The sequence below is a fragment of the Vibrio sp. D431a genome, from assembly GCF_030248655.1.
GTDB classification, from domain to species: Bacteria; Pseudomonadota; Gammaproteobacteria; order Enterobacterales; family Vibrionaceae; genus Vibrio; species Vibrio alginolyticus.
Genome location: NZ_JAHGAP010000029.1, coordinates 57,672 through 115,342, shown reverse-complemented (window position 1 = coordinate 115,342; position 57,671 = coordinate 57,672). Strand labels below are relative to the sequence as shown.

At 44.4% G+C, this 57,671-nt stretch carries 50 protein-coding genes, 1 tRNA gene and 1 pseudogene (2 of these 52 cut by a window edge); 38 read left to right on the top strand and 14 right to left on the bottom strand.

Annotation, left to right across the window (positions count from 1 at the left end):
* From KJB35_RS23210 to KJB35_RS23200, 3 genes are all read right to left on the bottom strand, one after another.
* Positions 1 to 1,575, bottom strand: partial view of a carboxyl transferase domain-containing protein gene (locus KJB35_RS23210; protein WP_054702312.1) — the 5' portion only. 33 nt of this gene lie to the left of the window's left edge; only the first 1,575 of its 1,608 coding nucleotides appear in the window; its start codon is at positions 1,573 to 1,575; its stop codon lies beyond the left edge, outside the window.
* A 115-nt stretch (positions 1,576 to 1,690) separates the two neighbouring features.
* Positions 1,691 to 2,860, bottom strand: coding sequence for an isovaleryl-CoA dehydrogenase (locus KJB35_RS23205; RefSeq protein ID WP_054702308.1), 1,170 nt, complete (start codon positions 2,858 to 2,860; stop codon positions 1,691 to 1,693).
* Positions 2,861 to 2,905: 45 nt separating this feature from the next.
* Positions 2,906 to 3,292, bottom strand: a complete 387-nt coding sequence (locus tag KJB35_RS23200) for a MerR family DNA-binding transcriptional regulator (protein ID WP_005373242.1) — start codon at positions 3,290 to 3,292, stop codon at positions 2,906 to 2,908.
* Positions 3,293 to 3,501: 209 nt separating this feature from the next.
* On the opposite strand from KJB35_RS23200, the gene KJB35_RS23195 reads away from it, so the two are divergent.
* The 14 genes from KJB35_RS23195 (at position 3,502) to choV (ending at position 21,286) form a co-directional block, all read left to right on the top strand.
* Positions 3,502 to 4,680, top strand: a complete 1,179-nt coding sequence (locus KJB35_RS23195; protein WP_033906446.1) for a thiolase family protein — start codon at positions 3,502 to 3,504, stop codon at positions 4,678 to 4,680.
* Between the two features lie 70 nt (positions 4,681 to 4,750).
* Entirely contained in the window at positions 4,751 to 6,244 is a 1,494-nt protein-coding gene (locus tag KJB35_RS23190; RefSeq protein WP_005382664.1) for a CoA-acylating methylmalonate-semialdehyde dehydrogenase, read from the top strand.
* 95 nt (positions 6,245 to 6,339) lie between these two features.
* Positions 6,340 to 7,494: an acyl-CoA dehydrogenase family protein gene (locus tag KJB35_RS23185; protein WP_006741037.1), complete on the top strand. Its 1,155-nt coding sequence runs from the start codon at positions 6,340 to 6,342 to the stop codon at positions 7,492 to 7,494.
* Positions 7,495 to 7,543: 49 nt separating this feature from the next.
* On the top strand, positions 7,544 to 8,320 hold the full coding sequence (locus KJB35_RS23180) for an enoyl-CoA hydratase (RefSeq protein ID WP_065275223.1): 777 nt from the start codon (positions 7,544 to 7,546) through the stop codon (positions 8,318 to 8,320).
* Between the two features lie 10 nt (positions 8,321 to 8,330).
* On the top strand, positions 8,331 to 9,461 hold the full coding sequence (locus KJB35_RS23175) for an enoyl-CoA hydratase/isomerase family protein (RefSeq protein WP_053307600.1): 1,131 nt from the start codon (positions 8,331 to 8,333) through the stop codon (positions 9,459 to 9,461).
* 19 nt (positions 9,462 to 9,480) lie between these two features.
* Entirely contained in the window at positions 9,481 to 10,377 is an 897-nt protein-coding gene (mmsB, locus tag KJB35_RS23170; RefSeq protein ID WP_054702305.1) for a 3-hydroxyisobutyrate dehydrogenase, read from the top strand.
* A gap of 9 nt (positions 10,378 to 10,386) precedes the next feature.
* Entirely contained in the window at positions 10,387 to 11,145 is a 759-nt protein-coding gene (locus KJB35_RS23165; RefSeq protein ID WP_054702302.1) for an SDR family oxidoreductase, read from the top strand.
* A gap of 463 nt (positions 11,146 to 11,608) precedes the next feature.
* Positions 11,609 to 13,630 (top strand): diguanylate cyclase, encoded by a 2,022-nt coding sequence (locus KJB35_RS23160; RefSeq protein ID WP_373417431.1) that lies wholly within the window; start codon positions 11,609 to 11,611, stop codon positions 13,628 to 13,630.
* 605 nt (positions 13,631 to 14,235) lie between these two features.
* Positions 14,236 to 14,835, top strand: coding sequence for a transcriptional regulator BetI (betI, locus tag KJB35_RS23155; protein WP_017820329.1), 600 nt, complete (start codon positions 14,236 to 14,238; stop codon positions 14,833 to 14,835).
* Positions 14,836 to 14,853: 18 nt separating this feature from the next.
* Positions 14,854 to 16,314 carry a betaine-aldehyde dehydrogenase gene (betB, locus tag KJB35_RS23150; protein ID WP_170896937.1) on the top strand — a complete coding sequence of 487 codons (1,461 nt, stop codon included), beginning with the start codon at positions 14,854 to 14,856 and terminating at the stop codon, positions 16,312 to 16,314.
* Between the two features lie 180 nt (positions 16,315 to 16,494).
* Complete coding sequence (gene betA / locus KJB35_RS23145; protein ID WP_005373209.1) at positions 16,495 to 18,210, top strand: choline dehydrogenase; 1,716 nt, start codon at positions 16,495 to 16,497, stop codon at positions 18,208 to 18,210.
* Positions 18,211 to 18,246: 36 nt separating this feature from the next.
* A complete protein-coding gene (locus KJB35_RS23140; RefSeq protein ID WP_005382646.1) occupies positions 18,247 to 19,185 on the top strand; it encodes a choline ABC transporter substrate-binding protein in 939 nt (312 codons plus the stop codon).
* Positions 19,186 to 19,262: 77 nt separating this feature from the next.
* Entirely contained in the window at positions 19,263 to 20,105 is an 843-nt protein-coding gene (gene choW, locus KJB35_RS23135) for a choline ABC transporter permease subunit (RefSeq protein ID WP_005392552.1), read from the top strand.
* Positions 20,106 to 20,107: 2 nt separating this feature from the next.
* Positions 20,108 to 21,286, top strand: coding sequence for a choline ABC transporter ATP-binding protein (gene choV, locus KJB35_RS23130; protein ID WP_042523602.1), 1,179 nt, complete (start codon positions 20,108 to 20,110; stop codon positions 21,284 to 21,286).
* Positions 21,287 to 21,382: 96 nt separating this feature from the next.
* Here the strand turns inward: choV and KJB35_RS23125 are convergent, their stop codons facing one another.
* Positions 21,383 to 22,039 carry an NAD(P)H-dependent oxidoreductase gene (locus KJB35_RS23125; RefSeq protein WP_053304732.1) on the bottom strand — a complete coding sequence of 219 codons (657 nt, stop codon included), beginning with the start codon at positions 22,037 to 22,039 and terminating at the stop codon, positions 21,383 to 21,385.
* Between the two features lie 243 nt (positions 22,040 to 22,282).
* On the opposite strand from KJB35_RS23125, the gene KJB35_RS23120 reads away from it, so the two are divergent.
* Entirely contained in the window at positions 22,283 to 22,717 is a 435-nt protein-coding gene (locus KJB35_RS23120) for a globin (protein WP_193837964.1), read from the top strand.
* Positions 22,718 to 22,758: 41 nt separating this feature from the next.
* Here the strand turns inward: KJB35_RS23120 and KJB35_RS23115 are convergent, their stop codons facing one another.
* Positions 22,759 to 23,541: a slipin family protein gene (locus tag KJB35_RS23115; RefSeq protein ID WP_005373196.1), complete on the bottom strand. Its 783-nt coding sequence runs from the start codon at positions 23,539 to 23,541 to the stop codon at positions 22,759 to 22,761.
* 10 nt (positions 23,542 to 23,551) lie between these two features.
* On the bottom strand, positions 23,552 to 24,928 hold the full coding sequence (locus tag KJB35_RS23110; protein WP_005382635.1) for a nodulation protein NfeD: 1,377 nt from the start codon (positions 24,926 to 24,928) through the stop codon (positions 23,552 to 23,554).
* A gap of 498 nt (positions 24,929 to 25,426) precedes the next feature.
* Between KJB35_RS23110 and KJB35_RS23105 the strand changes: the two genes are divergently transcribed.
* The 3 genes from KJB35_RS23105 (at position 25,427) to KJB35_RS23095 (ending at position 29,312) form a co-directional block, all read left to right on the top strand.
* Positions 25,427 to 26,395 carry a cytochrome-c peroxidase gene (locus KJB35_RS23105; RefSeq protein ID WP_005373180.1) on the top strand — a complete coding sequence of 323 codons (969 nt, stop codon included), beginning with the start codon at positions 25,427 to 25,429 and terminating at the stop codon, positions 26,393 to 26,395.
* The gene (locus KJB35_RS23100; RefSeq protein ID WP_213907702.1) at positions 26,388 to 28,745 is read left to right on the top strand and encodes an ATP-binding protein; all 2,358 of its coding nucleotides are present in this window, start codon (positions 26,388 to 26,390) and stop codon (positions 28,743 to 28,745) included. Before KJB35_RS23105 ends, KJB35_RS23100 begins: the two co-directional genes overlap by 8 nt.
* Positions 28,746 to 28,844: 99 nt before the next feature.
* Complete coding sequence (locus tag KJB35_RS23095) at positions 28,845 to 29,312, top strand: OsmC family protein (protein WP_170896940.1); 468 nt, start codon at positions 28,845 to 28,847, stop codon at positions 29,310 to 29,312.
* 75 nt (positions 29,313 to 29,387) lie between these two features.
* On the opposite strand, the gene gdhA is transcribed toward KJB35_RS23095, so the two are convergent.
* Positions 29,388 to 30,740, bottom strand: coding sequence for an NADP-specific glutamate dehydrogenase (gdhA, locus tag KJB35_RS23090; RefSeq protein WP_017633658.1), 1,353 nt, complete (start codon positions 30,738 to 30,740; stop codon positions 29,388 to 29,390).
* A gap of 305 nt (positions 30,741 to 31,045) precedes the next feature.
* On the opposite strand from gdhA, the gene KJB35_RS23085 reads away from it, so the two are divergent.
* Positions 31,046 to 32,056 (top strand): DUF2804 domain-containing protein, encoded by a 1,011-nt coding sequence (locus tag KJB35_RS23085; protein ID WP_033906458.1) that lies wholly within the window; start codon positions 31,046 to 31,048, stop codon positions 32,054 to 32,056.
* Positions 32,057 to 32,063: 7 nt separating this feature from the next.
* Positions 32,064 to 32,921: a sterol desaturase family protein gene (locus tag KJB35_RS23080; protein WP_005373167.1), complete on the top strand. Its 858-nt coding sequence runs from the start codon at positions 32,064 to 32,066 to the stop codon at positions 32,919 to 32,921.
* Between the two features lie 16 nt (positions 32,922 to 32,937).
* Here KJB35_RS23080 and KJB35_RS23075 read toward each other — a convergent pair.
* Positions 32,938 to 33,012, bottom strand: a tRNA-Gly gene (locus tag KJB35_RS23075).
* A 371-nt stretch (positions 33,013 to 33,383) separates the two neighbouring features.
* On the opposite strand from KJB35_RS23075, the gene KJB35_RS23070 reads away from it, so the two are divergent.
* The 3 genes from KJB35_RS23070 to KJB35_RS23060 all read left to right on the top strand — a co-directional run bounded on the left by KJB35_RS23070 (position 33,384) and on the right by KJB35_RS23060 (position 35,158).
* Positions 33,384 to 33,902: a DUF4136 domain-containing protein gene (locus KJB35_RS23070; protein ID WP_053304498.1), complete on the top strand. Its 519-nt coding sequence runs from the start codon at positions 33,384 to 33,386 to the stop codon at positions 33,900 to 33,902.
* A gap of 87 nt (positions 33,903 to 33,989) precedes the next feature.
* Positions 33,990 to 34,427, top strand: coding sequence for a hypothetical protein (locus KJB35_RS23065; protein ID WP_234499406.1), 438 nt, complete (start codon positions 33,990 to 33,992; stop codon positions 34,425 to 34,427).
* Between the two features lie 50 nt (positions 34,428 to 34,477).
* Positions 34,478 to 35,158 (top strand): DedA family protein, encoded by a 681-nt coding sequence (locus KJB35_RS23060; RefSeq protein ID WP_213907699.1) that lies wholly within the window; start codon positions 34,478 to 34,480, stop codon positions 35,156 to 35,158.
* A gap of 125 nt (positions 35,159 to 35,283) precedes the next feature.
* On the opposite strand, the gene KJB35_RS23055 is transcribed toward KJB35_RS23060, so the two are convergent.
* The 3 genes from KJB35_RS23055 to KJB35_RS23045 form a co-directional block, all read right to left on the bottom strand.
* Positions 35,284 to 35,607, bottom strand: coding sequence for a hypothetical protein (locus tag KJB35_RS23055; RefSeq protein ID WP_005373158.1), 324 nt, complete (start codon positions 35,605 to 35,607; stop codon positions 35,284 to 35,286).
* A gap of 86 nt (positions 35,608 to 35,693) precedes the next feature.
* Positions 35,694 to 36,152, bottom strand: a complete 459-nt coding sequence (locus tag KJB35_RS23050) for a hypothetical protein (RefSeq protein WP_017633653.1) — start codon at positions 36,150 to 36,152, stop codon at positions 35,694 to 35,696.
* Positions 36,153 to 36,478: 326 nt separating this feature from the next.
* Positions 36,479 to 37,120 (bottom strand): murein L,D-transpeptidase catalytic domain family protein, encoded by a 642-nt coding sequence (locus KJB35_RS23045; protein ID WP_033906463.1) that lies wholly within the window; start codon positions 37,118 to 37,120, stop codon positions 36,479 to 36,481.
* A gap of 868 nt (positions 37,121 to 37,988) precedes the next feature.
* On the opposite strand from KJB35_RS23045, the gene KJB35_RS23040 reads away from it, so the two are divergent.
* Positions 37,989 to 38,564: an imm11 family protein gene (locus tag KJB35_RS23040; protein WP_213907719.1), complete on the top strand. Its 576-nt coding sequence runs from the start codon at positions 37,989 to 37,991 to the stop codon at positions 38,562 to 38,564.
* Between the two features lie 139 nt (positions 38,565 to 38,703).
* Here the strand turns inward: KJB35_RS23040 and KJB35_RS23035 are convergent.
* Positions 38,704 to 41,064 (bottom strand): annotated as a pseudogene (locus KJB35_RS23035) (EAL domain-containing protein).
* Between the two features lie 472 nt (positions 41,065 to 41,536).
* On the opposite strand from KJB35_RS23035, the gene rbsD reads away from it, so the two are divergent.
* The 13 genes from rbsD to vctC all read left to right on the top strand — a co-directional run bounded on the left by rbsD (position 41,537) and on the right by vctC (position 54,149).
* Positions 41,537 to 41,956 (top strand): D-ribose pyranase, encoded by a 420-nt coding sequence (gene rbsD / locus KJB35_RS23030; protein ID WP_005382620.1) that lies wholly within the window; start codon positions 41,537 to 41,539, stop codon positions 41,954 to 41,956.
* Positions 41,957 to 41,979: 23 nt separating this feature from the next.
* Positions 41,980 to 43,485: a ribose ABC transporter ATP-binding protein RbsA gene (gene rbsA / locus KJB35_RS23025; protein ID WP_005373147.1), complete on the top strand. Its 1,506-nt coding sequence runs from the start codon at positions 41,980 to 41,982 to the stop codon at positions 43,483 to 43,485.
* Positions 43,482 to 44,465 carry a ribose ABC transporter permease gene (gene rbsC / locus KJB35_RS23020; protein ID WP_025767873.1) on the top strand — a complete coding sequence of 328 codons (984 nt, stop codon included), beginning with the start codon at positions 43,482 to 43,484 and terminating at the stop codon, positions 44,463 to 44,465. The genes rbsA and rbsC overlap by 4 nt, the downstream gene beginning before the upstream one ends.
* 87 nt (positions 44,466 to 44,552) lie before the next feature.
* On the top strand, positions 44,553 to 45,431 hold the full coding sequence (gene rbsB, locus KJB35_RS23015; protein WP_005373143.1) for a ribose ABC transporter substrate-binding protein RbsB: 879 nt from the start codon (positions 44,553 to 44,555) through the stop codon (positions 45,429 to 45,431).
* Between the two features lie 223 nt (positions 45,432 to 45,654).
* The gene (gene rbsK / locus KJB35_RS23010) at positions 45,655 to 46,572 is read left to right on the top strand and encodes a ribokinase (RefSeq protein WP_017820311.1); all 918 of its coding nucleotides are present in this window, start codon (positions 45,655 to 45,657) and stop codon (positions 46,570 to 46,572) included.
* A gap of 35 nt (positions 46,573 to 46,607) precedes the next feature.
* Positions 46,608 to 47,630, top strand: coding sequence for a substrate-binding domain-containing protein (locus tag KJB35_RS23005; protein ID WP_025767871.1), 1,023 nt, complete (start codon positions 46,608 to 46,610; stop codon positions 47,628 to 47,630).
* A gap of 499 nt (positions 47,631 to 48,129) precedes the next feature.
* The gene (gene pnuC / locus KJB35_RS23000) at positions 48,130 to 48,861 is read left to right on the top strand and encodes a nicotinamide riboside transporter PnuC (protein WP_025767870.1); all 732 of its coding nucleotides are present in this window, start codon (positions 48,130 to 48,132) and stop codon (positions 48,859 to 48,861) included.
* A gap of 10 nt (positions 48,862 to 48,871) precedes the next feature.
* Positions 48,872 to 49,603 (top strand): nucleoside phosphorylase, encoded by a 732-nt coding sequence (locus tag KJB35_RS22995; protein ID WP_064354716.1) that lies wholly within the window; start codon positions 48,872 to 48,874, stop codon positions 49,601 to 49,603.
* Between the two features lie 134 nt (positions 49,604 to 49,737).
* Positions 49,738 to 50,418, top strand: coding sequence for a Crp/Fnr family transcriptional regulator (locus KJB35_RS22990; protein ID WP_005382613.1), 681 nt, complete (start codon positions 49,738 to 49,740; stop codon positions 50,416 to 50,418).
* Between the two features lie 163 nt (positions 50,419 to 50,581).
* On the top strand, positions 50,582 to 51,490 hold the full coding sequence (locus KJB35_RS22985) for a siderophore ABC transporter substrate-binding protein (RefSeq protein WP_005376635.1): 909 nt from the start codon (positions 50,582 to 50,584) through the stop codon (positions 51,488 to 51,490).
* A gap of 22 nt (positions 51,491 to 51,512) precedes the next feature.
* Positions 51,513 to 52,448 (top strand): iron chelate uptake ABC transporter permease subunit VctD, encoded by a 936-nt coding sequence (gene vctD / locus KJB35_RS22980; RefSeq protein WP_017820306.1) that lies wholly within the window; start codon positions 51,513 to 51,515, stop codon positions 52,446 to 52,448.
* A complete protein-coding gene (vctG, locus tag KJB35_RS22975) occupies positions 52,441 to 53,391 on the top strand; it encodes an iron chelate uptake ABC transporter permease subunit VctG (RefSeq protein ID WP_005376631.1) in 951 nt (316 codons plus the stop codon). The genes vctD and vctG overlap by 8 nt, the downstream gene beginning before the upstream one ends.
* 2 nt (positions 53,392 to 53,393) lie before the next feature.
* Positions 53,394 to 54,149 (top strand): iron chelate ABC transporter ATP-binding protein VctC, encoded by a 756-nt coding sequence (vctC, locus tag KJB35_RS22970; RefSeq protein WP_017635379.1) that lies wholly within the window; start codon positions 53,394 to 53,396, stop codon positions 54,147 to 54,149.
* Between the two features lie 42 nt (positions 54,150 to 54,191).
* Here the strand turns inward: vctC and cueR are convergent, their stop codons facing one another.
* Together cueR and KJB35_RS22960 are read right to left on the bottom strand one after the other, a co-directional pair.
* Entirely contained in the window at positions 54,192 to 54,578 is a 387-nt protein-coding gene (gene cueR / locus KJB35_RS22965; protein WP_005376627.1) for a Cu(I)-responsive transcriptional regulator, read from the bottom strand.
* 87 nt (positions 54,579 to 54,665) lie between these two features.
* Entirely contained in the window at positions 54,666 to 55,634 is a 969-nt protein-coding gene (locus tag KJB35_RS22960) for a helix-turn-helix domain-containing protein (RefSeq protein ID WP_005382609.1), read from the bottom strand.
* Between the two features lie 116 nt (positions 55,635 to 55,750).
* Between KJB35_RS22960 and KJB35_RS22955 the strand changes: the two genes are divergently transcribed.
* A protein-coding gene (locus KJB35_RS22955; RefSeq protein WP_005382608.1) for a TonB-dependent siderophore receptor crosses the window boundary here: on the top strand, positions 55,751 to 57,671 show its 5' portion. 86 nt of this gene lie beyond the right edge of the window; 1,921 of the gene's 2,007 nt are visible here — the first part of the coding sequence; its start codon is at positions 55,751 to 55,753; its stop codon lies beyond the right edge, outside the window.

Sequence of the window (57,671 nt, the reverse complement as noted above, 5' to 3'; positions counted from 1 at the left end):
TATGGGCGCATTAAGCGCAGCAGACAGAGCAATGCCGACAACATCACGGGTTTTCGCAGGGTCAATAATGCCGTCGTCCCACAGGCGTGCACTGGCGTAGTATGCATGGCTTTGAGTCTGATATTGCTCCGCAATTGGACGTTTGAACGCTTCTTCTTCCTCTACGCTCCAGCTTTCACCTTTGCGAGTTTTGATATCGCGGGTCACTTGCGCCATCACGCCAGCCGCTTGCTCTCCACCCATGACGGAGATGCGCGCGTTTGGCCACATCCACATCATGGTTGGATCATAAGCGCGGCCACACATGCCGTAGTTCCCTGCGCCATACGAGCCACCAATAACCACGGTAAACTTCGGCACGTCTGCACACGCAACAGCAGTTACCATTTTCGCACCATGTTTGGCGATGCCTTCGGCTTCGTACTTCTGACCGACCATAAAGCCCGTGATGTTCTGTAAGAAGAGCAGAGGAATTTTGCGTTGTGCGCATAGCTCAATAAAATGCGCGCCTTTTTGTGCTGATTCCGAAAATAGAATGCCGTTGTTAGCGACAATGCCAATCGGCATACCGTGAATATGGGCAAAGCCACAGACCAAGGTTTCGCCGAACAAGGCTTTAAATTCATCGAACTGGGAATCATCAACAATTCGGGCAATGACCTCTTTAACATCAAACGGCTTTTTGAGATCGGTTCCGACGATGCCGTACAGCTCTTGGGCAGGAAAACGCGGCTCCAGTGGCGTTTTTTGCTTGAGTTGGACGGGTTTCAAGTGGTTAATTTGAGAAACCGCTTGTCTTGCCAACTCTAACGCGTGGTGATCATTTTCTGCGTAATAGTCCGCCACGCCAGAGGTGCGACAGTGAACGTCTGCGCCACCAAGATCTTCCGCGCTGACTTCTTCACCTGTCGCTGCTTTTACAAGAGGTGGACCTGCCAAAAAAATCGTGCCTTGTTCTTTGACTATGATGGATACGTCGCACATGGCAGGAACATAAGCGCCGCCAGCGGTACATAGCCCCATGACCACCGCAATTTGTGGAATGCCTTTGGCCGACATACGGGCTTGGTTGTAGAAAATACGGCCAAAATGGTCTTTATCTGGGAATACCTCATCTTGGCGGGGTAGGTTAGCGCCGCCAGAGTCGACTAAGTAAACACATGGCAGTTGGCATTTTTCTGCAATTTCTTGTGCTCTTAAGTGCTTTTTCACGGTGAGTGGGTAGTAACTGCCGCCTTTTACCGTCACGTCGTTCGCGACGATCATGCACTCGGTGTCATCAATCACACCAACACCCGCTACTACGCCCGCGCATGGAACGTAATCTGGATACACATCCCAGCCAGCAAACTGACCGATTTCTAGAAAGGATGAACTAGGGTCGAGTAGGGCAAGAATGCGCTCACGAACCGGAAGTTTACCTTTCTTCTGCTGATGGTCGCGGGCTTTCTCACCGCCGCCATCTTCGATTTGCGCAGTCACGGTATAAAGTTGATCTACAAGCGACGCCATAGAGCGGTAGTTTTCCTGATACTGCTCGGAATGGGTATTAATATTGGTCGTCAAACAAGCCATAAATAGCCGATCTCCATTCGGTAGACGGGTGTCACCACCCGTCTTTATTTAGGTTGAATAAGATTTAGATTGAATAAGGAAGTTGTTTCGAGTTCGAACCGCCTAGGTATGATGATTAGGCGCTTTCGTTAAACACTTCGCGACCAATAAGCATGCGGCGAATTTCTGAAGTGCCCGCACCGATTTCATACAGCTTGGCATCTCGCAACAAACGGCCCGTATCAAACTCGTTGATGTAGCCGTTACCGCCAAGTAGTTGAATCGCATCCAGTGCCATCTTGGTTGCCAGCTCTGCGCTGTAGAGGATCGCGCCAGCAGAATCTTTACGTGTGGTTTCACCGCGATCACAAGCGGCAGCGACGGCGTAAACATACGCTTTAGCGGCATTCATTTGTGTGTACATATCCGCGATTTTTGCTTGAACTAGCTGGAATTCACCGATGGATTTACCGAACTGTTTACGGTCGTGAATGTAAGGCACAACGATATCCATACACGCCTGCATGATGCCAAGTGGGCCGCCTGCAAGCACCACACGTTCGTAGTCGAGGCCGCTCATCAATACTTTCACGCCTTGGTTTTCTTCGCCGAGAATATTCTCCGCAGGGACTTCGCAGTTTTGGAAGACCAGCTCACACGTATTCGAGCCGCGCATGCCCAACTTGTCGAGTTTTTGTGCTTGAGTAAATCCAGGGAATCCGCGTTCCACAATAAACGCCGTGATGCCTTTGGAGTGCTGGCTTGGGTCGGTTTTTGCGTAGACAACATAGGTGTGTGCATCAGGGCCGTTGGTGATCCACATTTTGTTGCCGTTTAGCAGGAAAATATCGCCTTTACGTTCGGCTTTAAGCTGCATAGAGACCACATCAGAGCCGGCGCCGGGTTCACTCATAGCAAGGGCGCCGATATGTTCACCGGAGATGAGCTTAGGTAGGTATTTCTCTTTTTGCGCTTGTGTGCCGTTACGGTGGATTTGGTTGACGCAAAGGTTGGAGTGAGCGCCGTAACTTAACGCAACCGAAGCGGATGCTCGGCTGATTTCTTCCATAGCGATAACGTGGGCGAGATAGCCCATGCCTGCACCACCAAACTCTTCGCTGGTGGTCACACCTAAAAGACCCATGTCACCTAATTTGGACCAAAGATGGTTTGGAAAGTCGTTAGTTTGGTCGATAGATTGCGCTAGCGGCGCAATTTCTCTTGCTGCAAAACTATTGATTTGCTCGCGAAGCAAATCGGTATTTTCGTCATAAACAAAGTTCAGGGAAGAGTAGGTAGATTTCATTGCGTGTCCTTGCCTTTACGTCACCTACATCCCAGAGTTGAGGTGTTAGGTGACTTTTTCGCCTTTCATGGATCTCAGTGTGTTTTGGCATCGCAACTGCGCAGCATTTAACTCCATCATTACCGCTTGAATGTCGTTTGCTTGCTGTTGCAATGCTGCCTTCTTCTCTTCGATCAACCGAATCATATAGTTCAACTGCTCAGTACTTTGATCGGTATCGTAGAGTTCAAATAACTCCTTGATATCTGCAAGAGAAAAGCCCAATCGCTTACCTCGCAAAATCAGTTTTAGTCGAATTCGATCGCGACCATTGTAGATTCGAGTGTTGCCTTTACGTTCTGGAGTTAGGAGACCTAAATCTTCGTAGAAGCGAATGCTTCGAGTAGTAATGTCGAACTCTTTCGCGAGCTCGCTGATCTTAAATGTGTTCATTCCTTAACCTTACGACTTTCGTATAACATTCACATGAATATACAATTCGTTAACGTTAAAGTAAACAAACAACATCCACTCTTGAGCCTTGATATCACTCGCATTTACTCAAAATCAAAGAGTCACTCGAACAAACAATAACCTCAAACTTGACGTTAACGTAAATGTTAGTATAGTTATGACGTAAACGTCAACAAAAGGTTAATGGAATGAAAAATGAAACATGGATTGTTGCCGCTAAGCGAACGCCTATCGGCTCTTTTCAAGGTGCATTAGCTTCAACAGATGTCACGGAACTTGGTGCGAAAGCCATTCAAGGGGCGCTAGCCGAAAGCCAACTCGATGTGCACAAAATAGACGAAGTGTTGATGGGATGCGTTTTACCCGCCGGTGTGGGGCAAGCGCCTGCAAGACAAGCAAGTCTTAAAGCTGAAATGCCACAATCGATTGGTTGTACGACACTGAACAAAGTTTGTGGATCGGGTATGAAAACCGTCATGCTGGCATATGACCTTATTCAATCTGGTAATGCGCATGCTGTCATCGCTGGTGGCATGGAAAACATGTCGTCTTCTCCTTATCTATTAAAGAAAGCGCGTGATGGTTTCCGTTTAGGTCACGAGCAAGTGCTTGATCACATGTTTTATGACGGGTTGCAGGATGCCTACCAAGGCGAGCTGATGGGTGTCTTTGCAGAACAGACGGCGCAAAAGTATCAGTTCAGCCGTGAAAGTATGGATGCCTGGGCGCAACAGTCGGTGACTCGTGCGCAGCAAGCAATCGAACAAGGTTTGTTCAAAGAAGAGATCGTGCCTGTTAACGTAAAAAGTCGACGCGGCGAAACCTTGGTTGTAGATGATGAGCAACCGAGCAAACTCGACGTCACTAAAATTCCTACCTTACGCCCTGCGTTTGCCAAAGATGGCGGCGTAACCGCAGCAAACTCTAGTTCCATTTCGGATGGTGCGTCGGCAATGATCTTAGTCGATAGTGAGTTTGGTCGTCAGGAAAACCTTCAGCCTCTAGCCAAAATTGTCGCGTACAGCACGCATGCAAGACAGCCTGATGAGTTCACCATCGCACCAGTCTTCGCGATTGAATCGCTGCTGGAAAAAACGGGCTGGGACAAATCAGACGTGGACCTTTGGGAAATCAATGAAGCTTTTGCTGTCGTGACTCAATACGCGGTGAAAGCTCTCGAACTGAACGAGAGCAAAGTGAACCCTCGCGGAGGGGCTTGTGCGCTGGGGCATCCAATAGGCGCAAGTGGCAATCGAATCCTTGTCACTTTGATTCATGCGCTAAAACAAACTGGTGGTAAGCGTGGCGTTGCATCGCTTTGTATTGGCGGCGGCGAAGCTACCGCTATCGCGATTGAAATCTGCTAAATCACTCTCAACAAAGTTTCACTTACATAACAGTAGTCAGTAACAAGCTGAAAAATACAAGGATGTCATCATGACAGAACAAGTAAAGCAGTATATCGGTGGTGAATTTGCCATCTCCGATTCAAAACAATGGCTAGATGTAACCAACCCGGCAACCAACGAAGTGATTGCACAAGTACCTTGTGCCACGGAATCGGAAATGAATGCGGCGATTGCCAGCGCAACAGAAACGTTCAAACGCTGGAAAGAAGTTGCAGCGCCGGAGCGTGCTAGATTGATGTTGCGTTACCAACATCTGCTAAAAGAGCAACACGATGAGTTGGCGATACTGCTTTCAAGTGAGACAGGCAAAACCCTCGCGGATGCAAAGGGTGACATTTGGCGTGGGATTGAAGTCGTAGAACAAGCGGCGAACATTTGTAGCTCAATGATGGGCGAAACGGTGGAAAACGTCGCGACCAATATTGATGGTTACTCTTACATTCAACCGCTCGGTGTTTGTGCTGGCATCACACCCTTTAACTTCCCTGCGATGATCCCATTGTGGATGTTCCCGATGGCGATCGCTTGTGGCAACACCTTTATTCTAAAACCTTCGGAACAAGTTCCGCTGACTGCAATGAAATTGGCAGAGCTATTTGAACAAGCTGGTGCACCAAAAGGCGTATTGCAAGTTGTTCACGGGACCAAAGAGCAAGTCGACCGCATTCTGACTGATCCAGTCGTTCGTGCGATCTCTTTTGTTGGCTCTGTGCCCGTTGGTGAGTACATCTACAAAACAGGTACAGACAACCTGAAACGCGTGCAGTCATTTGCAGGTGCTAAGAACCACATGGTCATCATGCCGGATGCAAACAAACAGCAAGTCATCAATAACCTAGTTGGCGCGTCAGTTGGTGCTGCAGGCCAACGCTGTATGGCGATTTCGGTTGCCGTATTTGTCGGCGAAACCAAAGAATGGATTCCAGAGCTTAAAGAGGCGTTAGCTCAGGTTCAGCCTGGCGCGTGGGATGATGAAACCGCCGGTTATGGTCCACTGATTAGCCCTCAAGCGAAGCAGCGAGTGGTGAATCTGATTAATGAAGGCAAAGCGTCAGGCGCGAATTGTGTTCTGGACGGGACAGACTGCCAAGTACCTGGCTTCCCGAACGGTAACTGGGTGGGGCCAACACTGTTTACCAACGTGACCACAGACATGTCGATTTATCAGGAAGAAATTTTCGGGCCTGTACTGTTAACTATGGAAGTGGATGACCTAGATGAAGCGATTGAACTGATCAATGCAAACCGCTTTGGTAATGGTACGTCTATTTTCACGGCGAACGGCGCTGCCGCGAGAAAGTATCAACACAATATCGAAGTAGGTAACGTAGGAATCAACGTACCGATTCCGGTGCCATTGCCGTTCTTTTCGTTTACTGGGTGGAAAGGCAGCTTCTACGGCGACCTGCATGCTTACGGTAAACAAGCGGTTCGCTTCTACACCGAGACGAAAACTGTCACCGCGCGTTGGTTTGAAGATGACATTCCAAGCGGTCCAAACATGACTATTCAACTTAGCTAATTACTGGATTAGCGACACCTCTAGCCAAGCCCTTCATCCTTTTAGAGGGCTTGGCTCGGATACAAATGCAACGAATTAGACCTTAGGACTTCAAGATGGATTTTGAATTAAACGAAGATCAACTCGCGTTTGCCGAAGTAGCAAAGCAGTTTGCAGACCAAATGTTAGCGCCGCACGCGGCCGAGTGGGATGAAAACCATCACTTCCCTAAAGATGTACTGCGTCAGGCGGGTGAGCTGGGCTTTTTGAGTATCTACACGCCACCAGAGCACGGTGGCTTGGGGTTATCTCGTTTGGATGCGGCGATCATTTTCGAGCAGTTGGCTATGGGTTGTACCGCGACTACTGCGTTTATGACCATTCACAACATGGCGACGTGGATGATCACCAGCTTTGCCAAAGCCGAAGTGGCGCAGCAATTTAGCGCGGATCTAATTTCGGGTGAAAAGCTCGCTTCCTACTGTTTAACCGAACCTAATGCCGGCTCTGACGCCGCTTCTCTAACGACTAGCGCAGTGCGTGATGGCGATGAGTTTGTTCTCAATGGCGCAAAAGTGTTTATCTCGGGTGCCGGTGATACAGATGTATTAGTCGTGATGGCGCGTTCCTGTGGTGAAGGAGCGAGTGGCGTTTCTGCATTCGTTGTTCCTGCTGATTGCGAAGGCATTAGCTACGGTAAAAAAGAAGCCAAAATGGGTTGGAACTGCCAGCCAACTCGCATGATTACCTTCGAAAATGTCCGCATTCCGGCTGACTATCTGTTGGGTGAAGAGGGAGAAGGCTTTAAGTTCGCCATGCTTGGTCTGGATGGCGGCCGAATCAATATCGCCACGTGTTCCGTCGGTACTGCGCAACAAGCACTGAACGAAGCCAAGCAATACATGAACGAACGCAAACAGTTCGGCCGTTCACTGGCGCAATTTCAAGCGTTGCAGTTCAAGCTTGCTGATATGGCGACTGAGCTGGTCGCTGCGCGTCAAATGGTGCGACTCGCTGCCGCTAAACTCGATGCCCAGCACGCAGAAAAAAGTGCGTACTGTGCCATGGCAAAACGCTTTGCTACTGATGTGGGCTTTAAAGTCTGCGATCAGGCACTGCAAATTCACGGTGGCTATGGCTACATCAAAGAATATCCAGTCGAGCGCCATTTCCGAGACGTTCGTGTTCACCAAATCCTTGAAGGTACCAACGAAATCATGCGTCTGATCGTCGCAAGACGATTACTAACGGAAGGCGTTGAGCTGCTTTAGTCAGCGAGACACAGCCTTACCTCAAGAAATTAAAAAGGACTGAAAGATTATGACGGCACAAATCAAATTAGAGCGCGAAGCGCATATTGCCAAGCTCACGATTAGTAATCCGCCAGCGAACACTTGGACGCTTGAGTCTTTGAATCAGCTAAAAGAGTTGGCGATTGAACTTAGCAATGATCGCTCTATTTATGCGTTGGTTTTAACAGGCGAAGGCGGGAAGTTCTTCTCTGCTGGAGCAGATCTTAATAACTTTGCATCGGGTGATAAATCACAAGCAGCAGACATGGCGTTCGCATTTGGTGAAGCGTTTGAAGCGCTTTCTGCATTCGATGGGGTTTCTATCGCAGCGATTAATGGCTATGCGATGGGCGGCGGTCTGGAAGTGGCGATGGCGTGTGACATTCGTATCGCAGAAGAACAAGTACAAATGGCACTTCCTGAAGCATCGGTAGGTTTGTTGCCGTGTGCGGGTGGGACACAAAACCTGACCGCGTTGGTAGGTGAAGGCTGGGCGAAGCGTATGATTCTATGTGGCGAGCGTGTGACGGCCGAGCGAGCGGAAAAAATTGGGTTAGTCGAAGAGGTGGTGGCGAAAGGTCAAGCACTCGAAGCGGCTATGGAGCTAGCACAGCGTGTTGCAGGTCAATCACCGAAATCTGTGTCTGCGTGCAAAACGCTCATTCAAGGTCGACGCAGCCAAACTCATGCAGCTGGATTGGTTTTGGAGCGTGAACTGTTTTTACAGCTGTTCAATACACACGATCAGACTGAGGGTGTGAATGCGTTTTTGCAAAAGCGCAAGCCACAATGGATAAACAGCTAGCGGAGGCCAAATGACAGGTACAGTAAATGTTTCAAAACTTGAGTGCGCTGATGGCTCTGTTATTGGTGTGCTAGAGCTTGATAACCCAGCAGCTCTCAACGCGTTGAGTTACGTGATGATTGAGAAGTTGTACAAACAGCTTAATGAATGGCAAACGGACGACAGCGTCGTCGCGGTATTCTTGCATGCTCAAGGTGAAAAAGCGTTTTGTGCTGGTGGTGATATTCAAGCGATCTACCGTGCACTTGAAAACAAAGAGCAAGACTTTGATTCTGCGTTTTCAGCGATGGAAACCTTCTTTGACCTCGAATATCGCTGTGATCATCTTATTCACACTTATCCAAAACCGATCATCGCGTGGGGACATGGTTATTTGATGGGCGGGGGAGTTGGCCTGTTTATGGGTGCCAGCCATCGCGTAGCAGAAACCACCACACGCTTTGCAATGCCAGAGATTAAAATTGGCCTTTACCCAGATGTAGGCGCGACGTACTTCCTGAACCAGTTGCCAAAACATTTGGCACTGTTCTTAAGTTTGACGGCTTGCCAAATTAACGCAACAGATATGAAAGCGTTGGGGTTAAGCCAATGGATTGCACAGCCAGAAAACAAGCAAGTGCTGCTGGATCTGCTTGCATCGGTAAGTTGGAAAGGTGAAGCGAACATCAACGAAAAAATCGCCACTACGCTGCGTTCGGTACACGTGGACGAGCCAACCGAAGGGATGTTGATGCCCTATGCGGAATTGATTGAGCAGTTATGTTCGGGTGACTTAGCGTCAATTGTTGATGCAATCAGCCGTGCTAACGTTGATAACAAGTGGTTCGTCAATGCGCAGAAGTCACTGAACTATGGCAGTCCGCTGTCGCTCAGTATCACTTATCAGCAGTTAACGCAGTATCAAAACCTCTCTTTGAAAGCGTGTTTTGATATGGAATTTAACCTAACACTACGTTGTGGCTTAGAAGGTGATTTTAGAGAAGGGGTTCGTGCGCTGATTATTGATAAAACCAATCAACCGACTTGGCAACATCGCACGGTTTCTGACGTAACGCCACAAGTTTTGGAGCGCTTCTTCTCGCCAATTGACTCAGCAGAATACCCACTGACCGCATCGTCGGTAGCTATAGCGGCACTTTAGTACAAGGAAGAAATACGATATGGACAAAATTGCATTTATTGGCCTTGGTAACATGGGTGCGCCTATGGCTAAGAATCTACTCAAAGCGGGCTTGAACGTCGAAGTATTTGATTTGAACCCAAACGCAGTTGAGGAGTTGACCGCATTGGGCGCTTCAAGTGCCGATTCCGTTCAGCAGGCAGTACAAGGTGTTGACGTGGTTGTCACTATGCTGCCAGCGAGCCAACACGTTCAAAGCGTTTATCTTGGTCAAGATGGCATCTTAGATAGCGTCGAATCAGGTTCCTTGCTGATTGATTCTTCCACCATCGATCCGGCGACTGCTCGCTTGGTTGGCGAAAAAGCATCGCAACTTGGTATCAGTTTTGTTGATGCACCAGTATCTGGCGGCGTTGCGGGCGCAGCAGCAGGTACGTTAACTTTCATTGCTGGCGGCTCACAAGAGAACTTTGTTCAAGCCAAAGCGGTGCTTAGCCACATGGGTAAAAACATCTTCCATGCGGGTGATGCTGGAGCTGGTCAGGTCGCGAAGATCTGCAATAACATGATGTTGGGCATTTTGATGAGCGGCACCTGTGAAGCACTCAATTTAGGGATGGAAAACGGACTCGATCCCAAAGTGCTTTCCGACATCATGTTGCAAAGTTCAGGGCGTAACTGGGCGCTAGAGCTTTATAACCCTTGTCCAGGTGTGATGGAAAGTACGCCTGCAAGCAATGGTTATCAAGGCGGCTTTATGAGCCAGTTAATGGCTAAAGATCTGGGTCTTGCGATGGAAGCGGCGGTTGCCAGTCAAACATCAACGCCAATGGGCAGCTTGGCTCGTAATCTGTTTAATTTTCACAACAGTCAGGGCAACGGGCAAAAAGATTTTTCAAGCTTGTTTGAGTTCTACCAAAAGCAAAATCAGGCCTAAGGAGCGCTTATGGAGTTAGCAAATAAGGTCATTGCGATCACGGGGGCAGGGCAGGGGCTGGGTAAACAAATGGCACTGTCACTGGCGGAAAATGGCGTTCATCTTGCGCTTATCGACCTCAATTCAGAGCAACTGGCTGAAACGAAAGCGGAATGTGAATCTCTCGGCGTTACCGCTCGCTTTTATGTGACGAACGTGACTGACGAACAGCAGGTGTGCACTGCTTTTGAGCAAATTGAGGCAGATTTCAAGCAGCTCAATGGCGTTATCAATAACGCAGGTATTATGCGTGATGGTATGTTCATTAAAGTCAAAGATGGTCAGGTTAACACGATGTCGCTGGAACAATTTCAGTCTGTTCTAGATGTGAATGTAACAGGCACTTTCCTGTGTGGCCGTGAAGCGAGCAGGGTAATGCTGAACACCGATAGCAAAGGGGTTCTGATCAACATATCCAGCGTTGCGCGTGCCGGGAATATTGGTCAAACCAACTATTCAGCATCTAAAGCGGCGGTAGCCACCATGGCAACGGTGTGGGCGAAAGAGTTAGGGCGTTTCGGAATTCGCTCAGTGGCGATTGCTCCGGGTGTCATCAAAACTGCCATGACAGACCAAATAAAACCTGAAGCGATGGAACGTTTAATCGGAATGATTCCGGTTGGACGTTTAGGTTTGGCGGATGAAATTGCATCGACCATAAAATACGTGTTAACCAACGAATTCGTGACCGGACGAGTGTTCGAAGTCGATGGCGGAATGCGAATGTAACCCCCTCTGCAACATAAAAAAAGGGGAGCGAGTTTGATTGTCCGCTTCCTTCCACTTTCTTCTTTCTTTTATTGCTTCTATCTGAAAAATGTATTGGATGCATGGTCGACTGCTATCTCATCGAACGGTATAAAAATTGATTCTATTTCTAATGTGAATGGTTAGTTCTATATTGCTTGTCATGTAAATGTATCAACTCACAACTAAGACGAACTTTTGTCTCACTAACGAGATCATTATTCTTGGTGTGTAAAAAACACTCTCATTGGTTATATTGTGACCGAAAACTATTTCGGCATCTAAAGATGGTGATTTATTATTCAGCGCAAAATACATGGGAATATGAGGCTGACTGAATAACCTTCAGTTGTCTTAATAATAAATAATCAGAATTCTCAATTACACTGAAGTAACTACCCATTAGGGAAGAGCAATAATGTCACTATTTCATTCGCTTAGGACGATGCCGCTATTATTGGGGTGTCTGTGTTTTTCTGTTCAGGCCTCCACAGAAAAGGTGGAACAGGAAGGTAAGTTTTTACAGTCGTTAGAAGGCATCGAAAATCAAATTTACGCATTACCTCAGAGTTCTTTAGCTTTGATTGAAGCGTTAGAAGAAGAGTCTTTACTACAAAACCAACCAACAGCGCTGTTGGTGCGTTACTGGCTTGCCAAGGCCATGGTTTTAGAGCTGCTAGGGCGCGTAGAAGAGAGTCAGAGTGTCGTTCAAAAAGGATTGGAGCTTGTGCGTCCACAGAGCCATGAGTATCTCCTGTTTAAGTTGATTCAGATGCGAACTATGGTTGGAAAGAGCGATATCGATACCGCGCTTTCTGCGTTGGATAGCTTGTTGGAAACATCGCGTGAGAATGGTGATAAGCAACTTGAATCAGAAATCCTGTTGCTAAAAGGACGCTATTACGATGAGCAAGGTGAGTTTAAAAAATCCTATGCTGCACTTATGTCGTCCATGGATGCGGCTGAATCTTCAGGTGTTCACGGGCTGGTCGAACGTGCAGCACTAGAGCTAGGTGACGTACTTGTCAAAATTCAGGGTTACGACCGATCTGAGGCGCTTTTGGAACAAGCATATCGCTATTTTAGGGATAGGCGTATGTCGTTCAATGAGTTGTTGAGCGTTTTGACGATAGCGAAACTTCATAAAGCACAGTTCCAATACGAAGAGGCGATAGCGTCATATCAGCGAGCGTTAAAGCTGGCTCAAATTATCGGTGATGGACGCTTTAGATTTCGAGTTAACCTTGAACTTGCAGCTTTATATCGCGAGACGAAACAAGAAAAGAAGATGGTTAACCACTTGAAGCTGGCGGAGAATTTACAGTACAGAGAAACGTCTAGCGCGTATTTGGCAACATTTAAGTTGTTACAAGCCGAATATATGTTAGAGCAGCAGCAATTTGAAATACTTTTAGCGATGATCGCGCCAATGCTGCCGGAGATTATAGAGAGTCGATACGTCAAGCAACAGCAAATGGAGCTACTAAAAGTCGCCGCTATGGCCTATGCGGGAAGCAATGACTTTAAACTAGCATTCGAAACTTACGGTAACTATCACGATAAATTTATCCAATTTAGCAATCAAAGAGAAGTTGAAAATCTTGAGCGCCAGCAGACGTTATTTGAGTTGGAACGACTTGAATATGAGAACGAAGATCTCAACTGGAACAATGTTTTGCAGCGTATGGAGCTAGAAAATAACCGTCGTACTTTTTACTTATTGGGTGAAGCGCTACTTGCGCTCATCGGTGTTCTATTTTTGATGGCGGTAGTATTTCTCGTCGTCAATCGCTCGCGTTTGAGAATGCGTCGCCTCGCAAAGACAGACACATTGACAGGGTTGTTCAATCGCCGTTTTTTAGAGGACTGGTTCACTATGCCAGTAGAAGTGAGGCGTGAGCGAAAAGAGAAACCGGTACCTCAATCTAAGCAAGAAAAAATACAACACTTTGTTTTTGAGCAAGTCGAGCAAGTTAAGTACGGTTATCTAGCTTTAAATAAATGGGTAGATAGCAAACTCGATAAACAGAAAATGGTGCCAAATAAACCACAATCGGGGCCAGTAACTTTAGCGTTAATCGATGTGGATTATTTCAAGCAGGTAAATGATACCTATGGGCATGTGTTTGGAGATACCGTACTAACGGGCGTTGCCAAAGTGTTGGAGGAAACTGTACGTGAAAACGACATTGTTGCTCGCTTTGGTGGTGAAGAGTTTGTTGTTGTTATGCCCAATACAGACCATGAAAACGCCCTTATTACTGCCGAACGTTTACGTAGCGCTTTATCCCTACATGGCTTTGTTACGGAACAGAAAGAAGAAGTGAGAGTGACCTGTAGTTTTGGAGTCGTTACCACTGAAGATAATGAGATGAGCTTTAAATCACTTTGCGATCAGGCCGATAAATTGCTTTATCAAGCGAAAGCGAACGGACGCAACTGCGTGAAAGGTCGCTCGCTAGCGTAACAGAAATCAAGAGTTCAGGCTCATCGCACGATGAATCTGAACTTATCCCTCCCATTTACTTTGATAGCCAAGTGACTTTGAGATCCTTGCTTCGAATATAAAACGCTGAATCTAACATCTTAAAGTCACTTGGCGATATTACTTAAAAATGGCTTAAGGATATCGAATCGCATATTCATGGCGTTCAACATAACCTCTCTTTTTGCCTCCTTCACCTTCAAAGTGCGAATGCCACTTGTGTCTACAAAACTATAACAAACTAGTGTGTCTATTCTTTGTACAAATAAACCGTGTACAGGTGAAATGATTAGTGGTCGATATAAATTTTTTGTGGCACAGATTTTTGTTGTTCAAAAATCAACTCGTTCATCATCGTTTTAAAAATAGAGAAAGAGTTAAGTGTTTGATTTTGTTTTTCTTGTTTGTTTGTTCTTAAACTGAAATCTAGTTATCCCGACAAGTTCTTACCGAGCGATTTTTCGTACACCCTCAACTTTTCATCCTTTTTTACTAACATTTTTCTTTAAAAATAATTTGAGTTCGAATTAATTTTCAGGCATTTTATATTTAACTAACCGTTCAATTAAAAATAACAGGGACGCAAAATGCCAAAGGTGGGGATGCCTGAAATCAGAAAACCGCAGCTTGTGAAAGCGACAATGTCAGTGATTGATAGAGTCGGTTTACACGCGGCGAGTATTTCGTTAATCAGCAAAGAAGCCGGTGTATCAACGGGGATTATCAACCACTATTTCGGTGGTAAGCACGGATTGCTGGAGGAAACGATGCGAGAAATCTTGCGTCAGCTTTCGTCCACTATCACACAGAAGTTACGTGAGCTGCCAAGTGATGCTCATCACCAAAGAATTAATGCAATCATTGACGGTAACTTTGTCGGCTATCAGGCAGAAAACCAAGTTGCTAAGACTTGGCTGGCGTTTTGGTCGTACTCAATGCATGACGAGCAGCTCAAGCGTTTACAGCGTGTCAACGAACGACGTCTATTGTCCCACCTAAGAAAAGAACTCAAAGCATTATTAAATGCAGAGCAGGCTGAATTGGTTGCTCATGGTATTGCATCACTTATTGATGGAATTTGGCTGCGCGGAACGCTCAACCCGCAAGGCATTGATGCAGAAAGAGCGAGAATCATCATCAACGATTATCTCGAAAAACAACTTACGTTTTATTCTGAAAAAATATAAAAGTTACAGGTCTTCAAAATGGAAATGAAAGCACACTATATCAATGGTGCGATGTACGACGGGTGTTCAGATGAACACTTCACCACTTACAATCCGGCGAATGGTGAGCCATTGGCCAACATTAAACAAGCGAACCAAGACGATCTTCAAGCAGCGATTGAATCGGCAAAAAAAGGTTTTGCTGCATGGTCGGCGATGACTGCGATTGAGCGCAGCCGTATTTTACACAAAGCCGTTGCCATTTTACGTGAGCGTAATGACGAGTTGGCTGCATTGGAAGTGGCAGATACTGGTAAGCCCATTCAAGAAGCTATCGCGGTTGATGTCACAACAGGTGCCGATGTTCTTGAGTACTACGCTGGCCTTGCTCCAAGTCTACAAGGTGAACAGCAGCCGCTCAGCGACGATCAGTTTTTCTATACACGTCGTGAGCCATTGGGCATTTGCGCGGGTATTGGCGCTTGGAATTATCCAATTCAAATTGCGATGTGGAAATCGGCGCCAGCACTGGCTGCGGGCAACACAATGATCTTCAAGCCATCAGAAGAAACACCATTAACGGCGCTTAAGCTCGCCGAAATTTATTCAGAAGCGGGCATGCCAGATGGCGTATTTAATGTCGTGCAAGGGGATTACCGAGTAGGACAGATGCTAACGGCGCATCCTGATATCGCAAAAGTGTCATTCACGGGTGAGTCAGGCACCGGTAAAGTCGTCATGAGTGACAGCGCTAAGACACTAAAACAAGTAACGATGGAGCTTGGTGGTAAGTCTCCACTGATTATTTTTGATGATGCGAAGTTAAACGATGCCGTTTCTGCGGCCATGGTGGCGAACTTCTACACCCAAGGTGAGGTTTGTACGCACGGTACACGTGTATTTGTCCATGAAGGTATTTATGACGACTTTATCGCACAGCTTAAAGCCCGAACCGAGTTGTTAGTCGTCGGCGATCCGCTTGATGAGAACACGCAAATTGGCGCGCTAATCTCTAAAGATCATGAATCGAAAGTTCTAGGAGCGATTGAAGCCGCGAAAGCGAGTGGCGCGACGTTACTGACTGGCGGCTACAAAGTAACAGACAATGGCCTAGCTAATGGTAACTTTGTTGCTCCAACCGTATTTGTCGATTGCGATGATGACATGAGCCACGTTCAACAAGAAATCTTTGGCCCGGTAATGTCAGTTCTGAAATTCCGCGATGAGTCGGAAGTGATTGCGCGTGCAAATGGCACCGATTATGGCTTAGCGGCAGGTGTATTTACTCAAAACCTATCTCGTGCGCACCGTGTGATCCATCAAGTTCAAGCGGGTATTTGTTGGGTGAACACATGGGGTGACTCACCTGCGGAAATGCCAGTTGGCGGCTATAAGCAATCAGGTGTTGGCCGTGAAAACGGAGTCGAAACCCTTAAACATTACACACAAACGAAGAGTGTTCTGGTTCAGCTAAGTGACTTCGAAAGCCCTTACAAATGATACTACTCATAGTAGATAACTGACCACTTTAGCTTGTTAAAATGCTCGATAACTACGTTGTCAATTTTGATTGTAGGTTAACTACTTATCAAAATTTCCGCCTTGTTCTCAAGCATTTTTCCTACGCTAATTTCGTTCACTTATCTACGGTGATGAGTATTAACTCCTAGGAGAATAAAAATGCAACAACACTACGATTACATCATCGTCGGTGCGGGTTCGGCCGGCTGTGTGTTAGCGGATCGCTTAAGTGAAAGTGGTCAAAATTCGGTCCTATTACTCGAAGCGGGTGGGTCGGATAAAAGTATTTTTATCCAAATGCCAACAGCGCTTTCTTACCCGATGAACACTGAAAAATACGCGTGGCAGTTTGAGACGGTTGAAGAGCAAGGGTTGGATGGTCGCCAACTTCATTGTCCTCGCGGAAAAGTTCTGGGCGGTAGCTCATCTATCAACGGCATGGTTTACGTTCGCGGACACGCTTGTGACTTTGACCAGTGGGAAGAGGAAGGCGCGAAAGGCTGGAATTATCAGTCGTGTTTGCCTTATTTCCGTAAAGCAGAGTCTTGGATTGGTGGTGCTGATGAATATCGGGGTGATCACGGTCCAGTCGGCACATGTAACGGCAACGATATGAAGCTCAACCCGCTGTACCAAGCTTTTATTGATGCAGGCAAAGAAGCGGGCTACCCAGAAACAAAAGATTACAACGGTTATCAGCAAGAGGGCTTTGGCCCAATGCATATGACCGTCGACAAAGGCGTACGCGCTTCGACCTCTAATGCATACTTAAGCCGTGCTAAAAAACGCAAAAACTTCACCCTAATGAAGAGGGTGACGGTTCATCGAGTTTTATTAGAAGAAACTGGTGCAGAAGGAAAGAAAGCGGTAGGCGTTGAATTTGAAAAGTCAGGTTCAATTCAGCAATGTTTTGCGAATAATGAAGTGATTTCGAGTGCGGGTTCGGTTGGCTCCGTTCAGCTGTTGCAGCTTTCAGGCATTGGCCCTAAGGCAGTATTAGAAAAAGCGGGCATTGAGGTGAAACACTCGTTGGAGGGAGTAGGTAAAAACCTGCAAGATCACTTAGAAGTGTACTTCCAATATCACTGTAAACAACCTATCACGCTCAACAGCAAATTAGGTTTGGTGAGCAAGGGCTTGATTGGCACTGAGTGGATATTAACTCGCAAAGGCCTTGGTGCGACTAACCACTTTGAATCGTGTGCATTTATCCGCTCTCGAGAAGGGCTAAAGTGGCCAAATATTCAATATCACTTCTTGCCAGCGGCAATGCGTTATGACGGGCAAGCTGCTTTTGATGGTCATGGTTTCCAAGTGCACGTTGGACCTAACAAGCCAGAAAGTCGCGGGTCGGTCGAAGTTGTCTCTGCGAATCCGAATGATAAGCCGAAGATTGAGTTTAACTACATTTCCACTGAACAAGATAAGCAGGATTGGCGTGATTGTATTCGCCTTACTCGCGAGATCCTCAATCAGCCAGCCATGGATGAGTTTCGTGGGGATGAGATCCAACCCGGTCTGAACATCACAACGGATGAACAGATTGATGAATGGGTGAAGCAAAACGTCGAGAGTGCTTACCATCCATCTTGTACCTGCAAAATGGGCGCAGATAATGACCCATTAGCCGTCTTAAATGAGCGATGCCAAGTACGCGGTATTCAAGGCTTGCGTGTGGTGGACTCTTCTATTTTCCCAACCATTCCGAACGGTAATTTAAATGCGCCAACGATTATGGTGGCAGAACGCGCCGCGGATATGATTTTGGATAACGCCCTAGAAACGTCGAACAACGTACCAGTTTGGATTGCACCGGACTGGCAAGAGATGCAACGAATGCATCCGCCAAAAAGAGATCTCGATTCGATCTCATAAAATGAAAAAGTCAGTAATCATTACAAGGAATTCAACATGTCTAAGATGACAAAAATCTTCTCAACAATTGCACTAAGTACTTTAGCAACAGGCGCTTACGCCAACCAATGTGAAACGGTTCGTTTCGCAGATGTAGGTTGGACTGACATCACAGCGACCACTGCCGTTACATCAGAGTTACTTAAAGGGTTGGGGTACAAAACGAAGACCGATCTTCTGTCTGTGCCTGTAACTTACTCCTCTATGGCTAATGGCGATATCGACATTTTCTTAGGTAACTGGATGCCAACGATGGAAGGTGATATCGCGAAATACCGTGATGCAGGTACTGTTGAAACCGTACGCGCGAACCTCGTTGGCGCAAAGTACACGCTAGCGGTTCCAAAATACGTTTATGACGCAGGCGTAACCAACTTCGCTGACCTAGTAAAACATGCCGACAAATTTAAAGACCGCATTTACGGCATTGAACCAGGAAACGATGGCAACCGCTTAATTCAGTCAATGATTGATAGCAACGCATTCGGCCTAAAAGATTTCAGCCTAGTTGAGTCCAGTGAAGCTGGCATGGTGTCTCAAGTATCACGTGCCGCACGCCGCAATCAATGGATTGTGTACCTAGGTTGGGCGCCGCACCCAATGAATAGTAACGTTGAAATGGAATATCTAGCGGGTGGTGATGACTTCTTCGGTCCTAACTACGGCGGCGCGAACGTCTACACAAACGTACGTAAAAATTACCTCGCTGAGTGTCCAAATGTAGGTCAGCTAGTGAAAAATCTAGAGTTTAACCTAGAAATGGAAAATGAACTGATGGAAGCGATTCTTAACCAGAAACAGAAGCCATCAAAAGCAGCGCAAGCATGGTTGAATGCAAACCAAGAGCAAATTGAAGCGTGGCTAGAGGGCGTGAAAACGGTAGATGGCCAAGATGCGCTAACAGCTATTACAAACTACTTAAAAACAAACGCTTAATAAGCAGTATTTGAGCTCGTTTTTTTAAAAGAAAGTGGGCAGAGTTTTGCCCGCTTCATTAACACAAAGGTTTTATTTTGAATTTTATTACGGACAACAAACTACCGTTGGGCCAATGGATGGAAACTGGCGTCGATTGGTTAACCATCAATGCATCGGGTTTTTTCGATGCAATCTCTATTACACTTGAAACGATCATTCTTTTCGTGGTGGACATTTTTAAATGGATGCCACCTGCAGCGCCAATCATTATGACGGCGGCAATTGCTTGGTTCTTACATCGCAGCATTCCTCTTGTCGTATTTATCGTGTTGGCCTTACTCGCAATTCTCAACCTTGGTTACTGGCAAGAAATGCTGGAAACCTTTGTCCTTGTGTTTGCAGCGACAACGATTTCCGTATTAATTGGCGTGCCGTTGGGCATTATGGCGGCGCACCGTCCTTGGTTATACACCTTGTTGCGGCCAATACTCGATTTAATGCAGACCGTCCCGACATTCGTTTACCTAATTCCAACCTTGGTTCTGTTTGGATTGGGTATTGTCCCAGGTCTAATCTCGACCATCATTTTCGCTATCGCTGCGCCAATTCGATTGACGTACCTCGGCATTATTAAAGTGCCGGAGGAGCTACTTGAAGCGGGTAAAGCATTTGGTGCCAGCCGCATGAAGCTACTGTTTAAGGTGGAGTTACCTGCGGCATTGCCAAGTATTATGGCTGGCGTTACTCAGTGCATTATGTTGTCTCTTTCTATGGTGGTCATTGCGGCGCTTGTTGGTGCTGATGGGCTTGGTAAGCCAGTCGTACGTGCACTGAATACGGTAAACATTTCACAAGGTTTTGAAGCTGGTTTAGCGATTGTACTCGTTGCCATCATTCTTGATCGCTTGTGTAAAGCACCAAACCAGAAGGAGGCATAATCATGGACGCTATTACTATTAAAAATCTTGATGTCGTTTTTGGTCAGCAACAAGCACAGGCGCTAGCACTACTAGATCAAGGGAAGTCTCGACAAGAAATCATTGATGAAACTGGCCAAGTGGTTGGGGTTGATAATGTTTCGCTGAACGTGAAACAGGGTGAGATCTGTGTCTTGATGGGGCTTTCGGGCTCGGGTAAATCAAGTTTGCTGCGAACGGTTAACGGGTTGAACGATATTTCTCGTGGCTCTCTGAAAATTAAAGATGGCGACGATATGGTTGAGCTCTCTAACTGTGACGAACAGAAACTGCGCCACCTTCGTACGCACCGCGTGTCCATGGTGTTTCAGAAGTTTGCATTGATGCCTTGGTTAACGGTGTTAGACAATGTAGCGTTTGGTCTAGAGATGCAAGGCATTGGTAAAGCAGAGCGTCGTAAAAAGGCGCGTGAACAGCTCGAAATGGTCGGTTTATCTGAGTGGGAAACCAAATTCCCGCACGAGCTTTCTGGTGGTATGCAGCAGCGTGTTGGCCTAGCGCGAGCGTTCGCGATGGACACTGATATCTTGTTAATGGATGAACCGTTTTCAGCACTTGACCCATTGATTCGTGCTCAGCTTCAAGATGAATTGATTCTGCTTCAGGAAAAGCTAAACAAAACCATTCTTTTTGTGAGTCACGACTTGGATGAAGCACTTAAAATCGGTAACAACATCGCCATTATGGAATCAGGAAAGCTGATTCAACATGGCAAGCCAGAACAGATCATTCTTGCTCCAGAAAACGATTATGTGGCGGACTTTGTTGCTCACACTAATCCATTAAATGTGCTGAAGGGACGTTCCTTAATGCGTGACGATTTGGTTCGCGAAGATACGCGTGTTCTGATTTGCCCTGATAAAGATATTTGGGTGATACAAGAGAGCAAGGGGTTAAGTTTAGCGGATAAAGATAAATCGTTGATTCAATGGAAGAGCGATTCTTCGAACCTTGACGAAGTTAATGAAAACTCTCTGGTTCAGGTTAGTCCAGAAATCAGTATGCGAGAAGCGATTGAACTTAAACAGCGTAGCAATCAGCCTCTGCTTATGGTTGAAGATAATAAGCTGGTTGGTGTGTTAAGCGACAATGAGCTTTACGATGCATTGCTTGGTAATTTTAAGTCAGAGCAAGTTGCGTAAAGTTGACGCAGAACCAAGTAAAAAAGAGCCGCATTAATGTGCGGCTCTTTTTAGTTTAAACAATGATTTAAGTCGCTAAGCTAAGACAATGGTCGACTATAGAGTCGTAATTACGTCATCCATTGCAAGGCGCGCTTTTGGAAGACCATGATTATAATCTTCCCCATCTTTATGGTAGCCAATCGCTAGCGCAACTTCACAAATATGGCCCTCGAGCTCTTCTTTAAACTCTTCTCCAATCAGAGCCGGATCGACACCTTCCATCGGTGTTGAATCAATGCCTAGTCGAGCCAATGTGTGTAGTAGGTTACCTAGTGCCAAATAGACTTGTGCTTTTGTCCAGCTTCCGTTGAAGCCATTTTCGTCCGTATTTGCATCGGCAAAAGCGTAAGCACCCATAAAGTTGTTGTACATCTCCGCTGGCAAGTGGCCAGATGTTACTTCTGCATCCACACGCTTCGCAAATTTCTCTTTAGTAAATTTAGGATCGTAAGCAAACAGAATCGTATGTGATGCGGCTTTCGCGTGTGGTTGGTTAAACTGATGCATATTTGCAAACGTATTGTGGAAACGTTGCTTCGCTTCATCACTTTCAATAACGATGAATTTCCATGGTTGTGAGTTGATAGAAGACGCCGACAAACGCAGTGCTTCTTTGATTATCGCCATGTCTTCTTGAGAAACGCGCTTGGTTTCATCATATTTTTTTGCAGTGTAACGGCTATTTAGATCGGTAATGATTTGATGGGACACGTTTATATCCTCTTTATGTGATGACAGATGAGGATGCACTAGCATCGACAACCATGCGTACCTCGAATATGGGTTCATGATAATGGATATTTTTTCATTGATAAGAGGGTGTTTATTTAAATCACTTTTTACTTTTTGTTGAAAATCGATGTGGGTTGATCGGTTTGAAACTTAAAAGTCCTTATTTGGAAGCTTTTATTTGATATTAAATTAAACTCATATTAAGGCGTAGGGGAAAGCAACATGAACGTGATTGAGGTTTTTAATGATAGCTATGAACGTTGTACTTCAGATCAGGAGTTTTTCGACTTGTTCTACAAAAATTTATGGTCGAAAAGTGCCAACTTTAGACAGAAGTTTGACGGTATAGACATGCACCAACAAGTGAGAATGCTTAGAGGGTCTATCGTATTTTTTATGATGGCAGATACCTCGACCGAAGCGCACAAAATGGTGGAAAAGTATGGGAAAAAGCATGCAAGTGCAGATATTGGTATAGAGCCGCAGGATTTTGATGTTTGGCTTGAGAGTTTGTTAGAAACGGTTCGACAGTGTGATTCCGGGTATGATGCCGATGTTGAAACCGCTTGGCGAACATGCTTTAAAACGGGCTTAGAAGTAATGAAACAAGAGTGTGATAAAGAAGATGGGCACATCCTTAAAGCGAGTTCCAAATAAGGAAGTAACGTGAGTGGTCGTTACTTCCTAGGGTCAGAACCTTACTTATCTTGTGTCTCTTTATTCTTTTTCACCGCTTCGGCGATATCACTGACAGCTTCGACAAGATTGATCGGCATTGGAAAAATAATAGTGGATGTTTTGTCTGTAGTGATTTCAGTGAGTGTCTGCATGTAACGTAATTGCAGTGCATTCGGTGCTTCGTTGAGCATTTGCGCTGCTTCTTTTAATTTATTTGAAGCCTCTAACTCACCAGTAGCGTGAATGATCTTCGCCCTACGGTTACGTTCTGCTTCTGCCTGACGGGCTAGGGCTCTGACCATGCTGTCATTTAAATCAACATGTTTGACTTCAACCGTAGCAATCTTGATTCCCCAGTCATCAGTCTGTTGATCGAGAATGGATTGTAAATCCTTATTGAGGCGTTCTCGCTCTGATAGCAATTCATCGAGTTCATGCTGACCCAATACCGAGCGCAGCGTGGTTTGTGCTAACTGACTGGTGGCATCGCTGTAGCTTTCAATATTGTTAATCGCCATTTGAGGATCGACTACGCGAAAATAAACGACCGCGTTGACGCGCACAGAAACGTTATCTTTGGTAATTAAATCTTGTGTCGGCACATCCAAAACGACAGTACGTAAATCAACCCTCACCATTTGCTGAATAAATGGGATAAGGATGATCAAACCAGGTCCTTTGACTTCTTGAAATCGACCAAGAAAGAACACAACCCCACGTTCGTATTCTCTCAAAACCTTGAACATTTGGGTCGCTAGTGCGAACAGCAGCACCACGATCACCGCAACGGTATAGAGCATCATAAAGCGCCTCCTATTTATTTTGGCGGTCATCAGGCATCACAGTTAAGGTCAGCCCTTTAACATTAACAATGGTGACGTGATCACCTTGTTTGAATTGTTGATGGTCTTTGGCTTTAGCTCGCCATAACGCACCGTTGAGTTGAACGCGTCCTTCGCCATCGATAAAGTCATCGCTTACCACGGCGACCTTCCCAGGGTAAGTCTCTAAACCCGTCGTTACACGCCGGCGACGAATTTTGAGCAGCAGGCCGACGGTCAGCACGATTAGAGCCACGGAAAATATGGCAATACCAAAAATCAAAGGAAGGGCGATCTGGAATCCTGGTAACTCACTGTCCATGAGAAATATCGAACCGAGTACAAAGGCGACAACGCCGCCTAAGCCCAAAATACCAAAGCTCGGGCTGAATGCTTCCGCTATCATTAGTGCAATACCGAGTAACAGCAGACCAAGACCTGCGTAGTTGACGGGCATCATTTGTAGTGCGTACATGGCAAGAAGCAGACAAATCCCACCTAGCACACCGGGTAAGCCAATTCCTGGGTTGTAAAATTCAAGAAGTAAACCGTAGATGCCGATGAGCATTAGAATGTAGGCAACGTTTGGATTGGTTATAACGGCTAGCATTTCTGCTCGCCAATCGGGTGTTCTTTCAATCCATACGGGATTTTCCAGTGACAATGTCACATCACGATTGTTAACTTTAACAGTTTGTCCATCAATGGCTTTGACTAAATCCTCTGGTGAGTTGGCTATATAATCAATAACGTTTAATTCCAATGCCTCTGTGGCGTCCAAACTCGCTGCTTCGCTCACTGCTTTCTCTGCCCACTCTGCATTTCGGCCATGAAGCTTTGCTAAGCCTTTAATATAGGCTCTAGCATCATTAATCACCTTTTTCTCCATTGCGGTTTTCGCGGGAACTTTCTCTGAACCTTCGTTGGTTCCTTCTGACGTTTCTTCCGCGTTTTGATCTTTGCCATCATCCGATGAAGGGGGCTGAGGGGCACCACCTAACGCGACGGGCGTTGCCGCGCCAAGGTTGGTGGCTTCAGCCATGGCGGCAACGTGGCTGGCGAGTAAAATGTATGTCCCTGCGCTAGCCGCTCTAGATCCTGACGGGCCAACCCAAGTCGCAATTGGAGTGGAGGAGGTGGTAATCGCGTGAATAATATCTCGCATTGCGCTATCTAAGCCGCCTGGTGTGTCCATCTCTAAGATCACTAAACTGACACCGTTTAGTTGAGCTTCTTCTATTTCACGAGATAAATAGTCGCTAGTAGCAGGCCCTATAGCGCCTTTGACAGGAACAATCCAAACAGTATTCGCCAGTGCTTGACTGGCCATCAAGAGTAAAGGTAAGAACCATATCCATAGTCGTTTCATGCAGTCCTCCTTGTGTGGTCACAGGGACTTTTTGAAATCCTAATTCAAGTATATCCAAATAACTTAGAGATGCTTGAGTATAGGTTCTAATGAATAAGCTGCCGAGGCTAATTAGGAGACTACTTTTTTATATATAAACGCTGTGTGAGATAGTAAACTAAAGCAAATTATTGGTAATTGTGATGTTTATGTTTATTGTTCAGCGTTTGATTAAGTTGGCCGTTATCTGTGCCGTTTTCTTTACTATTTTCGATCTGATCTCCTATGGAGAGGTGACTTGGTTTCAACGGTTTTTGGCTTTTCTACACTAAACTCAGATTTCAATACGTTAGCTACTCATAAGGCGATAGGTTTCTTCCTATTCGCCTTATTACTCCCTCTTCAACCAAAGCCTTAAACAAAGCAATACTTAACTCGTTTTTTCAACTTCCTGTCGGTGGAAAAAACGCCAAAATGCAACTAAATTCATATCAATGACAAGTTTAAGGTATGTAGTTGATGAGGCAATTCAGCGCAATCGCACTAGCTGTTGTAACACTCATTTTGAGCCAAACAACAACCGCAAGAAACGCGAAGATGTTAGGTGATATCTCCCTAGTTCAGCCCATACAGGGTGATCCTAATGTGGATATTAAGCTAGCGAGAATTGGCTGGCATCTCTTCCGCGATCCTCAATTATCGTCAAATGGTAATGTCAGCTGCGCGACATGCCACAATCTGCAAACCAATGGCGCTGAAAATACACCAGTCTCTACGGGGGTGAAAGGTGATGGAATTAGAAATTCTATAACAGTGTTTAATGCGGCGTTAAATTATCGTTTTTTATGGGATGGAACGGAAAACACCTTGATGGCTCAGATTGATGGTCCAATCCATAATCCAATGGAAATGGACTCAAACTGGCAAACAATAGAGCAATATGTAAAAGAGAGTGAACATTATCAAGCGCTATTTAGTCGTGACGATGAATTGCCGATTAACGTTCATAATATCAAGTCCGCTATTGTGGAGTTTGTTGAAGGGCTGCAGACGCCTGGCGCACCATTCGATGCTTACTTATTGGGTTACACGCATGTACTGAGTGAACAGCAAATCAGAGGTTGGAAAACATTTCAGACTTCAGGTTGTGTGCAGTGTCATCAGGGCAAAAATATCGGCGGAGCGATGATCCAAAGGTTCGCCTATTTCAAGGATAAGCCAGTAGTAGAGGACTCGGGCCGGCAACTCGTTACGATAGAAGATGAAGAGCGATTCTATTTTAGAGTAGCCAGTTTACGCAATGTCGCGCTAACGAGTCCTTATTTTCATAATGGGCAAGTCGATAAGTTATCCGACGCGATACAAATCATGGCTAAAACCCAGCTCGGTATAACGATGAACGATGAGAATGTCGCGGACATTGAAGCATTCTTGCAGTCGTTGACAGCACCTAGACCCATAATTTTAGAGGTGTTGGAAAATGAATAAATTCAAACTGATCAACTTTTGCTTTTTTATTGGGATACTGACGTGCTGCACACTGGCGTATATGTCGTATATGAATTCAAAAAACGCTCAAGAATTTCATGCAGGGCTAATGAATATCGGACATGAGTTGATTGAAGAGCGTGATGTTATCGTGAACCGATATGCCGTTGAAGATAGGAAAAACTATGAGTTAACAACATCTTTAGTAGAGATAGAAATCGCAGCACAGGCACTGTTGGAATCATCAAAGGCATCAGTTTGGTTTCCCGTGACACCCAATCGTATAAAAGTTAGGGATACGCTTGAACAGTTTAAGGAGCGAGTGCTTCAAACAACGTTGAAGCTTGATATGTTAATTAGTGTTCAGGTAGAAAATCGGTATGCATTACTCATGTTGTTCAATTTATATCAGCAAGAGGTTTCTACCGAGAGCGGTCAATCATTGGGTGGCAGTCGTTATTTTGAATTTCTCAACCAGTTGCTTCTAACACAAACTGAAGTTGAGAGTGAAAAAGAAGCGAACTTCCTTAAACGGCTTCAAACGAGTGATAAAAGAATTGAATTGCTGACGAATGAACTGCTTGATCACACTTATATTGAGTTTGTCGAAAGCTCAGAGCATCGGTTACTCAATATTGCTCAAAGTGAGGCGCGTTTTACGTGGTTGTTTGTATTTATCGCGGTGATGTTTCTAGTTAGCGCGTTTGTTTATCAGTCACATCACCGAATGCATAACTTAAAACAGTTGAATCTTGAAATTGAAGAGGCGAGAAACAAAGCCGAGCGAGCGGCAAAAGCGAAATCAAATTTTCTTGCTGCAATGAGTCACGAACTAAGAACGCCGATGAATGGCGTACTAGGGCTTTCTCAAATGATTGCAGAAGAGACCAAAGAGCCGACGACGAAAGAGCACATTAGGGTTATTCTTGACTCTGGCCAGCATCTGATGACTATCCTCAACGATATTTTGGATTTTTCTAAAGTTGAAGAAAACAAACTGGAATTTGAGCAAGCTAAGTTTAAGCTCGATCAAGTGCTTTCTCCGGTGTGTAGCGCAATAAAACCACTTGTTGATGAAAAAAATATCGAGCTAATCTTGGAAAACGAGGTTTCTGAATATACTGAATTTACTGGGGATTGTGCGCGTTTACGACAGATCTTATTTAATCTCGCCGGTAACGCGGTGAAGTTTACCAATGAAGGGCATGTGCTGGTTAGAACCGAGTTAGATGAATCGAATCAGTTGTTGGTCATGCGCGTGAGCGACACCGGTATTGGTATTGCGCCAGACAAGCACGAGCATATTTTTAACTCGTTTGAGCAAGCAGACTCATCAACGACTCGAAGGTTCGGCGGAACAGGGCTTGGGTTAGCCATCGTCAAAAAACTAACCGATTTGATGGGTGGCCATATTACTCTGAAGAGTATAGAAGGCGTTGGAAGTCAATTTATCGTTGAGTTGCCGATTCCTTGGGTAGAATCTGCTCCGAAAAAGCAGCAAGAAGCACCGAAACCTCGCGCAAAATCACACCATTTAAAGATACTACTTGCTGATGATAACCGTGTGAATGCCATTGTGGCAAAAGGGTTTTGCGAAAAGCTTGGGCATGAAGTGGATGTTGCAGAAAATGGATTAATCGCGGTTAAAAAGGCGAAAGAGAACGAGTACGACCTGATCTTGATGGACAACCACATGCCCGAGATGAATGGTGTTGAGGCGACACGCGTTATCCGACAAGAGTTAGGTATCAAGACATTACTCTTTGCGTACACGGCAGACGTATTTCGTGAAGCTCACGATAGCTTTATTGAAGCAGGAGCAGACCATGTGCTTACAAAACCGCTACAGCATGAGAGCTTTTCAGACGCTCTCAAACAGTTTGCAGCCAGACTCGGACCGAAACAGAATCCGCCACTAACGAGTGACAGCAATGTGCTTCAGTTGCAACGTAAGCCAATCGAGAACTTAAGGTTAACAGAGGAAGAACTCTCCCGTTCAGGCATGTTTGCTTCTTTACGAGATGAGCCAGAAGCACTCGACGAGCTGCTAAAAAGCATTATTGCCGATTTTGAGACATCTGTTGATGAGCTTATTGAATACTTTATGGCTGAAGACTTTGCTTCATTAGAGCTGACGTTGCACAAAACGAAAGGGATGGCACTGAACCTAAGTTTACCTATTTTGGCGAGCCAAACGGAGGCCCTGGAAACTCAACTTAAAGCCAACCAAAGTCCCGAGATTGAGCAGTTGCAGATGCTGATCAATCGGTTACAGGTCAACATCCATCAGTCTCATAGACTTTTGGATGATATCCAGAGGAACAATGCCGATCCTCAACAGATTTTATAGTCCCTGTGAGTGCGATGCTTTCCTTAACTCATTTTGTTGTGGTTTACTGTGGCAAGGACGGATAGTGTTGATTCGTCGTCGGAAAATCAGGGAGTTAGAATGAGTAAGCATTCCGCTTTAATCAAATGGCATCGTAAAGCTGGCGAAGAGTTTAGTGATAATAAGTATAGTAGGGCACACATTTGGCAATTTGATGGAGGGTTGCAAGTCCCAGCATCTCCATCTCCCCACGTAGTACCATTACCACTATCCGTAGCAGAAAACGTTGATCCAGAAGAAGCGTTTGTCGCGGCACTTTCTAGTTGTCATATGCTCGTTTTCCTGTCTATTGCAGCAAAGCGACGTTACGTTGTAGACAGTTACTTAGATGAAGCGGTAGGGGAGCTTGAAAAAGGCGAAAACGGAAAAGAGTGGGTATCAAAGGTAACGTTAAACCCTAAGATAACATTTTCAGGTGAAAAACAACCGACACCATCTCAATTAGAAAAACTGCACCACATGGCACATGAGAATTGCTTTATCGCCAACTCCGTTAAAACAGAAGTGACAACGCTTATTGCGAATTAAGTGAAGCTCTTTATCAAAAGCGCGGCCTATTGCGGAGTTATATTAAGCCAGCAGTCATCCTGCTGGCTCGTTTATCTAGACGACACCTTGCTCAATCATTGCATCAGCGACTTTTCTAAAACCTGCAATGTTGGCGCCTAAAACTAAATTTCCAGGTTGGCCAAACTCTTTACTGGTTTCGTTTGCATTGATGAAAATATTTTTCATGATGGTTTGCAACTGACTATCCACTTGTTCAAACGTCCAGTTTTGCATGCTCGCGTTTTGCGCCATTTCAAGTTGACTGGTTGCAACGCCGCCTGCATTGGCTGCTTTGGCAGGCCCATAAGCTATGTCTGAGTCCACGATAATATTGGCAGCATCACGGGTGGTTGGCATGTTCGCCCCTTCACTAATCAAAATACATCCGTTTTCGATAAGAGCCAGTGCGTCGTCTGACGTTAATTCATTTTGAGTCGCACAAGGGAAGGCAGCATCAGCCTGATATCGCCAAACAGCATGTCCTTCATTAGGATAGTCGCCCTCTGGTGTGTATTCTGCTTCAGGGTAAGTTTCTAAATATTCTTCTAAGCTTGCTCTTTTCACTTCTTTCAGTTGTTTGAGGAGCTTAAGATCAATACCGTGCTCATGATAGATCGTACCTCGAGAGTCGCTGCATGTAACCGGCGTTGCTCCCATATGGTACAGTTTTTCAATGGCGTAGATAGCCACGTTGCCAGCACCAGAAACGAGGCAAGTTTTCCCTTTCAATGAATCGTTGCGGTCGTTGAGCATGCATTCTGCAAAATAGACGGCGCCATATCCTGTCGCTTCTTTTCTGGCGAGTGAGCCACCCCAAAGAAGACTCTTGCCTGTAAGCACACCTTCGTAGCGCCCCGTCAATCGTTTGTATTGACCAAACATATAGCCAATTTCGCGCGCCCCGACGCCGATATCGCCTGCGGGAACATCGGTGGCAGGACCGATATGACGGTACAACTCGTTCATAAATGATTGGCAAAATCGCATGATCTCGCCGTCGGATTTTCCTTTAGGATCGAAGTTTGAACCGCCTTTGCCGCCACCGATAGGAAGGCCAGTCAGTGCGTTTTTAAAAATTTGCTCAAAGCCGAGAAATTTTATGATGCTCGCATTGACTGAGTGATGGAATCTCAATCCTCCTTTGTACGGCCCCAAAGCAGAGTTGAATTCAACTCGATAACCTTTGTTTACTTGTACATTTCCAGCATCATCAACCCAAGGAACTCGAAACATGATTTGACGTTCTGGCTCGACGATCCTCTGGATAATCGCTTGTTCCTTATATTTATTATTGCCTTCTATTACCGGCGCGAGAGAAGTTAATACTTCTTCTACCGCTTGGTAAAATTCTTTTTGCGCAGGGCTACTGTGTTGCAACGCAACAATAGTATCGTGTATGTATGACATAGATTTCTTCCTTGATGTGAATAAGCAATCAGTTTATATGAATGTATTTCCATTAAATAGTGATTTTGACCAAGATTCAATGGTTGTAGTGGTCTTTCCTGCGGATGAGAATGTGCAGCTTCTAACCCAGGCTGTGTTGGTTGAGATAGGTAGGGCTAGCTAAGTAAGCGGGTGGTTGAGTGATCAGTTTCACATATAACAAGCAGAAATCACTTTAGTCGATGTTGTTGTGCAGTTACGCAAATTGTTTATGTTAACGTCATGTTAAAGTTTGTGTGTGTGATAACTTGTGAAAAGACAACTATATGGATGAGCTTAAGGTTCTGAACTCGTTTATTCAGCAGAATGGCCTACCAGCGTTTGGCCACCTTGATGGAATTCCAACATCGTTACAGCTAGATAAATTTACCTACCTCGATGAGATGGATAAGCCGGTATCTAAGTGGCGCCGTTACCGCGATTATAAGCAGTTTCAGTTCGTCAATTTGGTCACACCTAATTACGTCATTGGAGTAGCGATTGCTGATATACGGTATTTAGCATCCGGCTTTTGCTACCTGTTTGATATTAAAAAGAATAAGTTGATTGAGCAACAATGGTTGAAACCTTTTAATATAGGTTATCAAACTCAGCCTTCCAGTTGGTGCAGTCTTGCCCATCTTGCTAACAAAAGAGTTCAGTTTTCTATTAAGGATGGTATTTGGCACGTCCACTTTGTGACAGAGTCAGTCAATGCGGATCTCTATTTACGTCCAGAAAATATGAGTTTGCCATTAATGTTGTGTACGCCAACAGGTTATGCGGGTTGGACATATACTCAGAAGCACAATGCGTTAGCAGTAGACGGTAACTTGTTCATATTAGGAAAAGAGCAAGATCTTTCAGAGGTGGCTGCTGGTTACGATTTTTCCGCTGGGTACATGCGGCGAGAAACAAGTTGGCGCTGGGCGAGTATCAATTGCTTTGAGGATGACAGGCGTCTGGGGTTGAACTTGGCAGCTGGCGTTAATGAAACTGGCTATTGCGAAAATGTATTGTGGATTAATGGTCAGCGTCACTTTTTGCAACCTGTGCAGTTTCAGTTTTCACGAAGTGATGAAGGGCAAAAGTGGCATATTACGTCTGAAGATAAACGAGTTAACTTACAGTTCACGCCTTTGAATCGACGCTCAGAGAAGAAAAATTTTTGGCTTCTCAAAAGTAACTTTCGTCAGTACATCGGTTATTTCTCTGGCTATATTATCGATGGAAATGGCATCAAACATCAGTTAGAAGAAGTTATGGGTCTTACTGAAGATCACTATGCAAAATGGTAGAAACACAATGGATTGGACGCAGTTGATGGACCGCCCAGAATTACTTCTGATGATTCTGGCTCCAGTTTTCTTTTTCTGCATGCTTGCCGAATATTGGTTCGGACAAAGAAGAGGACGCTTGCCTGAAAGCGCGACGTATTACTTCCCTGAAGTAGCGTGTAATTTTGTTCTTGCGGGCTTACACCAAGCGACAGACATACTCACGGGTTTACTGATTGCTCAGTTGTATTTGTGGTGGTTTGATTGGCGTTTGTTTGATATCGAAATGAGCGTCTCAGCTTTTCTTTTACTTGTTGTCCTGCAAGATTTTTTCTATTACTGGTTTCATCGGGCTAGCCATCGTATTCGTTGGATGTGGGCCGCGCACGTTGTTCATCACAGTTCGGAAAGAATGAACTTCAGTACCGCCTTTCGTCAAAGTTTAATGTATCCGCTAGCGGGGATGTGGATTTTTTGGTTGCCCTTGGTGATTATTGGTTTTGAGCCAAAATGGGTTGTCTTCGTTGTGTTGTTTAATCTGGGCTTACAGTTTTTTGTTCACACCCAATCAATTCGTTCGCTCGGGCCACTAGAGTGGGTATTTAACACGCCGTCTCACCATCGCGTTCATCATGGTGTGAACCGTCAGTACATCGACAAAAATTATGCGGGTGTATTAATTATTTGGGATCGAATGTTCGGAACGTTTGAACCAGAGGTGGAAACGGTTCGGTATGGGGTTTCTAAACCTGTAAACAGCTTTAATCCCATCCGCGTGACGTTTGCAGAATGGAAAGACATGTTTTATGACGTAACTCGACCAAACTTATCATGGAAACAACGCTGCCGCCGTTTGTTCGCTCCGCCATCGGATTTTTATGAGTAAATTGAGATAAAGAGATTGGAGCGGGCAGCGGGAATCGAACCCGCATCATCAGCTTGGAAGGCTGAGGTAATAGCCATTATACGATGCCCGCGCATCGATAGGACTCGGTTAATATGCCACACTGGACGAAAAAGAAAAGTCTTTTCTCATCAAATGTTTGTCAGTTGCCTAAAAAAGTAGCGGACTGATGTTAAAGTGTTCATTGTCTCTGGTTTTTTGTGGCACTCGCGATTTCGTTACTAAGCCTAGAGGCTTCCAATTAGGTCGTAAACACCGAATTCTTAGGTGTTTAGATGTTGATGATATTCAAGATTTTTTGTGCAAAGGTTAATCTCGTTTATTGAACAGTCACGTTTCATGGTCAAGACTAGATATTGAAATGATTACTTTTTACTGTTGATGCGTATGTATAACACAGGGTAATTCTGCTGAAACAGTCAGCTTAACCAAAGGAGATTTAACATGATGAGAGGTTTGATATTAGGGTTGGTGGTGATGCTGGTATCTGCTTGTACGACCGTGACAACCGATGTAGATAAACAAGCCGACTTTTCAGCTTACAGAACGTTTGACTTCGGTGCTCAGGCGGAAGCTCCTACCAGTATTGATGGTCGACGTATTGAGCAAGGGCTTGCTGAACAGCTTGAGGGTAAGGGTTTAAATAAGGTAAATAGTGGCGGTGACCTTTACGTACATCATGATATCGTAGAAGAATCCGAGCTTGTTTCTTCAGGATCGTCGGTGAGCTTTGGCTATGGCTGGAATAGCTTTGGTGTGATCACTTCAAGCCCAGAAAGATATAAAGAGCGTAAGTATGGGAAGTTGGTGGTTGAACTGGTTGATGCAAAGGCTAATCAAGTCGTTTGGAAAGGCGTTTCAAGTCGTAAACTGTCTGAGTCAATGAGCTCTGAGAAAAGAGAATCTCTCATCCAAGAAGAAATCGCGAAGATGTTTGAAAGCTACCCTTACGGTGAAAAATAATTAGTATTCTTAACGATTAAGAATACTAATTGCCAATAGTTACGCACAGGGTTAAAAGAACTTATCATTTTGGTTCTGGTTACCTTTGTGCGTACGACTCTGATTGCTTTACTCGGACTACTTTTCTGCTTGTTGGCTCCGAGCATGAGCCTTGCGTACTCACACCCAAATTTTCTTTCCGTTCATAACCAGAATATCGCTGTTGACGCTAAGTCGAAGCACTTTTCAGAACATCCCATCTCTTCAATACAGCAAGACTTTCCGAGTTTAAACAGCCGGAATGTATTGAGGGTTAGCCATGCTAAGGAAATGAGCTCGAACGACGATGTAGAACCCGAATGGTTTGAAATGCTTGATGTAGCATGGTGGGCGCATCGTTCGGCAATTTACTCGATGAAGCGGCTAAAACGCATCGGTAATGAGGCTTTAGGTTGTTGTATTGAAAGTATTTTTACTCACTCTAAATACAGAATCGGCGTGAGAAAAGAGTCGAATTTCATATACCGCTTTATACATGCTCGCTAACACATTCCATGTTTTTGCAACTTTTGGTTAATTATGCTTAGGAGCGGTTTATGTTTGATTCGATCATTCAGGTCTTGAGTGCTTTTTGGCATCAAGATTTCACGGCGTTAATGGCGCCAGGCAGTGCAGGTTTGGTTTATTTTGTTGTTGCTGTGAGTATCTTTTTGGAAAGTGGTTTTATTCCTGCTGCACCTTTCCCATGCGACAGTGTCGTCGTATTATCCGGTACGCTGGCGGCGGTTGGCGTCCTTGACCCAATTATGATCATGTTGGTGATAACTGTTAGTGCGGGGTTGGGAAGTTGGGCGGCTTATTTACAAGGCAAGTGGCTAAATCGCTTACCTAAGGTTCAAGGCTGGGTGAGTGCGGTTCCTCAAAAGCGTTTGGAACAAGTCGACGTATTACTCAGTAAACATGGATTGGTTGCGCTTTTGTGCGCGCGGTTTATTCCGGTTGTTCGTTCCCTATTGCCATTAATGATGGGGTTGCGAGTGAAACGTATTAGTAAATTCCATTACTTTGCGTGGCTGAGTGCGATTTTATGGACGCTGATATTATGCGGTTTTGGTTCATTACTTCCTTTGCTACCAGAAAATATGAGCAAAGCAATCACAATGCTATTAATGGCGGCACCAATAATTACTCTTGTGATTGGAGTGCTTAGTTTCTTGTTTGTTAAAGCACGTCGAGCGACCTGTAAACCCAAGGATGTGTCAGAGTTTTCCCAATAAGTTTACTTTGATTTGCACTTTTAAGCTTGTATGCAGATTAGACATCTAATCGACAGGTTTTTGTCAGTAAAAAGAAAGGCGCATACATTGCGCCTTTCTTTTTGAGTGTCGTTAGGGTTTCGAATTTAATAGCCAATGCTATATAGGTATTCGCCAACTTCTTTGCACTGAGACTTGTAGATGTTCTCTACTTCAGACTCATTCTTATCTGCTGCTTTAAATTCAAGTTCGGCAGACGATAGCTGGTCAAAGCTGTAGTCTCTCTCAGACATTAAGTAGTGTCTGAACATCGCTCTGTGTTCCGGAACTGCAATACGTGCGTTAGAAACGTTGGCACACTCTAACAGAGTGTCGTTACTCATTTCTTCTGGCTTAGTTTCTGTGTTTGCTAAGGTTGAGCCCGCTGCAAATAGTAATGCTAGTGCGATGGTTGTAGCGATTCTTGTCATTATATGGACCTCAAATTGGTTCTAGTAACAATGAGCATATTGGTTCTTATCGTTACATTTTCGTGTTCTCTGTATGTCATAAAAAGTTAAACAACAGAGAAGGCGTTGCGACCATGAGTAAAGACGTACATTAAGTTCGCTTCCTTTCTTCCTGAGAGGCGATAAAGAGAGCGTTGACTCATGAGTCCGCCATAACTGTCTAGAGGTAAGCGAGATGCTTGTTTTGCCAACTCCAGTAGTGGTGGAGAAGAGAAAGCAATAAGTAAAAAATAATCAGGAGTAAAATCTGATGATAAAACGCCATCAGTAGCTGATGTTCGGCGACAGGAGACAAGCCCGAACAACTCGCGCTTTATATGTAGGTAGTAACTTTCTGAACCCCAAGAGCTCAGAGAAGCTGAGGCATGAAAATCAGTGTGTGCTAGCTCAAAATCGTCCTGTTGAGAGAGTTTAAGTAGGCGCTCGGAAGTGTAATGTTTGGTGTGGTGCCACTCATGCGCATATGAAGCTGTGATGAGCCCTGAGAGCAGGGACAAAGAAAGCATCAATAATATACGGTGTAGATAACGCAAGAAGTAACCCTAAACATATAAAGCCACAGTTACCCACCATGATTAAGGAATCTTAGTGGAACTATGATAACGATGAAAGCCAGTGTCTGATGAACTCAGCGTATACTAACGAGATGGAAGGGGGATGAACAGAGTTTTCTGATCGCACTTAGGTATATCAGCGAATAACACAATAGTTTTCGCTTTCGAGTAAGCGAAAATGGAAAGAGAGTCGTTGCACAGGACGATTAAGCTAACAGGATTATTACTAGGGAAGAAATAGAATCTTCTTTTTCTTCCCCATATGTGTCGCATCGATATTATGCGCTTGCGTAAATAACGCTGCCGCCTTTTATGGTGTCAATGATCTCGCGAGACAACTTCTCTGGCAAAGCAGGGCAACCCCAACTGCGTCCGAGGTATCCATTCTTCTTGATGAAGGAAGGGTTTGCGTAATCGGCGCCGTGCACGACAATGTAACGCTCGCGAGCTTTGTCGTTTAATCCAGAGCTTAGCCCATCTAATCGAAGTGAATAGCCATTTGAGCCGTAGTAAGTGGTATCAGTCAAAAAAGTGCCCAATGATGTTTTTCGCGAGTTCACGACATTTGAAAACTGTGTCGCTGTTTTCTTTCCGCTGTTCACGCCGTGAGAAACATACGTATTGTAGATTAGCTTCTTTTTATCTAAATCAACCACATAAAAACGCTTTTCAGTTGATGGTTTACTATAGTCGATGATCGTTAGTACCGACTTCTTTCTATCGGGTGTCTTCTGATAAGCGATGTAAGCGTCACTGAACAACTTAAAGTCTACTATGCCATCTAGCTTGGCTTGTTTAAACACATGTTCAGCTTGCTTTGGTCGTAAATGATCCCTGGGTTCGTTATCTGATTGTTTTGCAAAAGCAAAAGGTGAGACAGACAACAGCGCACATGTAAATAATAAAATTAACTTTTTCATCTTGGCTAAATAAAACTCTATGGTGTTACAAATTTACCGATTGCTTCATGCATTCGTTAAAACAACATGCACATCAATATAATTCTATTCCCAATGTTTCTTATTGCACGCTTAGGTGCTTGATATTGGGTTGACGATAAGTTTTCGAGTTAAAAACTAACTAATTGAAACTTATATAAAATATGAAGTTTAACGATGGTTTCTATAAACTTCGGCGTAAATAATATCTGATATATGTAATTAATAAAACTGTGTTTAAGGATATTTGTGAAGTTGCTAATTTATAAAAACGGCGTTTTATTTTTCGTACTTTAGAAACTCTTTTTATTTCAATGTGTTTTCTTTTTCTACGCTTTATCCAATACCTCAAAAGTTTGTGATTTAACTCGTAACAAATCGTAACGCCGAATCGTTATGTGTATAAATGCATTTATAATGTATGAATAAACAACAGGGTGGTAAGAAAAGGCAGTAAAACAACGGTGAATCGGTTGTTTTTAATTCACGATTGACAAAGCTAAGTCTAAGTCGTACAAAAATTGAACTTCTGAATGTATCGTTTAAGTGAGAGTGATGAGCTCGACAAAAGTGAAGTGATGCGTGCTATTGTTTATTCTCTAATTTATTCGATTACATAAGGAAGGGTACATAGTAAAAATTGAAAAAATAATTCTATCGTGTGGATTAAAATATATAAATAATAAAACTTAGAAATTAAAAGATAAGAACGCCAGATATTAATTCATTAAATTTTTGAACATGAAAGTAAACTCTATCTATTATGTTTGGTTTGGTTTGGTTTGGTTTGGTTTGGTGTGAAAGCGCTCGTCTCATTAAGAAAAGCGCTCAAATTTATTTAAGGACGGTTATGACAGCATTTAATAAAGTGTTTATTGTCACTCCCAATGTTAATGATTTTGCAATGTTGCAAGAGTCGCCATTGGAAATATCTCTTCAAGTAACGGCAAGCAAACCTATCCAACTCTATGGAGAGTCTGTTAAAGCCAGTTGGAAAAGTATTGATATTGAATGGTTAGACGTTATGGGTGAAAAGCCATTGCCCAGGCCTGATATTGCAGCATGGGGATCTTTTACTCTTGCTGTATCCGCTTCTATTGCGGATAAGCTCGATGTGTTGAGCGAGAATGTCGAATTTTTACCATTAAATCTACAAGGAAAGCCTTGGCGAGCATTAAACATTGTCACTCAAATTGATGCCATTGATACCTCGGCTACCGAGTATAATCTTCGTCATGGTAAGCTAAGTCGTGCTAGACCGTTTAAGAAACTCGTTTTGAATAGAGAAGTCGCTAATGAATCTGACTTGTTCAGAGTAAAAGGTGCTGGGCTCAGAACGTTTTGCACGGACAAAAAAGGTGGCTTGTACGATAGCGTCAAAGCGCTGAATTTGACCGGTTTGGATTTCAAGGAAGTGCTGGTTTAAAAACGAATAAATAGTAATTTACTCAACTAAAGTCATAGATATAGGTATGGGGGAACAAAAGCTGAGCATCTATCAATGAAGCTCATATATAACTAAATACAGCCGCCACAGTTGTGACAGCTGTACGTCTCCCCTTAACTTATGTTCTTGAAACCCTAATTGAGCTGGCCATGGACGCATCAAATCGACTGTCGTCATTTGCCGATTGCCACCACAAGCTCAATTGTTCTTTAGTCATTGGTTTGCCAAATAAATAGCCTTGCATATAGTCGCAGCGGTATGCCGATAGCCATTCATGCATCATATTGTGTTCAATACCTTCTGCTGTAACCGTTTTATTCTGGGCATGGCATAGCTCAATAATAGGTTTGATCACATGGCCGTTGTTGGTCTTCATCAATGTAACGAGGAACTCTCGATCAAATTTGATTTTTTGAACCGGATACTGAACGAGCTGAGTTAACGATGTGTAACCAGAACCAAAGTCATCAATTGCAAGACGGTAGCCACGCTTTGATAGCTCATCAAGTAGGGCCGTGCCTTGTTGTTCTGCGGCAAAGGTTTCAGTTATCTCTATTTCAATACATTCTGGTTTAACACTGTGCAGTGTCGCTTGTTCATGGATGTAGTTTGCCATTTCTATCGAGTTTAGCTCTGCTGATGAAAGATTGACCGAAAGAACAATATCCTTACCGAAAATATTCCTTAATTGATGGTATTCCGCCGTTGCATTGGCGAAAACCCAGCGGTCAATTTTATCAAATAATCCGGCTTGCTCTGCAATTGGAATAAACTCCTTTGGGGGGATAGGGCCGATACCTTCGGCTTCCCAGCGCAACAAGACTTCTAACCCCTCAATTTCGTTGCTTCGGTTGTTCATATAGGGTTGAAAAACAAGGTGGAATTCTTCCTCTACATTGCTTTTTCGGAGCGCACGTTCAAGCTGACTTCGTCTTTGAGACTCAATATTGAGAGCGGCTGAATAATAGGCGTATTGATTTTTCCCTGCCCGTTTTGCTTGATACATAGCCGCATCGGCACTGGAGAGTAACTTCGCGATGTCAGTACCGTCTTGAGGATATTATGCAATACCTACGCTTGCCGTAACGGGAAATGAATTACTCCAAGATGAACTGAGATTACTAATTGGTTTTAGTAACTCTGATGCAAGCAAATCAGGCAAGCGTTTTACCTCTTGATTTGAGCTCAGCAAAATTGCAAATTCGTCACCAGATAACCTGGCGGCAAAGCAGGGGCTGTTGTAATCGTGCGAGAACTTTTGACAAGCATTCTTGATGTGTGATGAGAACACTTTTAATAAGTTATCTCCCAATTCATGCCCGTATTTATCATTCACGTATTTAAAGTTATCAAGATCGACGTAAACAACCCACAGAAACTGCGAAGGGGAGATAAGTTCACGAGTGGCAAGCTCATGAAAACGATGGCGATTGGCAAGTTGCGTCAGGTGATCCGTTTCAGCTAGGCGTTTTGTCTTTTTATAGATGACATTAAGTTCCTCATACATATCAAAAAAGCGTGCAGAGAGGCGTCCTATTTCATCGTTTGTTTCTAGCTTTTCAATATTGTCACGTTGATTAGATTCAAGTTCGTTCAGCTGCTTATCAAGGCGAGAAACAGGACGCAACACATAGCGGTACAACACCAAAATGATTAATGTGATGGTGAAAAACGCCGCTACGCCAAAGGAGAAAGCAAGTTCTAGCCACACTTTATCGACTTTGTTCCACATTAAATATTCGGCAGGAGAAAGCACGGCATAAAAGTGCGGCAGCAGCTCAATGGTTTGAGCGAGAGGAATATCAAGATAAATGGGTTTGTCGGCGAAAGTAATCACGCTGTGCGTGTCAAACTCGATGTCATGCTTAATCTCGTTAAAGGCTTCAAGTGATACGGAAACTACCACAAAAAACACATTTTTCGAGTCAAAGCTCAAAGGGGGAGTCCCCGTTCTTTTGTCGACGACCTCATATTGAAGAAGAATGCTTTGTCCACTGGAGTTATAAATAAAGCCAGTGTGACTGAAAGCCTCTCTCTCATTGAAACTTCGTGATATGTACTCTAACACCTTTGGGTCAACCACGCCCGATGATTCGTAATATTTGTTTTCTGTGTAGTAGAGAAGGTTTTGTTTGCCGTCGAGGATCGCCATGCTCGCATCGCCTTTGTAACCATGGCTCAATACTTCAGCGGTCTCGTCTAATCGGTTAAACAAGACTCGTTCACGATAGGGGTTGTTATGATTTACCAAATAGTCTTGTAATACATCACTTTTACTGAGCGTATAGGCATAGCTATTAAGAAAAATATTCGCTTGTCGAAACTGCCCGGCGAGCTTTTCCATCTGCAACTGAATATAGCTGTCTTCCCGCTTGATGAGCGTCACTTTTTGAATGCTATAAATAATATAGCTAGATACTAACGCGCTTAATAAGATCACTGGCGCGACAAGCAAAATGACTCTATTGCTTAACTTCATTATGGTTCTTAGTTTCCGTTTGTGTCCCTACAAACGTCGCGTACCAGGTAAGGTACTGAACGGATGATGTGTTTTGGCAAATTGTAACCAGATTGTAAGGTGAGCGTTCTCCAAAATCAGGCAGCTATCTAAGAATTGTGATGACGTGAAAGGTTTCGAGCTTATTAACTAGAGGTTTTCTCAGTAGTTGGACGTCTCTTTTCCTCCCTCCCTGTATAAAACCTAACTGTAATGACAGGGAAATACTGTCATCGAAACGTTTCGATGATAAAGTGTGACTCAAGTGCACTTTTCCTATTCAATGACAATTGAATTACAGATCATTCTCACACCTTATCGATCTCACACTGGTCAAATTGCGATGACGAATTATTATTTCATCGAAACGTTTCGATGAGTTTTCTGTTAATAACAAAACACTTTAAAACAGGCGCTCATGGTTGTATGAACGTGTAACCGAAAGGTCGATGAGATGAAAAAAAGTACCCTAATTAACTCAGATATTTCTTACTTGGTGGCGACGCTAGGCCACACCGACGAGATCACGATATGTGATGCTGGTCTACCAATCCCAGAGCATGTTCAGCGAATCGATTTGGCGCTAACGCATGGGGTACCAAGTTTTCTTGATACTGTTCGCGTAATTCTATCTGAGTCCCAAATCGAAGGGGTCATCATTGCGGAAGAGTTCTCTGATGCAAGCCCAGTTTTGCATGAAGCGTTGCTCAACGAACTGAGCAAAGAGAGTGAAGAAACGGGCAAATCTATTGAGGTGAGCTACGTGTCACATGAAGCGTTTAAAGCACGCACGGCCCAAAGTCGCGCTATCGTAAGAACGGGCGAATGCTCGCCATATGCGAACGTTATTTTCCAAGCGGGCGTGGTTTTTTAAGCCAGAGATATTGAGGACAGATTATGACTCAAGCCATTCTACAACTAAGCGAAATTGAGAAGGCGTTTCCGGGCGTAAAAGCACTCGACAAAGCAAGCCTGAATGTTTATCCAGGCCGTGTGATGGCGCTGATGGGTGAAAATGGAGCAGGCAAGTCAACGTTAATGAAGGTGTTGACAGGCATTTACCACATGGATGCGGGGAGCATTCAATATCAAGGTCAGCCGGCGGCCTTTAAAGGGCCACGCGATTCACAGGAAGCTGGTATTAGCATTATTCACCAAGAGCTGAACCTGATTCCTGAGCTGACGATTGCCGAAAATATTTACTTGGGACGAGAGTTCACTGGCTCCTTAGGACGTATCCAGTGGGGCAAAATGTATGACGAGGCTGACAAGCTTTTAAAACGTCTGAATGTAAAGCATTCATCAAAAACATTGCTTGGCGATTTAAGCCTTGGTGAACAACAAATGGTGGAAATTGCAAAGGCACTTTCGTTTGAGTCGAAAGTCATCATTATGGATGAGCCAACGGACGCATTGACCGATACCGAAACGGAATCACTGTTTAAAGTGATTAATGAGCTCCGCGAGCAAGGATGCGGCATCGTATACATTTCGCATCGTCTTAAAGAAATCTTTGAAATCTGTGATGATATTACGGTGCTTCGTGATGGTAAGTTTATCGGTGAGTGCAAGGTGTCCGACACTGATGAAGATGGCCTAATTGAAATGATGGTTGGCCGAAAATTAGAAGAGCAATATCCACGTATTGATGTCCAACATGGCGAAACTTGTCTTGAAGTCATTGGTTTGACTGGGTCTGGCGTTCAGGATGTGAGCTTTACTCTCAAGCGTGGTGAGATTCTTGGAATTTCTGGCTTGATGGGCGCAGGCCGCACTGAACTCATGAAAGTCATTTACGGCGCATTACCTAGTGAGCATGGTGTTATCAATCTTGATAACAAAACTATTAACCCGGTTAGCCCGCAAGATGGTTTGGCAAATGGTATCGCTTACATCTCTGAAGATCGCAAAGGCGATGGTTTGGTTTTAGGTCTTTCGGTTAAGGAGAACATGTCACTTTGTTCGCTAAACCAGCTGACCAAAGGCTTCCAGATTCAACACAGCGACGAAGTGATTGCTGTGGAAGATTTTATTAAGTTATTCAACATTAAAACCCCAACGCGAGATCAAATCATCGGCAACTTATCTGGTGGTAACCAGCAAAAAGTTGCGATAGCGAAAGGGTTAATGACGAAGCCTAAAGTTCTGATTCTGGATGAGCCGACACGTGGTGTTGATGTCGGAGCAAAAAAAGAGATTTATCAGCTCATCAACAAGTTTAAGGCCGAAGGCATGAGCATCATCTTGGTTTCTTCCGAGATGCCTGAAGTGCTCGGCATGAGCGACCGTATTTTAGTGATGCATGAAGGTCGTATCACTGGCGAATTTGATGCGAAAGACGCCGATCAAGAAAAATTACTCGCCTGTGCCGTAGGCAAAGAGATCAATGAGGAAGCAGCATGAGTACGAATACCATGAGCAAACCAACCGAAACTGGCAACAAGAAGTTGTTCACAAAAGAGTGGCTGATTGAGCAAAAATCACTGATAGCTTTGATCTTTCTGATCGTTGTTGTGTCATTTTTGAACCCGAACTTTTTTACGGTCGACAACATTCTCAACATTCTTCGTCAAACCTCCGTGAATGCCATTATCGCAGTGGGTATGACATTAGTTATTTTAACCGCAGGTATCGACTTAAGTGTTGGTTCGGTATTGGCGTTGTGTGGTGCCTTTGCGGCAAGCATGATTGCGCTTGAAGTCCCGGTGCTGGTGGCGGTTCCCACTGCTTTACTTGCGGGCGCAGCGTTAGGTGCGATCAGCGGTATCATTATTGCGAAGGGCAAGGTGCAGGCATTTATCGCTACGCTGGTTACCATGACGTTACTACGTGGTGTGACCATGGTGTACACCGAAGGTCGACCAATCTCAACAGGCTTTACTGACACCGCGGATGCGTTCGCATGGTTTGGTACTGGCTACGCTCTAGGCATTCCGGTTCCTGTTTGGTTAATGGTGGTTGTGTTTGCAGCGGCTTGGTATTTACTTAACCACACGCGCTTTGGTCGCTATGTTTACGCACTAGGCGGCAATGAGTCTGCGACTCGCCTATCAGGTATCAATGTAGACCGAGTGAAGATTGGTGTCTACGCCATCTGCGGTATGTTAGCAGCGCTTGCAGGCATTATTGTAACGTCTCGTCTTTCTTCGGCGCAGCCAACAGCGGGTATGGGCTACGAGCTAGACGCTATCGCAGCGGTTGTTCTTGGCGGTACCAGCTTGATGGGCGGTAAAGGTCGTATCATGGGTACCTTGATTGGTGCGCTGATCATCGGTTTCTTGAACAATGCACTTAACCTACTTGATGTTTCTTCCTACTACCAAATGATTGCAAAAGCAGTGGTTATCTTGCTTGCGGTATTGGTAGACAACAAAAACAAGTAATTCATAACAATCTGTATATATAAAACAGTGAATACAAACCGAGTCAGGAGACGTGTACTGGCTCACCCTACACAAAGGACTAGAACGATGAAAAAACTTGCAACTCTTATCTCTGCTGCACTTCTTTCTTCAACCGTATCGGTAGCGGCGCAAGCTCAAGATACCATGGCGATTGTGGTTTCGACGCTAAACAACCCGTTCTTCGTAACGATGAAAGACGGTGCGGAAGCAAAAGCGAAAGAATTGGGGTACGACTTAATTGTACTGGACTCGCAAAATGACCCGAGTAAAGAACTGTCGAACATCGAGGATTTAAGTATTCGCGGCGTAAAAGCAATTCTTATCAACCCAACGGATTCTGATGCAGTGTCTAATGCAATTCGTATGGCGAACCGTTCTAAGATCCCTGTGTTGACATTAGACCGTGGTGCAAGCCGTGGTGAAGTCGTGAGTCACATCGCGTCGGACAACGTAATTGGTGGTGAAATGGCAGGCCACTACATCATGGAAAAAGTCGGCGAAAAAGCAAAAGTCATTCAACTTGAAGGTATTGCGGGCACATCGGCAGCGCGTGAGCGCGGTGAAGGCTTTATGAATGCCGTGAAGGGCAGCGATATGGATCTTCTTGCTAGCCAACCAGCTGACTTTGACCGCACGAAAGGTCTAAACGTAATGGAAAACCTGCTAGCGGCTAACCCGGATGTACAAGCGGTATTTGCACAGAATGATGAAATGGCGCTAGGTGCACTTCGCGCAGTTCAAGCTTCTGGCAAAGATGTCGTTATCGTTGGTTTTGATGGTACGGAAGACGGCATTGCAGCAGTTAACCGTGGCAAACTAGCGGCAACTATTGCTCAGCAACCAGACCTTATCGGTGCTTTAGGTGTTGAAACGGCTGACAAAGTTTTGAAAGGTGAAGAAGTAGAAGAGTACATCCCGGTACCACTAAAAGTAGTCACTAAGTAAGTTTTTAGTTCCAATAAATCATCCTAATTTTTGCTCTCTCCTCCGTTTATATCTGTCGTTTAGGAGGTGAGGGCAAACTTACCCAAAATACTGCAAAGTGTGGGGTATAGATGCCTTTGGCTTTTTGTCGAGACTCCTTTATCAGGAAGAGAAGTTAAAGTCATCTAATGTATTTTCCTAAACCGTTTTTAAAAAGGGTTCATTCAGAACCGAGGATAACCGTATGAATAAGTTAGTGGTGTTAGGTAGTGTAAACGCTGACCATGTTCTTCAAGTGCCTTCTTTCCCTCGCCCAGGCGAGACGCTGCATGGTCGCAACTATCAAGTTATCCCAGGTGGCAAAGGTGCCAACCAAGCCGTCGCGGCGGCGCGATTAAATGCAGACATCGGTTTTATCGCTTGTGTGGGCGACGACTCATTCGGCATTAACATTCGCGAAAACTTCAAAATGGACGGCATCGATATCACTGGTGTGAAGATGCAGCCAAATTGCCCGACAGGTATCGCGATGATTCAAGTGTCGGACAGTGGGGAGAACAGCATTTGCATTTCAGCTGAAGCGAACGCCAAACTGACAGCAGAAGCGATTGAGCCAGATTTAGAGCGTATTCGCCAAGCAGATTACTTGCTAATGCAATTGGAAACGCCGATGTGCGGCATTGAGAAAGCTGCGCGTGTAGCGAAAGATGCCAAAACCAATGTCATTCTGAACCCAGCGCCAGCTCGTGAATTGTCAGATGAATTACTGTCTTACATTGACGTGATTACGCCAAATGAAACGGAAGCTGAAGTTCTGACAGGTATTACTGTAACAGACAACGAAAGCGCGCAAGAAGCGGCGAATGTGCTACATGGTAAAGGTATAGAAATTGTCATGATCACACTCGGTGCAAAAGGCGTTTGGCTAAGCCAAAACGGTCGAGGCGAAATCATCTCGGGTTTCCGCGTTGAAGCGACGGATACTACCGCAGCGGGCGATACATTTAATGGGGCATTCGTCACTGGTCTCCTAGAAGGTTTACCTTTAGAATCAGCGATTAAGTTTGCACATGCGGCGGCTGCAATTTCTGTGACCCGCTTTGGCGCGCAAACGTCGATTCCAACCCGCGAAGAGGTGGACGCGTTTCTCGCTGAACAATAAGGCGCACAACGCCTCATTAAAATAGGAGTAGTAACATGGCGACGATGAAAGACATCGCAAAACTGGCAGGGGTTTCCACTTCAACAGTGAGCCATGTTATTAACAAGACGCGTTTTGTGAGCGAAGAGATCTCTGAACGCGTTAACAATGCCGCAAAAGAGCTTAACTACTACGCGCCCTCTGCGTTGGCGCGTAGCCTCAAAGTCAATCGTACCAAAACCATTGGTATGCTCGTGACAACCTCAACCAACCCATTCTTTGGCGAAGTCGTAAAAGGCGTAGAGCGCAGCTGCTACCAAAAAGGCTACAGCCTCATTTTATGTAACACCGAGGGTGATAACGAACGTATGCGTCAATCCATTAATACGCTATTGCAAAAGCGTGTCGATGGTTTGATCTTGATGTGCTCGTCGCTAGAAGGAGAGCGTATCGATGTATTTGAGCGTTACCCAGATATCCCAGTTGTGGTAATGGACTGGGGGCCGATGCTATTTACAAGCGATAAAATCCAAGACAACTCACTTCGTGGCGGTTACTTAGCGGCGAAATACTTAATTGATTGCGGCCATACCGAAATTGGGTGCATCACAGGCCCTTTGATTAAACACCAAGCGCAAATGCGATACGAAGGTTATAAGCGAGCAATGAACGAAGCTGGCTTGGAATTTAATGCCAATTGGATCATTGAATCGGACTTCGAATGTGAGGGTGGGTATCAAGCGTTCAAAAAAATGGCTCAGCGTGGCGCATTACCTAGCTCGATTTTCGTCTCTAACGATATGATGGCGATGGGGGTGATTAACGCCGCAAATGAGCTCGATATTAAAGTGCCGGACGACCTGTCCATTATTGGTTACGATGACATCCATATCGCGAAATTTATGTCGCCATCGCTAACTACCATTCATCAGCCTAAGTACCGTTTGGGGCAGGCTGCCGTTGAGACTCTTGTCCGAAAGTTGGATGAAAAGTCAACAGAGGCACAGGTCGTACAATTAGAACCGACTCTAGTGGAACGAAAAAGCGTCAAGAGGTTAAAGTCAAACGTCACTGAATGACGTGTGATGTTGAGCTAAAAAATTAAAAAAGTCGTTTCTCTTTATACGATAAAGCCTTACTATCGTCGTTGATTATAAATAAAACTATTAATTGTTGTCTGGCGGATTAGTCAAATGTTATCAAAAGGTTACGCTAAGTTATCTGTAAAACACCCTTGGTTTCACCGAGTTAATGTTATTACAGTTGTATTGATTTTTTTTGTGAGCTGCTATCAGCTACTGGTTAATGAAGCATTTGAGTACGCAATTGGCTTTATTATTACACTTTTGGCGTCAGCTTTATTTGCATCAGCTTCTGCATTCAAAAAACGCTATCTAGGCTTGGATTCATAGGCACGTCTATTTCCAACATCGTTCAATAGCATCATTTATTGCTTTCAAGTAAACATTGAACTGAATTATGATCGAGTGCATCAAGAGGAGGACAAATGTCCTCCTTTTTGTTGGGGATCACGCTCTAATATAAGCGTATTCCAAACAAAATAATAAAGGACATGTTATGGACCTCTTTGCCTTACTCGATATTAATAATACTCTCGTTAACATTCCGATCGGCGACGGCTACGCAATGAGTTGGATCGAAGCTTTCGGTACCGTTTTTGGACTGCTTTGCATTTGGTTTGCCAGCCAAGAAAAAACCATCAACTACTTATTCGGTTTGCTGAATGTCACGCTTTTTGCCGTTATCTTTTTTCAAATTCAGTTATACGGATTATTGCTTCTTCAATTGTTTTTCTTCTGTGCGAACATTTACGGCTGGTATGCGTGGACCCGCCCAAACGCACAAGGTGAAACGCTGGAAGTTCGCTGGTTAAATAAACAGAAACTTATTACTACTGCCTCTATTAGCGTTGCATGTATCGCATTATTAACGATCTATATCGACCCATTTTTCTTTGCGCTAGCAAACATTGCTGTTGATAGCTTGAATCTCTTTGGTGCTGGCTTGGCTGAACCGGTGCTTGAGCCTGACGCGTTCCCGTTCTGGGATGCAACCATGACAGTACTTTCTGTTGTTGCACAAATTCTGATGACACGTAAATACGTCGAAAACTGGATTCTATGGGTTGTGATTAACATTATCAGTGTGGGTATCTACGCGACGCAAGGTGTTTACGCAATGTCTGTTCAGTACGCGATTCTTATGTTCATCGCTGCCAATGGCACGCGTGAGTGGGCTCGTAGCGCTAAGCGCAATGGCGATAAAACCTTAGCGCACGCTGCTGCGTAAGGAACGAAAAATGGCCAAACAACCTCATATCGGAGTGGATGAAACACAAATCTCTCCCCTCGTTATTGTATGCGGCGAGCCAGATCGAGCGAATCGTATCGCGGCATTATTTGATGATGCAGAAATGGTGTCGGAAAACCGCGAGTACCGTGTGTTTACCGGCAACTACAAAGGCAAGCCTGTTTCAGTGTGTAGTACAGGTATAGGTGCGCCATCGATGATCATCGCAGTGGAAGAGCTAAAACAGTGCGGTGTGACTCATGTGGTACGCGTTGGATCGGCGGGGGCAATGCAATCAGGCATTCATCTTGGCGAGTTGATCATTGCCGAAGGCGCGGTAAGAGATGAGGGCGGCTCTAAAGCGTATGTCGATTCGTCTTATCCAGCCTACGCAAGCTTTTCACTGTTAAAGGAAGTTGAGCGTTACTTGTCGATGCAAAAAGTGCATTATCATTTTGGTGTGGTGCGTTCTCACGACAGTTTCTATACCGATGACGAGGATGCAATATGCCAACATTGGAACAAGAAAGGCATCTTAGGTGCCGATATGGAAACCTCTGCGCTGTTTACGGTCGGTCGACTACGAGGCCTTCATGTGGCTTCGATATTAAACAACGTGGTGCTGTATCAACAAGATGTGAAAGAAGGTGTTGGTCAGTACGTTGATGAGGCCAAAGTAATGATGCAAGGTGAGAAGAGTGCCGCGATTACGGCATTAGAAGCCTTGGTTGCTCAGCGTTAGCCAGTCTCTATCTCAGTAAGTCACATAAACAGAATAGATGTAAAGCGACAGGTCACTGTCGCTTTTTTATTTGGAGTTACGGGGTACAATCCACCTTAAATAGTTGTCCGTAACTTTTTCTGAGAGAGCAGAAAATGAAAATCAGCCCTTATCCGACTGGTCGCTTCAAAACATACCTTGAAGAAAAGAGTGCCACCTTTCGCGATTTGATTTATCAATGCCAAATAAATTCGCGTTACTTTGATGCTGGGGAAGCAATTCTCCGCCAAGGTGAGCAACTTCAGTACTTGTATGTTGTGCCAGTAGGTCGAGTCTCGATGAACATATTGGCCGCAAATGGACGACGTTTTCAATTAGGGGAAGCTAACTGCGACTATCATATTTATGGTGAAATGGAGTTCTTCACTCAGACTCCTTGTCAATGGAATGTGATAGCAGATGAACATATGCAGGTTGATGTTATCTGTATCCAAAAACTAACCGAAGCACTGCAAAATCATCCCCAAATGATGGTGTTCTTCGCTTCAGCATTGGCTGAGGATTATCAAGACTCCATGGATATCTACACTAATCGTTTGTTGCATCCCATTACTTACAACATTGCCTATGATCTTCTCGTCCGTAATCAGACGGATAAGCTGCTTGGTGGCTTTGATAAAGTGAACCAAGAGGCTGAGCGGTTTGGTACCTCAGGCCGAGTCTATCGACGTGCAGTTAAGGACTTGATTGAAAAGGGATTGATTACCAAAACGGACAACGGTTTGGAGATTATTGATGAGCTGGCACTCAAAGCGTTTATTGAAGCGCATGAATGATACGCCCAGGTATTGAAATTGATGAGTTTTATAAGTCTTTGATATATCTAAGTCTTGAGTAAACGTAACTAATGTAAAGTACCTTAAATTTTGTTGAATGCATTAAAGAGTAGCGTTATATTGCGAACGCGTATGATAATAGATCTCATTAAGGCTTAACAAAATGAAAAAATTCGTCGGTGCGGCTATGCTGTCGTTATTTACTGTTTCTCCTTCTTTCGCTGCTAAAGTTGTGATTGACCACTACATGGGTCAAACAGAGCTAGAGCAATCCCCAGAGCGTGTGGTTGTGATTGGCTTTGGCCCGCTAGATGCGCTGGACAACTTTGGTATCGATCCTGTTGCAGTATCTAACTCGTCTAATCTTCCTAGTTACCTTTCAAAATACAGCAAAGATAACTACACCTCTGCGGGTAGTTTGTTTGAACCTGATTTTGAAACCATCTACATGCAAAAACCGGATTTGATTTTGGTTGGTCCGCGAGCGTCTGCGAAATATGAAGAGCTGAGTGAAATTGCCCCTACAGTTGTTTTCGCGGCGAAAGAAAACCAAGGCTATTGGGAAGGCACGCAAGCGCAATGGCGCAATATTGGTAAGATCTTCAATATCGAAGAAAAAGTAGAGCAGAAAATTGAAGCGCTAGATGCTCAATTCAAAGCAATCCGCGACTACAACCAATCGAACAAAAATGATGCATTAACGATTTTAAGCATGGGTGACAACATCAGCGCGTTTGGTGCCCAGTCGCGATTTGGCGTCATTTATAACGACTTTGGCTTCTTGGAAACGGTTGAGCACGTGAAAACGGGCACTCACGGAGATGTCATTTCTTATGAGTTTATTCGTGAAGCTAACCCGAAAAATATCCTCGTGGTTGACCGAAATTCTCTGACAGGTACGCCGGATAACGATATTCGTAAATCCATGGATAACGACTTAGTCAAAGCGACTGCGGCATATAAAAATCATAAAATCACCTATTTAGATGTGGACGCGTGGTACTTGTCGATGTCTGGTGTGACAGCAACAGAAAAAATGGTCAGTGAGATAAAGCAAACCGTTGAACTGTAATCCAAGATAGCAGAGGTTAACTTTGAAGAAGTTATTGCTAACCCTTGTGGTTTTAAGCACGGTTTCGTTATTTGTTGGGGTGGCAAACATGACGCCCCAACAACTCTTTTCAGGTGATGAGAAAGCATTAGAACTTTTCTTTACCAGCCGTATACCACGTTTATTTGCCATATTGCTTGCTGGTGCTGGCTTGAGTATTGCGGGTCTTGTCATGCAGCAAATCAGCCAGAACCGATTTGCTGCACCTTCTACAACTGGTACGATCGAATGTGCCATGTTGGGCTACGTACTGAGCGTGGTTTTCTTTGGTAATGATAATCACCTTTGGCTCGTGTTCGGCATCTCGGTATTTGGGACGCTGGCGTTTGTTTTCTTTATTCAGCGCATTCAATTTAAGAGCGTGGTTTTTGTGCCGCTTGTCGGGATTATTTTCGGCAATGTCATCCAATCCATGACTACGTTTATCGCTTACAAATATGATGCACTTCAAAGTCTGAATGCTTGGACAGTCGCAAACTTCGCTAACATCTTGCGTGGTGATTTTGAACTGCTGTACATCGCGGTACCAATGGTTATACTCAGCTATCTTTTTGCCGCAAGGATCTCTGCCGTAGGTATCGGAAAAGATTTCGCGATTAACTTGGGTTTGAATTATCAGCAGGTTGTGACGATTGGCGTGCTATTGGTGTCCATCATGTCAGCAAGTGTCGTGATGATTGTTGGCCAGTTGCCATTCTTAGGGCTGATTGTGCCGAATCTCGTGAGTCACTTTTATGGCGATAATCTCAAAAAGAACATTCCGCTTACGGCCATGTATGGGGCGATTTTAGTGTTGTGTTGCGACTTGGTGAGTCGTTTAATTATTTTCCCTCATGAAATGCCAATCTCTATCGTGATCAGCATATTGGGTGGCGTGGTATTCATCGCTATGTTGTTGCGAGGTAAGCAACATGCGTGATTCAACGAAAATCCTGCTGCTAGGTGGCATTGCGATTCTTTTCGCGTGTCTGTTTATTGGTATTGGGCTAACGGCTGACAACTACCAATATTTTTTGTCTCGTAGAGTTCCTAAAGTATTGGCGATAGTGCTAGCGGGTGTGGCCATTGCTCAGTCTTCACTTGTATTTCAAACCATTACGCACAACCGAATTTTAACGCCAAGTATCATGGGTTTTGATGCGCTGTATGTGTTAACCCAAATTTTGATCGTGTTGATTTTTGGTGGGTTGAGTACCTTAGTTCTTAACTTGTACGTCAATTTCGCGATTGCAGTAATTGTAATGGTGTCGTTTTCGCTACTGCTGTTTGGGTTTTACTTTTCAAAAGGAAGCAAGAACCTGATTACGTTGCTATTGGTCGGCTTGATCTTTGGTCAGCTATTTTCCAATGCGGCGTCATTCTTTTCTTTGCTGATGGACCCAAACACATATGCAATTGTTCAGTCGAAACTGTACGCCAGTTTCAATAATGTCAAAGTGAACTTGGTTTACTTTAGTGCTCCGGCTTTGATGTTTGCATGTTGGTTGTTGTTTAGGATGCATCGCACTTTAGATGTGTTTTGGCTCGACCAAGACAATGCGAAAAGCTTGGGTGTTGATGTACCTAAAGTGACAAGAAATGTGTTTATTATCTCGGCGGTTTTGATTGCTATTTCTACGGCTTTGGTAGGGCCAATCATGTTCTTTGGTTTACTAGTGACCAACTTAAGCCGAGAAATGTTCCGAAGTTACCAACATAAAACGCTATTGGTCGGATGTTCGTTTCTATCCATAAGTTCACTACTTGCTGGGCAATGGATAATCGAAAACGTGTTTAGTTTTGAGACGACGTTGAGTGTCGTAATTAACTTTATCGGCGGTGCGTATTTCTTATACCTGCTGCTGAAAAACAAAGTTGTATAAATATGATAGTAATAGATAAATTAACGAAGGCTTTCGGTTCAAACAAAGTCGTAGACGAGGCCAATACTCAGTTTGAAAAGGGCAAGGTAACATCGATTATCGGTCCAAATGGCGCGGGAAAGAGCACGCTGTTATCTATGGCCTCGCGCTTAACGGAGCGAGATGGCGGTAGTGTTATCATTGATTGCAAGGAAATCGCGGAATGGGACACAAAAGAGCTAGCGAAAAAACTGGCAGTACTTCGCCAAGCTAACTCGATTACAATGCGGTTTACCGTAAAAGAGTTAGTCTCTTTTGGTCGTTTCCCATACTCTAAAGGAAATCTGACTAAAGAAGATCATGAGGTCATAGAACAAGCAATCGACTACTTAGATTTGCAAGATATTCAAGACAAATACTTGGATGAATTAAGTGGTGGTCAGCGACAGCTTGCATTTATTGCTATGGTGATTGCACAAGATACAGATTATGTCTTTCTTGATGAGCCTCTTAATAACTTAGATATCAAACACTCTCTTCAGATCATGAAAGTTGTGCAGCAGTTAGCCCATGACATGAATAAAGCCATGGTGGTCGTGATTCATGATATTAATTTCGCGGCGTGTTACTCAGATGTCATATTGGCGCTTAAGAAAGGCAAGGTTGTGGCGAGTGGTGCGGTTGAAGAGGTTATTCAAGCGTCTACGCTAGAGGACATCTACGAAACGCCATTTAACATCATAGAGTTAAACGGTAAGCGCATGTGTACCTATCATTAAGCGAGCTAGTTCGTTTTTAACGAGATCAATAGATAGGCGGGCTTACTTGGTGAGCTCGTCTATGATTGGGCATCGGCTCTCTGCATCTCCAGGACAAGAAGAAACCCAACCTTCAAGTTGCGTTTTGATCTCCATGAGGTGTGCAATTTTTTCTTCAACCTCTCTCAGTTTGTCCATGGTTCTTGCTTTTACTTCGCTACTTTTGCGGTTGGGGTTATGAGCAAGTTGTACGAACTCTTTGCATTCTTGCAACGAAAAGCCTGCGCTTTTTGCGCGTGATACCAAGTTAAGCTCTTGAATATGATTATCTGAATATTCGCGATAGCCAGAGTCGCTACGCGCTGGTGGAGATATGATCCCTTTGTCTTCATATAATCGAATCGACTTAGATGAAAGCCCAGTGAGCTTCGCGACGGCACCAATATTCATGTTTAACCTCCATAACGTTTAAGGCGAGTATATACCGATGTTGTGGATAAGACACTCCTAAATAACAGTCAGTTACCTAGAGTCTCCTTACTCTTTAATCACTTCATGTGGTGGCACACCAAATGCCTTTTTAAAGGCATAAGTGAAGTTAGAAGGGTGGTGGTATCCGGCTTCATAGGCGGCTTCTGTTATCGTCACTAGGCCACGTTCCAAATGTTGCCTAGCAATCTCAAGACGTCGAAAACGAATGTAGCCGTTTATGGTCATATTAAGTGATTGTTTAAATCGACGCTGTAGGTTTGAAACACTCATTGAGAATTGGCTCGCCAACTTTTCCAAGCGTAGTTCTTGATCAAGGTGAGTTTCAATATAGCTGACAATATCCTCAATTCGACCATCAATGTGTCGTTCAATACTGCTGTTTTTAGCACTGAAATTCTTAGGAATTTGCTTGGTGGCTTGATGTAATATTTGATAGATCAAGCTTTCGACCTCTAGCTTTTCTTGGAACTCTTGCGGTGTTTCTCTATTTGTTAACGTTTCGGCCAGCTCGCATAGCGTCTGGTTAGGCTCCAACTGTTGAAACGCCTGATGAGAGTTAAAAAAGGCTCGATGACTACAATTTTGCTCAAGGCGGGCCTCTAGCCATTGGGGCTTAACCAATATGTTGATCTTATTAATGAGGTTATCTTTGAGCAGTGAACGACGAAAATTTGCAGGTTTGAGTAAGTTCACCACTACACCCTTAGGGCCGTCGCTCGCGTCTAAATCAAATTGCAAATCGTCGTAGCCAAACGAGAGTCTACCTTCTAAAAGAATAGTGACCAGCAGTGAGGCGTGTGCAGTAGAAACAATATTCGAATCAATAAGTTCTAGACAACGCCCGCCATGAACAAAAATTTGATCATTGTACTGATATGATAGGAACTTACCTTCGGCCAGTTGAGTTTGACAAGGTTGGCCTTGCGTGACAATCCATTGTTTCTCTGTCGCCTCTAGTCTTTGGGTTAAAGCTATCTTGGCAATTTTAGTTCGTTTTGTTGTGACTTCCTGCATTTGACACTTCCTCATAACACTTGTGCGATTTCGCATAACCGAATCGCCTTTGTATTTATAAAACTCATGCTTATTATACCTGAGAATTATTATCATTAATATTTAGGAATTAAGTTATGGAAAGCCCTGCTTGTTCACCTATCAAGCTTTCAAGCCTTTGCCTTGCAGTGGGAATGGCGCTATCAACCCCTGTTTTAGCTCAAGATACTGAGTCACATTTTGAAGAGGTCGTTGTATGGGGAACGAAAGTTTCCAGCAACACTGAGTCGATGTTTGCGGACGACATGTCACTGAAGCAAGCGGATCATATGTCTGATTTACTGCGCGATATTCCCGGTGTGGATGTTGGTGGCACACACTCTGTGAATCAACGTATTACGATTCGTGGTTTGAGCGAAACCGATTTGGACATTCGTCTTGACGGTGCTTCTCAGCATGCGAGCATGTTCCATCATATTGGTAACTTGACGTTGAACCCTGACATTCTCAAATCTGCGGACATTCAGGTAGGTAATAACTCTGTGACTCAAAACGGGTTAGGCGGTTCGGTCTACTTTGAAACGAAAGACGCTCGTGACTTACTTCGTTACGATGAAAAGTTTGGTGCGCGTGTTTATGGCGGCTATGCATCCAACGACAACCAACAAGGTTCGTTGACACTGTACGGACTTTTGTCCGAAAACATTGATGCGATGGTCTATGGCCATTACGTTACGCGTGATGATTTTGAAGATGGTGATGGCAATAAAACCTATGGTGCTGCAGGTGATGTTTACAACATTCTGGCTAAGCTGGGGTATGAACTAAATGACATCCATCGTTTTGAGCTCTCTTATGACATGTACCGAGACAGTGGAGATTACAGTCCGCGTCCTGATATGTCTGGTAGTGCAAATAATAGCCTGTCGAGCAAGTTACTTATCCCTACGGATTATGACCGCGATACCGTTACTTTGAGTTACGAGTTGCGAGGCGAACAACACCAAGGAAACGTCACTCTTTATAATACCGAGACAGAAATTAAACGTGACGAAACGGTGATGGCCCCTCGTTGGCCCTCGAACCGTTTATCAAAGAACACCGCCAAAAACCAAAACTTTGGTTTGAATGGAAAATTCCAGTCAGATGTTATGTTAGGTGAGTTTGATAATCGAGTCACTTATGGCTTCGACTACATGGATAAAACGTCTTCGAGTTACTACGGTAGTCGTAAGTTTATGGACGAATCGGCGATTTCAACCGCACTGTTTGTAGAAGATCAGTTCTTCTTCTCTGATGCCTTCTTTATTACCGCAGGTATGCGCTTTGATGATTACAAACGCAAAGCTGAGACAGGAACCAGTAATTATGATGATGTGACTTGGGCTCTAGCTGCAGAGTGGGCGGTGACTCAAGATTGGACGTTGTTTGCGAGTGCACGTTCTCTATTTAAAGGTCCAGAGCTAATGGAAACCTTTATTGCTTACCAAGACGTTGCATTTTTAGAGGATGGGCTAAAGCCAGAAACGGGATTGAACACGCAGGGTGGTGTTCGTTTTGATAAAACCTTTGATAAGCATTTCTTTGGGGCGAATATTACGGTATTCCAAACGGAAATTGATGATTACATTGCAGACCAGTACCAAAACGCGACTCAAACTTACCTGATTTACAACTTAGGTGATGTTGAGATTAAAGGCTTTGAGGCAAGTGCTTCTTATGGTTACGACAAGTTTAACAGCAAACTTTCTTACTCTAAGTCGGACACCAAAAACAAGAATACTGGTGGTCCTGTTGCTGGGGGCAATGGGCGTAGCATTGATATGGGTGATAGCATTGCTCTAACTTTGGATTACCAGTCAGACGCTTTAGAAACGATCTTCGGGTGGAACTCAATGTTTGTTCTAGAGGAAGACAACGTCTTTGATGGTCAGCCAAAGAAAGCAAGTTATGATGTGCATAATCTATACGCTCAATGGGTGCCGTCTGATATTGATGGACTGTCGGTGACCTTTGGTATTGATAATGTATTTGACGAGTTGTACAGCTCTCATGCGT

Excerpts from the sequence above, each read along its gene's own strand:
- KJB35_RS22990 (WP_005382613.1), top strand. The coding sequence starts at position 49,738 with ATGAAAATCAGCCCTTATCCGACTGGTCGCTTCAAAACATACCTTGAA.
- KJB35_RS23095 (WP_170896940.1), top strand. The coding sequence starts at position 28,845 with ATGAGTAAGCATTCCGCTTTAATCAAATGGCATCGTAAAGCTGGCGAA.
- KJB35_RS23195 (WP_033906446.1), top strand. The coding sequence starts at position 3,502 with ATGAAAAATGAAACATGGATTGTTGCCGCTAAGCGAACGCCTATCGGC.
- KJB35_RS23115 (WP_005373196.1), bottom strand. The coding sequence starts at position 23,541 with ATGATGCTCTATACCGTTGCGGTGATCGTGGTGCTGCTGTTCGCACTA.
- KJB35_RS23055 (WP_005373158.1), bottom strand. The coding sequence starts at position 35,607 with ATGACAAGAATCGCTACAACCATCGCACTAGCATTACTATTTGCAGCG.
- cueR (WP_005376627.1), bottom strand. The coding sequence starts at position 54,578 with ATGAATATTGGTGCCGTCGCGAAGCTCACTGGGCTTTCATCTAAGTCG.
- betB (WP_170896937.1), top strand. The coding sequence starts at position 14,854 with ATGGAAATGAAAGCACACTATATCAATGGTGCGATGTACGACGGGTGT.
- KJB35_RS22995 (WP_064354716.1), top strand. The coding sequence starts at position 48,872 with ATGGCCAAACAACCTCATATCGGAGTGGATGAAACACAAATCTCTCCC.
- vctC (WP_017635379.1), top strand. The coding sequence starts at position 53,394 with ATGATAGTAATAGATAAATTAACGAAGGCTTTCGGTTCAAACAAAGTC.
- KJB35_RS23185 (WP_006741037.1), top strand. The coding sequence starts at position 6,340 with ATGGATTTTGAATTAAACGAAGATCAACTCGCGTTTGCCGAAGTAGCA.
- choV (WP_042523602.1), top strand. The coding sequence starts at position 20,108 with ATGGACGCTATTACTATTAAAAATCTTGATGTCGTTTTTGGTCAGCAA.
- KJB35_RS23100 (WP_213907702.1), top strand. The coding sequence starts at position 26,388 with ATGAATAAATTCAAACTGATCAACTTTTGCTTTTTTATTGGGATACTG.
- rbsD (WP_005382620.1), top strand. The coding sequence starts at position 41,537 with ATGAAAAAAAGTACCCTAATTAACTCAGATATTTCTTACTTGGTGGCG.
- KJB35_RS22960 (WP_005382609.1), bottom strand. The coding sequence starts at position 55,634 with ATGCAGGAAGTCACAACAAAACGAACTAAAATTGCCAAGATAGCTTTA.
- KJB35_RS22985 (WP_005376635.1), top strand. The coding sequence starts at position 50,582 with ATGAAAAAATTCGTCGGTGCGGCTATGCTGTCGTTATTTACTGTTTCT.
- KJB35_RS23085 (WP_033906458.1), top strand. The coding sequence starts at position 31,046 with ATGGATGAGCTTAAGGTTCTGAACTCGTTTATTCAGCAGAATGGCCTA.
- KJB35_RS23160 (WP_373417431.1), top strand. The coding sequence starts at position 11,609 with ATGCCGCTATTATTGGGGTGTCTGTGTTTTTCTGTTCAGGCCTCCACA.
- rbsB (WP_005373143.1), top strand. The coding sequence starts at position 44,553 with ATGAAAAAACTTGCAACTCTTATCTCTGCTGCACTTCTTTCTTCAACC.
- KJB35_RS23205 (WP_054702308.1), bottom strand. The coding sequence starts at position 2,860 with ATGAAATCTACCTACTCTTCCCTGAACTTTGTTTATGACGAAAATACC.
- KJB35_RS23175 (WP_053307600.1), top strand. The coding sequence starts at position 8,331 with ATGACAGGTACAGTAAATGTTTCAAAACTTGAGTGCGCTGATGGCTCT.
- vctG (WP_005376631.1), top strand. The coding sequence starts at position 52,441 with ATGCGTGATTCAACGAAAATCCTGCTGCTAGGTGGCATTGCGATTCTT.
- KJB35_RS23045 (WP_033906463.1), bottom strand. The coding sequence starts at position 37,120 with ATGAAAAAGTTAATTTTATTATTTACATGTGCGCTGTTGTCTGTCTCA.
- KJB35_RS23050 (WP_017633653.1), bottom strand. The coding sequence starts at position 36,152 with ATGCTTTCTTTGTCCCTGCTCTCAGGGCTCATCACAGCTTCATATGCG.
- KJB35_RS23200 (WP_005373242.1), bottom strand. The coding sequence starts at position 3,292 with ATGAACACATTTAAGATCAGCGAGCTCGCGAAAGAGTTCGACATTACT.
- mmsB (WP_054702305.1), top strand. The coding sequence starts at position 9,481 with ATGGACAAAATTGCATTTATTGGCCTTGGTAACATGGGTGCGCCTATG.
- rbsC (WP_025767873.1), top strand. The coding sequence starts at position 43,482 with ATGAGTACGAATACCATGAGCAAACCAACCGAAACTGGCAACAAGAAG.
- KJB35_RS23120 (WP_193837964.1), top strand. The coding sequence starts at position 22,283 with ATGAACGTGATTGAGGTTTTTAATGATAGCTATGAACGTTGTACTTCA.
- rbsA (WP_005373147.1), top strand. The coding sequence starts at position 41,980 with ATGACTCAAGCCATTCTACAACTAAGCGAAATTGAGAAGGCGTTTCCG.
- KJB35_RS23060 (WP_213907699.1), top strand. The coding sequence starts at position 34,478 with ATGTTTGATTCGATCATTCAGGTCTTGAGTGCTTTTTGGCATCAAGAT.
- betA (WP_005373209.1), top strand. The coding sequence starts at position 16,495 with ATGCAACAACACTACGATTACATCATCGTCGGTGCGGGTTCGGCCGGC.
- KJB35_RS23190 (WP_005382664.1), top strand. The coding sequence starts at position 4,751 with ATGACAGAACAAGTAAAGCAGTATATCGGTGGTGAATTTGCCATCTCC.
- KJB35_RS23040 (WP_213907719.1), top strand. The coding sequence starts at position 37,989 with ATGACAGCATTTAATAAAGTGTTTATTGTCACTCCCAATGTTAATGAT.
- KJB35_RS23165 (WP_054702302.1), top strand. The coding sequence starts at position 10,387 with ATGGAGTTAGCAAATAAGGTCATTGCGATCACGGGGGCAGGGCAGGGG.
- gdhA (WP_017633658.1), bottom strand. The coding sequence starts at position 30,740 with ATGTCATACATACACGATACTATTGTTGCGTTGCAACACAGTAGCCCT.
- KJB35_RS23110 (WP_005382635.1), bottom strand. The coding sequence starts at position 24,928 with ATGAAACGACTATGGATATGGTTCTTACCTTTACTCTTGATGGCCAGT.
- KJB35_RS23080 (WP_005373167.1), top strand. The coding sequence starts at position 32,064 with ATGGATTGGACGCAGTTGATGGACCGCCCAGAATTACTTCTGATGATT.
- pnuC (WP_025767870.1), top strand. The coding sequence starts at position 48,130 with ATGGACCTCTTTGCCTTACTCGATATTAATAATACTCTCGTTAACATT.
- KJB35_RS23140 (WP_005382646.1), top strand. The coding sequence starts at position 18,247 with ATGTCTAAGATGACAAAAATCTTCTCAACAATTGCACTAAGTACTTTA.
- KJB35_RS23180 (WP_065275223.1), top strand. The coding sequence starts at position 7,544 with ATGACGGCACAAATCAAATTAGAGCGCGAAGCGCATATTGCCAAGCTC.
- rbsK (WP_017820311.1), top strand. The coding sequence starts at position 45,655 with ATGAATAAGTTAGTGGTGTTAGGTAGTGTAAACGCTGACCATGTTCTT.
- KJB35_RS23005 (WP_025767871.1), top strand. The coding sequence starts at position 46,608 with ATGGCGACGATGAAAGACATCGCAAAACTGGCAGGGGTTTCCACTTCA.
- betI (WP_017820329.1), top strand. The coding sequence starts at position 14,236 with ATGCCAAAGGTGGGGATGCCTGAAATCAGAAAACCGCAGCTTGTGAAA.
- KJB35_RS23105 (WP_005373180.1), top strand. The coding sequence starts at position 25,427 with ATGAGGCAATTCAGCGCAATCGCACTAGCTGTTGTAACACTCATTTTG.
- KJB35_RS23070 (WP_053304498.1), top strand. The coding sequence starts at position 33,384 with ATGATGAGAGGTTTGATATTAGGGTTGGTGGTGATGCTGGTATCTGCT.